Origin of the sequence: Bacillus sp. 5mfcol3.1, assembly GCF_900114335.1 — a bacterium.
GTDB classification, from domain to species: domain Bacteria; phylum Bacillota; class Bacilli; order Bacillales; family Bacillaceae_G; genus Bacillus_A; species Bacillus_A thuringiensis_S.
This window is the reverse complement of the sequence record NZ_FOST01000002.1, coordinates 1479613-1537283: the sequence shown is the minus strand read 5'-3', so window position 1 is coordinate 1537283 and position 57671 is coordinate 1479613. Positions and strand designations below refer to the sequence as shown.

The window sequence follows — 57671 nt, the reverse complement described above, 5'->3', positions numbered from 1 at the left end:
CTTTTTCAGATTCGCTCCCATAAGGTCTGCTCCGCGGTGAATGATTCGTTTCTTACGCGCAGTATTCATTTCCTTCCATACTAATTCGCTCGTTTCTAAAAGAAGAATGTTCACCTCTGCCCTATGCATTGGAACATTTATTTTCATTAACTCATCTGGATTTAAATTCGAAAGTCGCTCTGTCTCCTCAATTGCGTTCTCCAGCTCTTTATGAATTGGCTGTGTTGCCTTTAAAAGAATCGCCTCATTCAAATACCAAAGCATTTCATGAAGTTGATGCATAACTGGAAAAGCATCGTACATTTTTCTTGCATGCTTTGCATCTTTCCGCCAATCAATCCCTTTAAACGTACCCTGAGAAATCTTCTGTCCAGCACCGAAACACTCAAATACTGTACAACCTTTATAACCTTTTCCTCTAAGATTTTTATGTATACTACATTTAAAATCTGATTGTAAGTTGGAACATGGTTTACCACCATCTTTATTCACTGCAAAATCTACCGATGCTGCGAACGGTAATGCAACGCAACATAGACCGAAGCATTTTTCGCAGTTTGCTTTTAAATGATCGTTATGATTAGTCAAAATCTATACCCCCTGTTGTCTTTTGACTATTTCATAATATTCCAACTGTAATAAATAATCAATTTTAAAATAAACCAGCATCTTTCGTTTCAATTCATAACTTTATCATTCGATTTCCTTTCAATTGAAAAGGACTATTTCTATTTAATGAATTATAATTAAATTATAAATTTTCTAACTAAAAAGGAGACTTATTATGGCACTAGAAATGAAAACAAACTGTCAAATTTGCGATCAATCGCTCGAACAAGATTCTGAAGCATACATTTGTGTATATGAATGTACATTTTGCGCACCATGTACAGAAGAAAGACATAACGTTTGTCCAAACTGCGGCGGCGAATTAGTACGTAGACCGAAAAAGAAATAATAAAAAGCAAAGCGATATCGCTTTGCTTTTGTTTAGGCATCTAAAATTATATATTTAAAAACTTCACACAAACAGGCTCTGGCACAACAACATCAGATTGTAAAAGTGTTAACTTACCTGTAGATTCATCTCTTGAAAATAACACAAGATTATGTGACTTTTCATTTGTAGCAACAAGGAACTTTTCAGTAGGATCTAATACAAAGTCTCTTGGCCAATTTCCTTCTGTAGATGTGTGTTCAACAAATGTAAGCTGACCTGAATTTTGATCTACGCTATAAACAGCGATACTATTATGACCACGATTACCTGCATATACAAAACGGCCGTCAGAAGAAATATGAATCGCACTTCCTTGATTATTTTCATCAAATTGTTCTGGAACAGTAGAAATATACTGTAATTCTGTAAAGGATCCTTCTGCAGGATTATATGTTAACACAATAACCTCTGAACTAAGCTCCGTCATCACATACGCATACTTTCCATTCGGATGAAAAGTAATATGTCTTGGACCACTTCCTGGATTTACAGATAAACGATTCACTTCTATTAATGTACTATCTTTTACTTCATACGTAATTATTTTATCTATCCCTAAATCAACGCCCACTACATATTTTTCATCAGGAGTGTACCCCGCGTAATGTGCATGTGGTTTTTCTTGTCTTTCTTTATTCGGACCTGAACCTTCATGCGCCATAATAGATGAAGCAGGATTTACAGTTCCATCTTCTTCATTTATTTCAAAAGACTCAATCGTTCCTTTATGGTAATTCGCTGTAACTACTGTATGATTTCCACTATCAACACTAATATGACAAGGAGAAGCACCTTCTACTACTTGTCTATTTCTCGCTTTTAGTTCTCCAGTATGACTATCAATGGAATACGCAGCTACACCGCCAGATTCGCCTTCCTTAACAACAGAATAGAGATATTCATTATTTTGGTTAATCGTTACATATGTAGGGTTATCCAGCTTAGCGGCAAGTGTTACATTACTAATTTTTTTTGCTTCTGTGTCTAAAGTAAACTTATATATTCCTTCGCTATTTTCTTTCGTGTAAGTTCCAACATATCCAATAAACTCTTTGTTATCCTTCATTTTCATAACCCTCTCTCCCTATATTTTACGTTCATCATGCTTCTTAAAATATTTTATGTTGAAAGAGTATCCAAAAAAATCGGAGTACTTCTTTATACGTTACCATATTTTCTTGGTAAATAGCTTTTAAACCCACTTTTTTTGATACGCTGCTATACTTTCATATTCTTCTTCCAATTGACGGGACAGACGAATATAGATTGGCGTTAAATCTTTATATTTTTCCACACTTTCCATGTTTGGCTCATGATGAAAATCTGCACCTACCATTTCAGAAACTACGGATAATGTATCTATTTCACCTAAACTATATAAACCGAGGATTGCAGCTCCTAAGCAAGAGCTTTCAAAACTTTCCGGAACATATACGTCTTGATGGAAGATATCCGCCATCATCTGTCTCCAAAGTTCCGACCTTGCAAAGCCGCCTGTCGCTTGAATTTTTTTCGGTTCGCCAATTAACTCTTTTAAAGCGAGAAGAACGGTATACAAGTTATAAATTACTCCTTCTAAAACAGCACGGATAAGATGTTCTTTCTTATGATGCAATCCGAGTCCAAAGAAAGATCCTCGTGCATTTGCATTCCATAAAGGAGCTCTTTCCCCTGCTAAATACGGGTGAAATAATAAACCGTCAGATCCAGGATTCACTTTTGCCGCTATTTCAGTAAGTACTTCATATGGATCTTTCCCTAAACGCTTCGCAAGTTCAATCTCTGAAGTGCCTAATTGGTCACGAGCCCATCTGAAAATCATACCGCCGTTATTTACTGGTCCACCGATTACCCAATGGTCTTCAGTTAACGCATAACAAAAAATTCTACCTTTCGGATCTGTTACAGGACGATCTGTTACAGCACGTATCGCACCGCTTGTACCAATGGTAACAGCCACAACGCCAGGATCTATTGCATTTACACCTAAATTAGATAGTACTCCATCACTCGCTCCTACTACAAAAGGCGTAGAAACAAGTACATTCATCTCTTTGGCAAGCTCTTCATCTAATCCTGTTAAACTGTGCGTTGTTGGAACAAGTTTAGAAAGCTTTTCATCTGTAATTCCCGCAACATGTAAAGCCTCTTCATCCCATTTTAAAGATTTCAAATTAAACATCCCTGTCGCTGACGCTATAGAATAATCAATTACATACTCTTTATATAACTTGTAAAAAACATATTCTTTAATAGAAATGAATTTATAACTTTTTGCGAATAACTCTGCCTTCTCATTCTGTAGCCAAACTAATTTCGAAAGCGGTGACATAGGATGAATTGGTGTGCCAGTACGAAGGTAAATTTCATGACCATTCATATCATTCTTTATTTTCTCCGCCCAGCTTGCACTTCTATTATCTGCCCAAGTAATACATCCCGTTAATGGATTCCCCTTTTCATCTACAGCAATGAGACTATGCATTGCCGAACTAAAAGAGACACAAAGAATATCACTTGGCTGTACACTACTTGATCGTATAGTTTCTTTAATCGTATTTATTACTGCACGAAAAATTTCTTCTGGGTCTTGTTCCGCTGTTTCAGGCGTAGGAGAATATAAAGGATATTCAATTCCATGACTAGCAATAACAGATCCATCAGTAGAAAATAGAACTGATTTTGTACTAGTTGTCCCAATGTCTACACCAATCATATATTTTGAGCTCACCATTTCTTCCTCCTAACAAAAAATCCCTATAGTATCCTAATAATATAAGAACCATAAAAATACATTTATTTTATCTATTCATAACGTTATGTGCTAAAGTTATCTCTCTACATTCATATAAAAATATCCTTATTTTAAACAAACATATCGAGTAGTAAAACTCCTCCAAAAGCGATAAATGAAAGTAACGTTTCTAATACCGTCCATGTTTTAAATGTTTCTTTCACTGTTAACCCTAGGTATTCTTTTACCATCCAAAAACCAGCATCGTTTACGTGTGAAAACATTAATGCTCCTGCACCTGTTGCAATAACGAGTAACTCTAAGTTCACACCTGTTGTATTTTCAACGATTGGCGAAACGATACCCGCTGCTGTTGTTAAGGCGACTGTCGCTGACCCTGTCGCAATTCGAATTAAACCAGCTACTATAAATGCTAATACAATTGGAGATAGAGCTAAATGTTCAGACATTTGAGCAATAGCATTCCCTACCCCACTATCGATAAGAATTTGCTTAAAACCCCCGCCGGCACCAATAATCGCAACAATTGAACCGATTGGTAATAAGCTATCTTCTGTTATCTTCTTAATAGCTTTTTTATCGATACCTTGACGAAATCCAAGAAAATAGAACGCCGCAAAACATGCAATCAATAGTGCAATGATAGGACTACCGATTAATGTGATAATCTTCATCAAAGTATTAGAAAGAGGCACATAAGGAGCTGCTGCAGCTAAAACCATTAACATAACAGGTAACAATATAACTAAAAATGAAACTCCTATTCCTGGTAATTTCGTTGATTTTGTATTTACACGAATCAATTCTGGCTCATTTTCAGGAATTACACGTTTGTGAATCCATTTCGCAAATATAGGACCTGCAATAATCGCTGCAAAAAATGTAATAATGAGTGAATACATTAGTACATTCCCAAGATTCGCTTTATAAATACCAATTGCAACTATGGCCCCTGGATGCGGAGGAACAAGACCGTGCACGACAGATAGCCCAGCAATTGCTGGTAATGCTATTAATAAAATATTTTGTTTCGTTGTTTTATGAATTGAAATTACTAACGGCAGTAATATTAAAATGCCTACTTCAAAAAACACCGGGATTCCAATAATAAAACCTGCAATTAACATAGCCCATGGTAAGTTTTTTATCCCAAAGGATTTAATAAAGAACTCTGCCACTTGCATTCCAGCACCTGACTCTGCCATCATTTTCCCTAAAATTGTACCTAATACTAAAATACCTACTAAATGCCCTAGAACACTTCCCACTCCTATTTCATAAGCACTCACTATTTTATCCATTGGCATTCCAGACATAATTGCTAAAAACAAACTTGCAACCGTTAAACTAATAAACGCATGCCATCTCCACCACGACACCCCTAAAATAACAATTACGATTGATAATAATGTAATCATTAAAAGGTACATATTCATACTCAATCCCCCTTTATGTAAACCCTTTCATAATTACTATATAATTAAAAGAACCTATATAGTTCTTACTTGAGTAAAAGATACCTTTACATATTGCTATACACTTAAAAGCATCTTCACATCATAATGATTTATATAAAAAGAATCTCCCTTATTAGAGATACACTATAACTCATCTCTCTAATAAGGGGATTTCTCTTTAATAATTATAATGTTATTGTGATAAATGCTTCGCGCGATCAATTTTTCCTTTTTTAAAAGTGAATGACACTTTCTTCTCTGCTGTTTTCACGTAGTAAGACTACAAACTCAGGATCCAGTTTAAACGATGAAGTTACTTAGGATTTGTCCTCTCATGAAAAGCAATTTTCGGAAAGCACCTTCACTTTCATGCATTATAATTTAGGAGCTTTCGCCCAATCCGCAGCAAACTTCTCAATACCTTGGTCTGTTAATGGGTGCATAGCAAGTTGTTCAATTACTTTATAAGGAATTGTTGCAATATGAGCACCTGCCATCGCTACACGAGTTACATGATCTGGATGTCTGACAGAAGCCGCAATAATTTGTGTATCTAATTGATGAACATCGAATAATTCAGCAATTTTAGCAACTAATAATACACCATCTTCAGAAATATCATCTAAGCGTCCTAAAAATGGAGAAACGTACGTTGCACCCGCTCGAGCAGCTAAAAGTGCTTGGTTCACAGTGAAAATAAGTGTAACGTTCGTTTTCACACCTTTTTCAGTAAGATAGCGACAAGCTTCTAATCCTGCTAGCGTCATTGGAAGTTTTATCGTGACGTTTTTATCACCACCGTTAATTTTAATTAATTCTTCTGCTTGAGCAATCATTTCTTCAGCTGTAACAGCATCTGGAGTTACTTCTGCCGAAACAGACTCAACTTTAGGTACTGCCTGACAAATTTCTGCGATACGGTCTTCAAACTTAACGCCCTCTTTTGCTACTAAAGAAGGATTCGTTGTAACACCAGCTAAAACTCCAAGTTTATATGCTTTTTTTATGTCCTCAAGATTTGCAGTATCAATAAAAAATTTCATGATCAATTCCCTCCAGTTTTTAAACGTTGATGAGTTACATGTTTAATATGCTTATCCCGTAAAAGCCCGATTGGTATGGAATAAAGCCCCTATTTATTAAAGTTTCACTTTATTTCTTTTCTACTGCATGTCCGCCAAATTCATTGCGCAGAGCTGCTACAACTTTTCCTGTAAATGTATCATTGTCTAATGAGCGGTAGCGCATTAATAGAGACATTGCGATAACAGGAGTTGCTGTTTGAAGGTCTAATGCTGTTTCTACTGTCCATTTTCCTTCACCAGAAGAATGCATAACACCCTTAATTTCATCCAGTTTTGCATCTTTAGAAAATGCATTTTCTGTTAATTCCATTAACCAAGAACGAATTACTGAACCGTTGTTCCATACTCTTGATACTTTTTCATAATCGTAGTCAAATTCACTTTTCTCTAGAATCTCAAATCCTTCACCAATAGCAGCCATCATACCGTATTCAATTCCGTTATGAACCATTTTTAAGAAGTGACCACTACCAGCTTTTCCAGCATATAAGAATCCATTTTCTACAGCAGTATCGCGGAAGATAGGTTCAACGATGTCCCAAGCTTCTTGATCTCCTCCGATCATGTAACAAGCACCATTACGAGCGCCTTCCATTCCGCCAGAAGTTCCTGCATCCATAAAGTGAATGCCATCTTTCTTTAATTGCTCATATCGGCGGATAGACTCTTTATAATGTGAATTACCAGCTTCAATTAAAATATCTCCTTTTGATAAAAGTGGTGTAACCTCATCAATAACAGAATCAACAACAGCGTGTGGTACCATTACCCAAAGAATTCTTGGTGATTGTAATGACTGAACAAGTTCACTTAAACTAGATGTACCCGTTGCCCCGTACTCTTTCATTTCTTCTACTGCGCTCGTATTTAAATCAAATGCTACTACTTCATGTTTATGATCCATTAAATTTTTCCCTAAATTTAATCCCATTTTACCTAACCCAATTAATCCTACTTGCATAATATAATTCCTCCTCAAATCATCTTTTATTAAAAATCCATATCACTACAATCTGGAATACCTTTCAGCACTGAAATGTGAGTATGTACAGAAAGGTATTCACAGTCATAGCTTAAGAATTCAACACATTTTTTGTAATTTGAACAACATTTTCTGTCGTAAATCCAAATAGATTCATGACTTCAGCTCCAGTTCCTGAAGCTCCAAATGTTTCAATTGATAGTACTTTTCCTTCTTGTCCTACATAACGTTCCCAACCTAGAGATACACCCATTTCAAGAGATACTCGTTTCGTTATAGAAGACGGAAGAACGGATTCTTTATATTCGTTCGATTGGTGATCGAATAACTCCCAGCTCGGCATTGCAACGATGCGAACAGAAACTTGATCTTCTTCTAATTTTGCTTTCGCACTAGCAGCTAAGGATACTTCAGAACCTGTCGCAATTAAAATTACATCCGGATTTTCATTTGTTTGTGTTAATACGTAAGCTCCTTTAGAGAGATTCTCTATGTTCGCTTTCGTTTCATTAAACACCGGTAAATTTTGACGGCTCAGTACTAAAACGACTGGACCATCCGTTTGCTGTAAAGCATACGCCCAAGCACTTGCTGTTTCATTTGCATCTGACGGACGGATAACTGTTAGACCAGGAATTGCTCGAAGCGCTGCCAATTGTTCAATTGGTTCATGCGTTGGACCATCTTCTCCTACAGCAATCGAATCATGTGTAAATACGTAAGTAACAGGTAACTTTTGCAGTGCAGCCAGTCGAATCGATGGACGAAGGTAATCATTAAATACAAAGAATGTACTTACGAAAGGTTTTACTCCTCCATGGAGAGCCAGTCCATTCGCTGCCGCGCCCATTGCATGTTCACGTACACCGAAGTATATATTTCGTCCAGCATACGATTCTACCGCGTACACAGCTTCACCTTTTATATCTGTCATAGTGGAATGAGAAAGATCTGCACTTCCACCGAAAATAGAAGGAATCGATTTCACATAATGATTAATAGCTTCCCCACTTGCAACACGAGTGGAAATCGTTTTTTCAGTATCAAAAGATAGAATGTCTTTCGCTTCAATTAAAACCTCACCTGTAATCGCTTTTTCTAATTCATCTGCTAGTGCAGGGTTCGACTCTCTGTATGAGTTGAACTGCTCATTCCAGTCATTTTCTTTTTCAATACCTTTTTGTTTCAGTTCATTAAAATGAGCTTTTACTTCTTCAGGTACAAAGAAATCTTCCTCATAATCCCAACCATACACTTGTTTTGTCGCTGTTGCCTCTTCTACGCCAAGCGGATTACCATGTGCTTTGTTCGTTCCAGCAACTTTTGGACTTCCATAACCTATAATAGTTCTAATTTCTATAAGAGTAGGTTGATCCGTATTTTCTTTCGCTGATTGAATAGCTTTTGTAATAGCATCGACATCGTTTCCATCTTCAACTCTTACATATTGCCAATGTACAGATTCTGCCCTTTTCTGAATATCTTCAGAGAAAGCAATGCCTAATTCACCATCAAGTGAAATTTCATTTGAATCATACAGTACAATTAACTTGCCAAGTTTCATATGTCCTGCCATTGACATCGCTTCATAAGCGACACCCTCCATTAAGTCACCATCTCCGACTAAAGCGTACGTATTGTGATTTATAATAGAGTGACTATCCTTATTGAACTTCGCCGCTAAATGCGCTTCTGCCATTGCCATTCCGACAGCATTGGCAATCCCTTGTCCTAACGGGCCTGTCGTTGCTTCGACTCCAGAAGTATGACCAAACTCAGGATGTCCTGGTGTTTTACTATTTAACTTTCTGAAGTTTTTCAAGTCATCAATTGAAACATCATATCCAGCTAAATGAAGCAGGCTATATAACAGACTAGATCCATGTCCCGCCGATAAAACGAAACGATCACGGTTAAACCATTCTGGGTGATTAGGATTGTAATTTAAATGATTCGCCCATAATGCATAAGCCATTGGCGCTGCTCCCATCGGAAGACCTGGATGACCTGAGTTTGCCGCATTAATAGCATCAATCGATAACGTACGAAGTGTATTCACTGCTAATTGATTTATGTTTTGTGTCATAGTAATCGTCCCCCTAAATGCTTTCATTAAAGAAAGTACTTATTTTTCCGTCTCTTGATCTAACCACCATTTAAATCCACTTTCTTGTAACAGTTCATTAGACGCTTCTGGACCATATGAACCAGACTCATATTCATGAAGCGGTAATAAGTTTTCCTCGAACGCTTCAAGAATTGGTTGTACCCATTCCCATGACAATTCAACTTCTCTCCAATGTGCAAAGAATGTAGCGTCTCCACTCACAGCATCATGAATGAGTCTTTCATACGCTTCAGGTACTCCCACATCCGCTTGCTCACAAGTAAAGTTAATACGCATCGGTTCAATTTCTCCATTTTTCAATGGATTTTTACTGTTTAACTGTAATGAAACGTTCTCACCTGGGCTAATTTCAATTATTAATAAGTTAGGTGCTGCATTTGGATTATTATCTTGATATTGCTGTTTTAACGTATTTTTAAACTCGATTACAATACGAGTAGACTTTTCTTTCATTCGTTTTCCTGTTCGTATATAAAATGGAACGCCAGTCCAAAACGGATTATCGATCCACAAGCGAGCAGCAACAAATGTGTCTATGTTAGAAGAAGGATTTACTCCTGGTTCCTCTTTATATGCTACAACTTGCCCGCCTTTTATCTCTCCTGAAGCGTATTGACCGCGAACGATATGGTTTTGAACGTCTTCTTTTTTCACTTTACGAAGCGTCTCCATTACTTTTCGTTTTTCCTCTCGAATTTCACACGCATTAACCTTTTCCGGCAGATTCATAGCAGTCATCATTAATATTTGTAACATATGATTTTGAACCATATCTCGAATGGCTCCTGCGTGATCATAATATCCAGCTCTTTCTTCAACCCCAACCGTTTCACTAGCTGTAATTTGTACATTCGCTATATGTTCTTTATTCCAAATCGACTGGAGAACAGGATTTGCAAATTCTAGCGCTTCAAGATTTTGAATCATCGGTTTACCTAAATAATGATCGATACGGTATATCTCGTCTTCTTCAAACGTGCGACTAAGCTTATCATTAAGCTCACGAGCAGATGTAAGGTCGTGCCCAAACGGTTTCTCAATCATCAGGCGTTTCCATCCATCCGTTTTATCAAGTCCGCTTTCCTTAATATTTAAAGCAATCGTCTCGAAAAATTCAGGAGCAACTGAAAGATAGAACATTCTATTTCCTTTTATATGTAGTTCTTCTTCCCTTTCACGAACGACTTGTAATAATCTCTCATAATCTTCCGGCTTACTCACATCTAATGGACAATAGCGAAAATTATCTAAAAAACCTTCGAGTTCCGGAGTACCTTCTTCCCTCTGACGGGAAAACGTCTCTATTGATTCTTTTATTCTTTCTTGAAAATCTTCATGAGATACTTGACGTCTTCCAAGCCCGATAACAGATATTTGCTTTGGAAGCTTTTGATCTCTATATAAGTTATATAGCGCGGGGTAAATTTTGCGTTTCGCTAAGTCCCCTGTCGCTCCAAATAAAACAAAGGTCATTGATTCCAAGTTCAGTCCCCCTCTTGTTGTATAATCCTCGTCAATATACTAAAAATGAATTGTACAGAAGCTCATACTCTTATACTTCCTGTTTTTATAAAAAACAAAGAGTTATCTAATTCCAATTCTTTTTATACCTTTCGCTCTCTCATTGTCCCCAATATTAATAGTGGCAATTCAAAGCATTTCTACTGCAACTTACTTATTTATAGAACTTAACGAAATATTTTATATCTAATTACTTTTAGTAATTAATTAATCCTATGTCTAGTATATTAACCACATAAATTATTATCGTCAATAAAAATGTCTTGAATTAAATACTATTTATTTTGTAATACTTTTCTAAGTGTATTCCTAGTTACCATTCATTTTCAAAGATAATGATTGATATAATAAATATCAGTTTCATCAAAATCTTCAATTAATTTTCGGTTAAACTCGCGAGCAGACGTTACATTATAATCAAAAGGCTTCTCTATAATAAGACGGTTTAATCCTTTTGTAGTCCACAATCCACTCTCTTTAATATTTAAAGCAATCACATCAAATACTTCTGGTACAACAGATAGATAAAACATACGGTTTTCAGAAATATTTAATTCTGTTTCACGCTTTTTTACAAGGCTCAGTAAATCTTGATAGCCCACTATATTCGCTGTATCTAATTGACAATAACGAAATGTGCTAATAAATTCTTCTACTCCTGATTCGTCATCAGAAGATATTCTAGAAAATGTAGCAAGGGATTGTTCCACCTTTGTTTGAAATTCCACATCTGACATTGCCCTTCTGCCAATACCGATAATCGAAATAGATTGTGGTATATTTTGATTACTAAATAGTTTATATAAAGCAGGGTAAATTTTGCGTTTCGCTAAATCCCCTGTCGCTCCGAATAAAGTGAAACTTTAATCAGTGGAGGTTTTGTTCATCCCCACTGATTATTAGCCTTCACCAATCGGGCTTTTACGAGCAGCCCAACTCCCACCTAACTTCTTTGCTTTCGCTGAATTTTGAGGCGGGGGTCTTACTGCCCAGCAAATAGCGGGATAAACATAATGAATAAATCATGCTGCAAAAATAACATCTACCCTTTCTTCATAAAGCTTTACAATTGCTTTCGCAAGTACGTTACATTATTTCACGTACTTTCCCCTTCTCTATATAAAATTCTCACTAACAAAATTCAAAATATTATACTTATTTTTCGTACTTTGCTATGCTATAACCACAAACAGGAGGTATAAACTATGAAAGCACAAATTATCCATTCTTTTGGGGATTCATCTGTATTTCAATTAGAAGAAGTTTCAAAACCAAAACTTTTACCAGGTCATGTTCTAATCGATGTAAAAGCAACAAGTGTAAATCCAATCGATACAAAAATGCGTAGTGGTGCCGTTTCAGCCGTCGCTCCTGAGTTTCCAGCTATATTACACGGCGATGTAGCTGGTATTGTTATTGAAGTAGGAGAAGGTGTTTCGAAATTCAAATCAGGGGATAAAGTATACGGATGTGCCGGAGGTTTTAAAGAAACTGGAGGTGCACTTGCAGAATTTATGCTTGCTGATGCACGATTAATTGCTCACAAACCTAACAATTTAACAATGGAAGAAGCTGCTGCTCTACCATTAGTTGCAATTACAGCTTGGGAATCTTTATTTGATCGTGCAAATATTAAACCTGGTCAAAATGTGCTCATTCATGGAGCTACTGGTGGCGTAGGACACGTAGCCATTCAACTAGCTAAATGGGCAGGCGCTAAAGTTTTCACAACAGCTTCTCAGCAAAACAAAATGGAAATAGCCCATCGTTTAGGAGCCGATATAGCTATTAATTATAAAGAAGAATCTGTTCAAGAATATGTACAAAAACATACGAATGGAAACGGATTTGAAGTTATATTTGATACAGTAGGCGGCAAGAATCTTGATCATTCTTTTGAAGCTGCTGCGGTCAATGGAATCGTCGTAACAATCGCCGCTCGTTCAACCCATGACCTCTCTCCTTTACACGCAAAAGGACTCTCTCTGCACGTTACTTTTATGGCGTTAAAAATATTACATACAGATAAACGTAATGATTGCGGAGAAATCTTAACGAAAATAACGCAAATTGTAGAAGAAGGAAAACTTCGTCCATTGCTAGATTCTAAATCTTTTACGTTTGATGAAGTTGCACAAGCACATGATCATTTGGAGTCGAATAAAGCAATAGGAAAAATAGTGTTGAAAAACGTTTGGTAACAATAACCCGATAATATAAATAATGATTCATGCTGTTAGCTTAATGCGTAGATTAATTGTACAAATGTCAAACAAGGCAATCAAAAATGATCGCCTTGTTCTTTTTTTATATAATAGTATTTTTCCGATTTCATCAATAGCATGGCCCTTTCCCGAAAAAGAGCGAATAACTCTACTATAGCTAGACCGTATTATTACATTCGAATATTACTTATGAAATTTCACACGCTCTTCAAGTGGTTGGAATTCTTTTTCACCTGGTGCAGCTGTTGGATTACCAAATGGCATTTGTGCAATTAGTTTCCAATTAGCAGGGACATTCCATTCTTGTTTTACCTCATCGTCAATTAATGGATTATAATGTTGTAATGATGCCCCTAATCCCTCTGCTTCTAAACCTGTCCACACGACTAATTGGTGCATACCTGATGCTTGGTGTGACCAAATTGGGAAGTTTTCAGCATATGCAGCAAACTTTTCTTGAAGCGATTTAACGATAGCCTCATCTTCAAAGAATAATACTGTTCCATAACCAGCTTTAAAAGAATCCATTTTTTGTTGCGTTCCTGAAAAGTCTCCATCTCCAACTACTTTTCTTAATGTTTCAGTGGTAATATCCCATAATTTATCATGAGCTTCACCAAATAATACAACTAATCGTGCAGTTTGAGAATTGAAAGCGGATGGAGTATATTTCACAGCAAACTCCACGATTTCTTTAATTTTTTCATCCGATACTTGTACCTCTTTATTAATCCCATAGTAAGTACGTCTTTCTTTCAGTGCAGTATAGAAATCTTTTGTCATAATTCCGTTCCTCCTAAGTTTTAATATTCTTCAAAATGATACATCTCGAAGATAGTATGCGTTTAAATGAGTTCATTTTTGAATCATTGAACTTCCTAGCACCCATTGCCAGTCATTCTAAATCTAAACACACTGCTTCCTTCAGTTTTCCTAAAAAAAGCCTTATAACATCATTCATAAAATCTAATCATCATTCGGTACTATTTTACCCATTCTCTATTCATGTATCCTGCTTGTTTCATATTTACACAAATATGAAATGTAGCTACTTTAATCACCAAATTTCACATTAATTTAGAGCATCTTCAATTACAGCAATTTCGCTCACTCGAACAAAACGATGCAATTTAAAGAACATTGCAAAATTAAGTACTACCTGTAAAAGAACCCTCTTAGCCGACTATAAGAAAAAATAATAAAAAGCCAAAAACGAACAATAATATGTTCATTCTTGGCTTTTACTTAACCATCACATTTATTTTTACTATTGCTTCAAATGATTTTTAACTGCCCTTATTACCAATTCGTGATCTTCTTCTGGTGGTAATCCTGAAACTGTTATCATTCCAATAACCCCTACGTTTTTTATTCTGATAGGAAAACATCCACCAAACGCAGCGTATTCTGAAGTATCTAAAAGATATTTTTCATTATAGGAGACCCCAGTTATTTCACTTTGTATCTGCATATAATACGAGCTACGATCATGCAGGGAAACGACTCGTTTTTTACGCTCAATCCATTTCGTATTTTCCTCATTTGTTCCTGTCATCTTGAAATGAAATAATTGCACACCATTTTTCGTTATATCAACAGCAATCAATTTCCCCTCTCGCTTTGCTGTTTCAACGATAAATAAACCTAGTTGCAAGGCATCTTCATTTGTAAAAGAGGAAAATTGAAGTGTTTCCTCCTCTTTTAAAATTTGTTTACTTATTTCATTCAAATTTGAAGTACTCATATCTTTAACCTCCATAATTATTTTATGCCACACCGACATTTTTTCGAAATTATTAGGCCATATAGTACAACCTTTCAATCAATCTGATTCTAAATAAACTACTGTAACATCTTTGGTAACTAGTAGTACCGTAAAGCTTGTTTTCTTCTTACTGGTGCTATTATGAATGACATTCAAAGTTATAAAAAGTACTATTCTACTTATCCCTATCTTACAGAGACTATTATGAAATATATTTAACATCTTAAAAATGTATGTACTAAAGAATAATATTTTTAATCACTAACTTTTTTGATCAATCGTTATAATCCAATTTCATCAAAATTTTTATCAATTATTACACTATCCAACAATAGGAGGAAACAAAGATGGATGAAAATATATCCAAAAGCTGAAAAGCAGTTGAGTCCCTTGAGAGAATAGTTATAATTCACTACATATAGAAATAGACATACAAAAACGCCATCCTTTCCTATAATTCTAAAGAAAGAATAGCGTATTCTTTTCAAAAATGAGTTCTTTTATTGAAAAACTTTGATTCTATATTATACATAAAAGGGCAACCAATGCTAAAACAGCTGGAAGTCCTTGTTTCACAATAATTGATTTATTAGATGTGAAACCTCCGAAAATAGCTGCTATCACCACACAAATCACGAAAAATAATTGGACCATATAACCAATTGGATTGAGCCCAAGTACAAGTCCCCAAATGAGACCAGCCGCTAAAAATCCATTATATAAACCTTGGTTTGCAAACATAATGGCTACGTTTCGATCTCCTTCTAAATGCTTCGGTAATTTGAAAGCACGTTTCGCTACTTTTGAATCAATAAAAAACATTTCAAGGATCATGATAAACAAATGTTCTAATGCTACGATCCCGACTAAAATAGCTGCGATTATTTCCACACTATTCTGCCCCCTACACTCTCTATTCTTTAATATTCTCTACATTTTTTTGCATCTGTAATAGAACATGAATAAGTATTTTGCGTTCTTCTCCACTGATATTTACGAACATTTCCTTCATAAAATATTCCTTTTCTTTCTTGTTAAAATATTAATTGATGTATCAATTATTGATACATCAATTAATATACATCTCTCTTTTTATTTTTGCAAGTTTTTTTGCTCAATTGGTTTTATTTTGTTCCAGCAACTTTAAACCAATTCAAAACATCAGTTCGTATTTCTAGAAATCATAATTACTTTAAGTTCATTCTGACAATCATATTTAACTACATATATAAAAGAATTGAGTTATATCTCCATCAATTTATAAAAATTAATTTTTTCTAAAAACAGATACTTTACGTTTTTTATAGTAATAAAAATCATTTTTTGTTTCAGAGGCAATCCATTTTGTTAGCTTGATGGGCATAGGATAGCACCCAGATGACGAACCAATTATCTTTCAAGAAGACGGCTAGAAAACTGGATTTGGTACAGGAGTTGCCTACTTCCCCGATTCAGATGGTACTAATTTAGAGCTTATTGCTCCAAAAGGTCCATTTAGACGTGAATAGTTAAAATATATTAATACTGAAAAACCACCTTTATGAGAGGTGGTTTTTTGTTGCTAATGGTGAAGATTAATATTGAGGTCTGATTGAGACCTATTCCTATTCCTATTCCTTTTCCACATCTTTCATCATACCATCGAAAGAATAGTCTTATAGCTATTTCAAATATTTCGGCAGTACTATATCGCTAGCAAGCTAAAATTTCATGGTACTCAAAAAAAATCTGCTGAATCATAACCAAAAAGTTCATTTTATCATTTCAGGGTAATTCGAAATTCTTAAGTTGTCGGGCACGGGGTACAGCTGAAAAACAGTGTATATTCATTAACTTCAAACTAATTTTGATGTAACAAAATTTGTATTTATACCTTTTTAACGAATTCAGATTTTAATTTCATAGCTCCAAAACCATCAATTTTACAATCAATATCATGATCTCCATCAACTAATCGGATACTCTTTACTTTTGTACCAATTTTTACAACTGATGAAGTTCCTTTTACTTTAAGATCTTTAATTACTGTTACAGAATCACCATCGTTTAAAATATTTCCATTTGCATCTTTAATTACCTTTGTATCTTCACTATTTTCAGCTTCTAATTCTAAAGTCCACTCATGAGCACATTCTGGACAAACAAAAAGATTCCCATCTTCGTAAGTGTATTCTGAATTACATTTTGGACAATTTGGTAAATTAGGCATATTTTTATTTCCTCCACTCGTTTTCGTTTATTCTATTAAATAAATATTATTTTTAATTTCCGTTTTTCGTTTTTCGTTTAAATGTAGGGAAAATATTCTCTTCTTGCTGTTTGATACTTATTTGTTGAATGTATAAAAAAACTACTTGTTCACACCTTGTAAAAAATCTTCTCCACATTCTCCAAAGCAAACTTTCTTCTTCTCTACTTTTTTAATAAAATGATTAAAAAAGTGGATTAACTCAAACAAACTTTGTATGTGAAGTGAAATTTTTAAAAATCTAATGCATTTTCTTTATTCTTTATTGTATTGATTTCCTGAGATTGCTGAGAAAGCCCTGTACATTCATGAAAAGCAAAATGCTTACACCCTATACATTTTTTTGTATTCAGATGTCCTAAAGCACAATTAATTGCTTCTCCGGTATGATTAAAAAAGTTTTCTTCCCCAATCTCAGCGTACAATCCATTCTTATCTAGATTGGCTTTTAGCTCTGATTGAATTCCAGAAATAAGAAGTACGCCACCTTGTTTTTTGAAGTGCTGAACAATATTCCTAAAGTAAGACTCTCCTGTGGTATCAATAAAAGGAACTTTTCCCATACGTAAAATTAAAACATTAGGTTTATAATGAATAGTCGCTAAAATATTTTGTTCAAATGTTTGAGCAGCCCCAAAAAATAATGGCCCTTCTATTGTATAAATGCTAATTTGTGGGCAATCATGAGCTTTATTTACCACATGTGGTAGCAATTTTTCATTTCTTTTTGTATGATCAGGAAGCACTTTTGATATGACAAGCATATTACTCATACGTTTTGTAAACAAAATAATAGCTAATATAAGACCAATCTCTACAGCTGTTGTTAAACTAGTAAATACAGTAAGTAAAAATGTTACCAATAATACAAGAGAATCTCCCGTCTTCATTTTAAGTATGTGATAAAAATGTTTCTGCTCGCTCATATTCCAAGCTACCACCATTAAAATCGGGGCCATACTAGCAAGTGGAATATGTGAAGCATATGGCGCTAACAGTAGAAGTGTAAATAACACAAATCCTCCGTGAATAACACCCGCCATCGGAGATACAGCTCCACTCTTAATATTAGTTGCTGTACGTGCAATCGCTCCAGTTGCCGGAATTCCGCCAAATAACGGGGTAACAATATTGGCAATCCCCTGGCCGATAAGCTCTTTGTTACTGTTGTGTTTACTATTTGTCATACCATCTGCCACGACAGCGGATAAAAGTGATTCAATTCCACCGAGCATCGCAATAACAAATGCAGGACCAATTAACTGCTTTATACGTTCTAATGTGATTTCTGGTATATCAAACTGAGGAAGTGTATTTGGAATCGTACCATATGCTGTACCAATAGTAGGTACATAACCTGAGAAAAATACAGTTGCAATTACAGTTGAAATAACAACACCTACTAATGAACCAGGCACTTTTGGTAAAATCTTTGGTGTTATGAGTATAACAAAAAAGCAAATCAAAGCAGTTATAACACTATAAAAATTGGTAGTACTGATATGAGTGAAGAGTTCCTTCAAATTCGCTAGAAATTCCTCATGCTTTTTTATACCTGTTAAACCTAAAAAACTAGCAATTTGTCCCGTAAAAATAATAACAGCAATACCTGAAGTAAAACCAATTGTTACAGGACGTGGAATAAACTTAATTAAAGAGCCTAGCTTGAAGATTCCCATAAGACATAAAATAATTCCAGCTAACAAACCCGCGAGTAGTAAATTTTCGTATCCATAGGTAATTACAACTCCTAAAAGAATCGGAACAAAAGCACCTGTAGGTCCTCCAATTTGATACTTCGAACCACCAAACAGTGAAATGAGTATTCCAGCAATACAGGTTGTATAAATCCCATACTCTGGCTTAACACCAGAGGCAATAGCAAAAGACATAGCAAGTGGAATCGCAACAACTCCAACAATCATTCCTGAAAGAAGATCCTTTTGAAAATGTGCTAATGAATATCCTTCAAACCTTCCTGTAAATAACTTTCTCATTACAAACCCTTCTTTTCTATTTTTAATAGATCTGGATTACAAATGTATTTCTCGGTCCCTTATACAGAAAATTGTCCTTTTCACAAAAAGAAAAACCACCCTAATATTTACTATATGTTTTACTTAAATGACACTCCAATTCACCTATATCTCCACCTTGTTGTACATAGGATTTCAATCTTTCTGCTAGACGTTCTCCGGCTCGACTATCTAGCTTCTTCGTATCAATAAACGATCTAATCCTTACCTTATCTGGAGTAATATCTCTACGAAACATTTGTCCTGGAATTTCACTCCAAAAACGATTCCATTCATCCAGTAATCCTATTTGATCAAATAAAAAACCTTGAATTCCACATAACCAAGCTGTACAAGCAGTATTTCTTTTTCGACATCCAACTCCATCTTGTAAATGTTGGCATGAAAAACAACAAGAATTTCCACTTTTTATACAAACTTCACAAACGTAATGAGCTCCTAATGAGCGAAATGTTTCAATCCCATGTTGGATGATATCTTCTTTCTTAACCTCAATACTCAACCTATCCCTCCTTAGCCATCATTTCACTTTCTGCTCCATCTAGCTCTTCTAACATTGAAATCGTATCGATTAAATGGTTGTTAAAAATCTTCCGTGCAACCACCAATAAATCCACAATAATAGGGTCTCGTAAAGAATATAAAACTCTTTTTCCATCTTTTCTACCAACAACAATGTTTTTTGAACGTAGTACACTTAATTGCTGAGAAACAGCTGAACCTTCCTTATTTAGAATATCTTGAATTTCGTTTACGCTTTTTTCACCTTCTGACAATAATTCTAAGATACCTATTCGCAAAGGGTGTGCTAAGGCTTTAAAGAAATCTGCTTTAAATTGTTGCATTTCGTTTCCCATTGAAATCCCTCCGTTACTTTTCCTCAATTTTCAAAAGTACCATATACATCTTCAAATGTTTGAATATGTATATGGTACTTTTAAAACCTCGAATTTTCAATACAAATTTTACAATATTAAATAAGCATCAAATAGAGATACTATTCAAATTCAGGTTCAAAATTTATTATCCAAAATAAAAGCACCTAACATATTAGGGATATATAATACGTTAGGCGCTTGATATTTAAAATTTCTCGATTTAGGTCTTGATAATATTGGATGAGTATATAACCAAAACGCTAGATGACTAATATGAATAAACTTATTTGTAAAATTAATTCATTAGAATATTTTAAGAGCAAGTTTTGAAAAAAACTATTCAAAACTTGCTCCTTCTTTTCTCAGATCCAACTATTTTGATACTAAAACCAACAGTAGTGAATTAGAATAATGACTTAATACTTGCTAAAACTGTAAGTACACCTACAATAATAACAAATACGTTGCTCATTTTCCCTTTGTATTTAGCTAGTACTGGCACTTTTTGAATCGCATACATCGGTAATAGACATAAGATAGCAGCAACTAAAGGACCGCTTAGAGAATCAATAAGTCCAAGAATACTTGGATTTGTATAAGCAACAAACCAGCATGATAATACAACGAAAGTAAGGATTACTGTCTTAATTGTTTTTTCTTCAATATCTTTTCCACGTGATTTACCGAACTTAATAATCATGTCACGCATTACTTCAAATGCTCCGATATAATGGCCAAGGAAAGACTTTGTAATAGCCACAAAAGCAATAATTGGAGCTGCAATAGTGATTACAGGCGAATTAAGCTCATTAGCAAGATATGAAAGAATTGATAAGTTTTGTTCTTTTGCCATTTTTATATCATCTGGAGTCAAGCTCAATGCACTACTCCAAACGAAGAACATAACAACAGCGAATGTCATGATATAACAAACCTTTTGTATTTGCGCACATTTAGCATCAGTGGCTTCGATTCCATACGTAGCTCTCTGTTTCACAACAAATGATGAAATCATAGGTGAATGATTAAATGAGAATACGATGATTGGTAGAATCATCAATATCGTTCCAAAATAGCCTGTTCCTGTTGAAGCAGTTGAAACAGCTGAAAAACTAAGCATTGACGTATTCCACTGTGGAATTAAAGATATTGCGATAAAAAGTAAAGAAACTATGAAAGGATACACTAACATACTCATTACCTTTACAGTAATATCTTGACCAAAATTTAGTATAGCGATAAGGCCAAGAACTAATACAAGTGATAAAATAGCCCTTGGAGGTTCTGGCATGTGCAATTGATGCACGATAAAACTACTTGCAGTATTTGTAAGCGCAACCGAATACATTAGTACGATTGTATAAATTGAACCGAAATATACGATGTTAAAAATGATACTCGCTTTATTTCCGAAATACTCTCTAATTGTACCTGTGATCCCCTCATCAGCAGAATTAGAAGCGTATATCATTTTAGCAAGCGCCCTATGTGAGTAATACATAACTGGATATGCAAGTAATGTAATTAGTAGTAAAGATAATAAACCACCTGAACCTGCATTAATCGGTAAAAAGAGCACCCCTGCTCCAATTGCAGTTCCAAATAGACTGAGTGCCCATGTAGTATCCTGCTTATGCCACTTTTTCGGATCTGCATATTGCTCATTTTTTCGTGCGGTATTTTCAGCTTGAACTTCTATTTTCTTTGCAGTATTCCCGTTCATATAATAACTCCCCCTTGTATCTATTCCTACATCTCTCTTTACGCCTAACAAATATTCCCTTTTCGGAAAATGAATTCCTTACAAGTTGCCCCACTTTGTATGTCCTTCATCATAATGAATCCAAATTGAAACATTCGCTAGTTAGCGTCCTAATATAATTGTTAGCGTTCACAAAAAAGTTTACTCGTAATATCCGCTCTTTATATAAAGACCTCTTAAGAGAACAATATAGAATAGACTTCATAAATACGTTGCAACATTTCTAATAACAGTGTATTACTTTAATGGTTTCTCTTTTTTACTTTTAACAGTAATTTTAGCTAAACCGGCCTCTCTTCATTTGCGAGGCATTTCTTTCTCAATTCTATACATTACCTTCATAACTTCGGTAGCACTGATGATATTGCTTACACAAGCCACTGAAGCACATTACATACATTTCGCCTCTAATCACACACCTTTCTTACTAGTAATCGCATTTTTTATATTTTCTCCAGAGATAATAAAATTTCTCTCGACGCCCTCATTATAACGTGTATATTTATAAAATTAATATTTTTATATTTTCAGAAATATTAAAGTGGAATAATTTTATATGGATAATATTTTACAGTTAGCATGTAGCCATTGTTTTTATCGCTTAAAGCTGAATTAGTTAGTAAAAAAATACAATAATACATTGTTTTTCTAGGTTACTCATTATAAAGATACTTATATCCCCTTTATCAAAAAATTTCATTTTAAACATAAAAGATATTCTAATAAATAATTAATGTAGGTAAAAAGAAAAAATTCCAAAATAAAAAAACCAAATTTTAGGATATATATTATTGATATTGAATTCATATACATTTTAAAAAGATACACTGAGTAAAAAAACAAAAAAGCTGCCCCATATGGACAGCTCATTTACATAATTATCGTTATCAGGAATATCTCTATGTTTGTAATGAATCGTTTTTACATCATTTCCTTTTATGCGAAAAGTAATTATGTCCTCTCCATAAGGCGGATTGTGTGCATCCTCAAAAGTTTAAATTTTAAAATCCCTCATTAACTAGCTCTTTTATCGAGTTTAATTTTGAAGAAAGCTCGATAAACCATTCTTCATCCCCTGTTAATAATGCAAGATCTATAAGATAAAGGATTTGTTCCTTATTTATTACCTTTGATTCAGGAAGTTTGTTAACGTGTTTACTAAAGAGTAAAATCGCTTCATTTATTGTGTACTTGCCGTCACGTTTCACAATACTAACTGTAACTATATCCTCCACATCATCAAGTGACACAATATAACCAACTATTAACTCACCTTCATTTGATATTCCACGAACCCAATCTCCTACTTTTAAAACATGATTATTATTTGACATCATACCGTTTCACCTTCCTATAAATATTTTTTGTGACGATAAAAAAGATATAAAAACAATTATACTGTAATATTTTTCATTACATTTAAGTGTTAAGAACTCACGGCTATATAATAATTAAGCCGCTTAACGCTCTTGATTGATAAGGTCAACAACTTCTTTCATTGTATAATTCTTTAAGTATTCACCTAGATGCTCTTCAGCACCTAAGAAAATAGCGAAAAGAACTTTTCGCATGTTCGAACCTACAACACACTGATTGTTTGATTCTGGACACTTCGGCTGCAAAGCACCTTCAGAGGTTATCTGATAAATATGCCAAAGATTAATTTCATCTAAATCGCGAGCGAAAATAAAACCGCCACCAGTCCCCTCTTTCGATTGTATAAACTTATGTTTTTTTAACAAACTTAGTACTTTGCGAATGCGTACTGGATGTACACCTGCACTTTCTGAAATAGCATTACTTGTTGACATCCGATCTGGCTGTAAAGCTAAATAAGTTAAACTGTGTATGGCCAAGGTAAAGTCGCTGTTCATGATTTTCCTCCTACGATTCAAAATATTGTTTTTCATATATTAATATACTATAGCCATAAATATTACAGATAGGTTAGAACGTTAAAACATATAGAATACTTCTTGCCATAAAAAATTAATTCTCTTATATTCTATCCGGGCCCACCTATATCTGATAACTTCATTTAGCTTTTTAAGTTGAAAATAAAATTAAACACTCCACTGTTTCTTCACTTGTTCTTCTGCCAGTTGTTTAATTTTTGTCCAAATCGTATCTTTACTCACAATAACATTTGTTTGATAATTTCTATCATTATAATTAACTGTAACACATACTTCAATCATCTTCTGCTTCCTCCTTTCAAGAAAATTTTCCATAAGAAATATTATTTATTAATTAGCCAACTTTTGTAATTCAATGTTTAAAAATGTTCGGACGCTACGTGGTAAAAATTTACGAATTTCTTCTTCGTTAAAACCAATTTGCAATCTTTTTTCGTCCAGCATAATCGGGCGACGTAACATTAGTGGATGCTCAATTATTAATGTATAAAATTCATTTAGCGAGAGCTCATCAATATTTATATTTAAGTCCTGAAAAGTTTTGGATCTAGTTGAAATAATTTCAGTAGCCCCTTCTTCAGTTAAACGAAGAATCGATTTAAGCTCATCAACTGTCATAGAATTTGATACGATGTTTTTTTCAATATAATCAATTTGATGCTCTTCAAGCCATGCTTTCGCTTTTCGGCATGAGGCACAGCTTGCTGTTGTATATAGAATTACCATATTTAACTCACTCCTTTAATGTTATGAAACGTACATTTTAAACATCGGTTATTGAAATGTATTAAAAAAATTACAGTTTAGAATCAAATACAAGCAATATTATTTATTCGAGAATATTTAATTTATCTACATTTTACAGACGATAACAACTCACTTCTAAAAACTATACTGTAATTTTAAACTTTACAGTTCTATAAATCAAATGTTAAGTCTTGGATTCATTCTATTAACGTATAATAGGAGCAGTTGAGACAATACTTGCCTCAACCGATTTTTATATCTCTTTATAATTTTTTGCAGTAATGACTGTTTCAAACTCAAAGGTTTCGGGTAGATGATCTGCATAAGAATATTCAAAAGTTCGTCCATCCGTTAAATAAGCTACTTGTTCAACTCGCATTAGGAAATCCTGATTTGTTAAGTTCATAAACTGCTTTTCCCTATCATCTGGGCGAATTCCTTTAACCCTGACAACAGATGTCCCTACTTCAAGACCAAGTTTATTTTGAATATGTGAGTATATCGACTCCTCTAAAACAGAAGCCCCAACACCTGGGATAACCGAAATTGGCATCCATGTATGCTCCATAATCGTCGGAATGCTGTGAATGATGCGGAGGCGAATGATTTTATAGACGAAATCACCGATTGAAACTCCCAATTTCTCAGCAACTACTTCATCAGCCCCAACAATCGCAAACTCGATAATTTTACTTTCTACCTCACTGCCGTATACAGCTTTCGTACCCGTTAAAGTTTGAATCATTCGTGCCTTTTCCTGTTGACGCCAATCTTGCACCACTGTTCCGCTTCCGCGCCGGCGGATGATGTAGCCATCTCTAACTAATAGATCCAGCGCTTTCTTAATAGTAAGGGCTGAAACACCAAATTCTTCAGCAAGGACGGGGCTACTCGGAATTTTTTCGTTGATTTTATATTCACCGTCTAAAATTTGCTGTTTAATCTTTTGATAAATGCCGAGGTATTTTACTTGTGTTGATCCGCTTGCCATTTTCATACCTCCTTTATACTGCAAACTCTCTTCTATTCATTCAAATGTAAAGCCTCAAGTTTGTAAACTGAAGGTGATGGGGCAGCAAATCCATTTTCTAAGATTTCAATATTCGTTACCGCTTCTTCGTCTTTCACAAGTTTTGGTGCACCATTTATAATTGTTTCATACGCGGAATCATAGAAACGACCGTAATCACCAAGCGGCGTTTTAATTTGTTTTTCAATCCAGTCACCATTTGCATTACGATATTTAGCAACTCCATAGTACATCGGTGAATCTTCACCAAACCCTGCACTCTCAGGCATAATCCCCGCTTTCAAATCATTTTCCTGCTGATCTTCACCATATTTAATAAATGATCCATTTGTTCCATGAACGATAAAGCGTGGATAATCTTTTGCTACGACATGGTTCGTTTTCAGCTTAATCTTCAACTGATTTCCGTAATGTAAACCAACATCGAAATAATTATCAACCGCACCTTCCATTTCATTATTACGAATATCGTATGTCACCGTATCTGGACGGCCGAATAGTGAAATCATACGGTCCATCGTATGAATACCTAAACTGTAAAATGAACCTTCTTCTTTTGGAGCTTCATGAGTGATTGAACCAGGACGGAAATAATCAATATGTGATTCAATCTCAATAATATCACCAAGGAATCCTTGTTCAACTACTTGCTTCACAGCTAAAAAATCACCATCAAAACGGCGGTTTTGATAAGGCATAACTACTACACCTTTTTCTCGTCCTAAAGCTAATAATTCTTTCGCATGTTCCACTGTATCGCAAAATGGTTTTTCAACGATAACTGACTTTCCAGCAAGTATAACTTTTTTCGCTAATTCGTAATGCGTATGTGCTGGCGTACAGACCGTCACCACTTGAATTTCTTTGTCATTCAACAATTCATCCAAATCAGTAGTGAAGTAAACACCTTTTTCCTTATATGGAGCCGCTAATTTTTCATTTATTTGACGTACAAAAATCGTTTTTATTTTTATATTATTACGTGTGTTTACATAAGGTAAGTGATAGCGGTTAGCTGACTTTCCAAATCCAATAAAGCCCATTGTTAATGTCATATTTTTCAACTTCCTTGCTCATAAATTTTCGTTTCTATATTTATTATATAATTTAATTATTAAAAGTATATAGTTTTAACTTTATAATTATATATCAAATAAAAAATCCACAATAAAATTCATTCTCACTATAAGTTATGGACCTATAAAGTGAAACTTTAATCAGTGGGGCGGTTTATCCCCTACTGATTATTTACCCGTAAATACCGGGATAAAAAGGAGCGTAATGAACATGGCATATACTACTATATCTATGGAAATTTTCGGATCACCTGAACAAGTATGGCAATTAATCGGAGGTTTCAACTCCCTTCCAGACTGGTTACCTTATATACCTAGTAGTAAATTAACTGAAGGCGGTCGTGTACGTCATCTAGCTAATCCAGATGGTGATACAATTATAGAACGCTTAGAAGTATTCAATGATAAGGAACGCTACTACACGTATTCAATCATGAATGCACCGTTCCCGGTCACTAATTATTTATCTACAATCCGGGTGAAAAAAGGTACTGAAAGTAACACATCATTAGTAGAGTGGTCTGGTACGTTCACTCCTGTTGAGGTTAGTGATGAAGAGGCAATTAATCTGTTTCATGGTATTTACAGCGATGGACTGAAAGCATTACAGCAAGCATTTCTAGATTAATTCATGTAATTGATTGAGACGAAAAAGTTAATTAACAGTCAAACATTCGACTTTGTGGTTAAGTTCATTATGAAAGATAAACAAATACAAATTTCATGCCTGCTTGTTATTGACAAGAAATAAAAAATACTACCTCCAAATGGAAGGTAGTATTTTTTTATTAATCAGGAAAAACAATTAATCCCTCTTCTTTTTCCTCCTGTTTTAAATCTTCTTCTGGGAAGGTTACAGTTGAATTTTTATCACCTGTTCTTTTTGTTTCTTCACCTGGAAATACGAAAGTTGAATTTTCTTTTCCTTCATTTTTTTCTACGTTATCTGGAAATACCATAGGATCATTGGTAGTCAAATCACTATGAAATCCAAGGTTAGACAAAATCGCTTTTAAATCTGGTAAAACCCCTATTTTATCAGATGATGGGTTATTAGACTTTGTGCCTGTATTAGGATTACTTAAAATTGCTCTCAATTCTTTTGGTGTATATGCCTTACCTAAATGTTCTTTAGCAATCCCTTGAATCGATACAGCAGCCCCAGCAATTATAGGCGAAGCGCTAGAAGTACCACGGAAATTAGAAGTATAACGATTAATTATGTTCTGATCTGTAACTTTTTGTCCTTTACTATTTTGATTTTGATATGTATCTAATGTATCAACATACTCTCCCCAACCATATACATCAATTCTACTACCATAGTTAGAGAAAGCTAAACGTTTATGAGGAACTCTTGCAGTAGATGCTCCAACTATAATAGCTCCTGAATCTTTAAAGTCTGGACTATTTCGATTTAAAATCTGCTTACCATTACGGTCTTTAAATTCATCTAAATCAATCCCACCATTACCAGCTGCTTCTACAATAATAATGCCTTTATCTGTACCTTTGCGAATTGCGTTAAATATACTCGGGTATACTTCTACTGGTAAAGGGTCATCTCCATATCCATCATATTTAAAGGATTCTTCTATTAATAAAACATCTCCAGCCTGTAAAGAATCTACGGCACTTAAAATAGCATCTCTTACATCGATTCTCCCATTATCTCGGATCACTGAAATTACTTTTGCCTTTGCTTTTGGTGCAATCCCAATGTTCCCAATCCCATTGTCAGCTGCAGAAACAACACCTAGAACTGAAGTACCGTGAGAAAGATCATTACTCATTTTTCCAGACATAAATTCAATATTTTGACCGACTAAATCTTCATGATTTAATAACCAACCTTCTTCCAAATCTACAAAAGTTGCTCCCTGGCCATTTCCTCCTTTAATTCCCCAAGCATAAGGAGCATTAATTCCTAAAGGTGCCTCTTCAAGATATCCCTGTCTTGAAAATCTAGGTTCATCATAAGGATTGACTGATAATACAGGCAATCTCGAGCCAGTTGTTGTGTTTATACTCTTATTAGAACGAACTTGTATTTTACTAGAATCGTCATTAGCAGCATATACTGTATTTGTTACAAATGTCGTACCTGCCCCAGCAAAAGTTGTAATTGCAAGTGATGATATCAACATACCTTTAAAATTTTTCATTTTTCCACCTCTAGTTTTCTATTAGAAATAACATATTTCATAATGTGTATGAACCGAAAATCATTTTATCTTATTATAAAAATTAATAGATTTTTATAACTTTTTGATTTACATAAAAACTCCCTTCATTCTTGTAATTCAATGTGTAGATTTCAAAATAACAAACTTACTGTAACTATTATAGTTACACCTTTATTGATTTTCAACTACGAAATATAAATTTTTAAAAATAAATTTATATTACTTTAAAACAGAACTCGCCTTTTAAGCACATAAAGTGAAACTTTAATCAGTGGGGTTTTTGTTCATCCCCCACTGATTATTAGCCCTCACCAATGGGGCGTTTACGGACAGTTAATGCGGGATAAAAACGCAAAATATCTGTCCAAATTACAGCAATCAATAAGTTTATGGACTACGAAAGAAATACGAAAAAGCAAAGCACTAAGTGCTTTGCTCCTTATAAAATCCCTTTTAACTTTTCACCAATTAACTTCGCTACATACTCATAACCTTCTGGCCCAAAGTGTAATCCATCTTTTTCATCTTTTTCATCATTTTCTACAAATCTTTTATAATCCCGTTCTTGAATCATTTCAGCGAATACGTTTAGAAAATAACTTCCTGTTTCCCTCGCCACTTTCTCCACCACGTCTGCATACTGACTAAGCACTCTATTTGTTCTATTATGCTGTCTTTCTTCATCAACTGGTGCAGGACTAATCAGTAGCACTTTATCTGATGAAACTTGATTCACAATCTTCTCTAAGTTTTCTTTATATGCTTGTAATGACACTTGAGAAAAAGAAACCGCATCATTCGTACCAAGAAAAACTGTTACGAAATCTGGTTTATATGATATTACATCTTCTTCAATCCTATTTAACGCATCGAACGTATTATCACCTGGAACACCTGCATTCACTACTATCCAATTCGGAAACATCTCTTGCAAACGTGGTGTTAATCTCGGCATTCCATCAAAAAATGTTTCATCAGCTGTAATACTATCTCCAAAACATACTAACTTTTTCATTAAGCTACTCTCCTTTTACGTATGAAACAACTTTCCTTCTATTGCTTTTATATATCTGTCAGCAGAACGTTCAACTGCCTCATTTGCATTTTCTTTTACTACTCGATGAAAAGCGTTGTATAAACGATTAAACTGTAACGGCTTCACTCGATTCACCATTTCTTCCACTTTTCTCGCTGGTAGTGGAATTAAGTTTGGATAGCTGTACATAAAGCTTACCCACCGCTCATCTGCTACAACTTGAATAATATCACCTGTTAACAAAATTCCTTTTCCGTCATTACCTTCTTCCCAATGTAAGACAGATCCACCTTTAAAATGTCCCCCTAAACGATGAATGACTAATCCATCAGCTAATTGTAAAGACTCACCAGACCAATAAATAATACGACTACTCGGACGCATCACCCACTCTTTATCATCTTCATGTATATAAATTGGTACATCAAATGTCTCTGCCCATTCTACTTGCGTTGAATAATAATGAGGATGAGACAATGCAATCGCATCTAATCCGCCAAGCTCTTTTATTTTCGTAATTGTCGTTTCATCTAAATACGTAATACAGTCCCACAGTAAACGATATGACTCTATTTTCACTACAAATGCCGTTTGACCGATCGCAAATCCTGGTTTTGTCGTAATACTATAAAGTCCATTTTCCTCTTTAATTATTTCATTTTTATATGTATCATCTGTTTGCAAATTTTCTAAAGTCGTCCAAGACTGCCCTTTCGGATTCACATACTGCCTTTCTTCATCACAAATATGACAACTCACTGGTTCTTCTACACTCGCTGCGTACTGCACGCCACACGTTGTACAAACGAAATTTTTCATCATAATTTCCCCTATCCCTATATTTTTATTAAGCTGACTTTTGTTGATAATGATCTGCTTTTTTATTTTCAATTATTAAACTTATAAAAGTAAGTAAATAGACAACTGTAACCGATAATGGAATTACAGTAAATCCTTTTTCTGCAAAAAGAATCCCGCAAACTGACGTTACAAATACAGTCCCTACTGATAATAAACCATAACTTTTACTTTCATAAATCCATACGTACGGAATAAAATGAACACCTATTAACATCGCTACTACAAAAGGTAACCATTCTGGAAATTGAAAATAGGCAAGTAATACAAGTGGAATATTCAATACATTTATTCCACCAATTAAGCCTGCCAAAACCCCTAACGGATTTCCTTTCGCAAACATATCAATCTTTAATATAGCAGCTATCATTAAGCCAAAAGGAAACACACAGCCCATACCGATTAAATATACCCACACCACTTGTTTTTCAGAAAGAACAAATCCCGTTATACTCATAACTATCCAAAATAAAACGCCGGCTAATATAATCGGTAGGCCTCTCTTCGTTTTTATTGCTAAATCCTTTTTCGCTTCTGCAACATTCATCTCACCATCTCCCCTAAAAATATTTGTACTATAAAGTCACCTCAACCTCACCCATCCAATAACGCCAAGCTTCTAAATAATCTTCTAAATCTTTCGGGTGGTGCCGTAAACATGTATCTATACGCAAATATAATCCTATGACTATTTCTTCATATAAATCACGGTCATTTTTATGAAATACACATTGTTTCATCGCATAACCAATCGTTTCTTTTGTTAAATCTTCCGGAGTTGAACAGAACGCATAAATTAAATCATATATAGGATCTCCTAACACTGGTAAAGGATCAATTACACCGTGCAGTTTATTCTCTTGAAATATAAAATTATGAAATCCAAGATCACCATGCAATAAAAACGGCTGATTTATTCCAGCGTCCCTATTCGCTAACTTAAGAACCGTTCTATACTCTTCTTCACTTATGTAACGCCTTACATTTTCATGAGCTTCTATCACATTTGTTGTTAAAAATCCACTCCAAGATTGAACCGGATTTTCTTTCCATCCCCAGCCATCAACCTCTGTAGCTACTTCATACTCATTGATAACTTCTTTTACAAGTTTACAAAGAACACTCCGTTTATAGCCTAGTTTGCAAGAAGTTGTGCCCTCAAGGAATGAGTAAACAATATAGCGATTTAAAGGTTCCTTATATAAAAGCTTTGGAAATAATTCGTCCTTTTTATAAAACTGAAGAAAATAAGCTTCTTCACGTATGACATCGGATTCATTCAACTTTACAACGTATTGTTCATCTAACAAATATATAGTACTTGCCGTTCCCCCGTTTAATGCTTTTACGCTATTTGGATAATGTGAAATAACTTTTTCCTTAACTAGTTGTGCAGTGATTATTGAAATGTCCATTCTCTCACCCTTTAATTCGGAAGATTCCCTCAATTCAAAAGACAACTTTACTATTATTTGACAAACGCAAGGGAAATCCTCCCAACCATCCTAATATAACAAACAACAATTTTATTTTATTACAATGGCTTTCTTCAATATCCCATTTATGATAACGTGATTTTATCACTCTAAATGCTCTTCATATACTCTAATAATTTCTATTGCAGGGTCTATGTCTTGTAATTTATGAGCCAAACTTTCTACACCAAACACTTCTGTAAACGTATGACTGCCTACAATTAAATTAATTCCTTTAAATTTCGCATGTTGCACTGTATATAATGTTTTTTCACCTGTTATGTACGTGTCACATCCTTTTTCTAATGCACGTTCAATCAAATTTGTATTGTTTCCTGCACCGGTTAAGATTGCAATCCGTTTTACTGGTTTATCGTGATTTCTCCAGCTCTTCACTTTCTCTTCCATTTTTTCTTCAAGTTTTCCAACTAAGTTTGAAAAAGGAATCGCTTCTTTATATTCTCCTATTCCCGGTAGTTCTTCTTCCTCATACGTGGAATATTCCAGTATTGTATCTATCCCAATTCCGTTAAATAACGATGTACACGTGCCAAACTTTACAAAATCTAACGGCAAATGAACCCAAAAATGATTCATTTCATATTGCTTCAATTTCTCAATACAAGCCTCTTCCATACCAAATAAAAAACTCCACGGCGCATGATGTGTAACTATCATATCGACTCCATTTCTATACGCTTCTTCAATAGTTTCTAACGTTAAATTTGTTGTGTAACCGATTTTGTGAAATTCATCTTTACTTATATGAGTAAAACCATATTCATCATCGCCGTATTTATGAAGATGCTCTCCAAATAGTGATGTTATATGTTCGTTAAACTGCTTTATATTCATTTTATTTCTCCTTTCATTTACTTTTATATTTCAAAAATAAGGAAATACTAAATAAAAACGTTACATACATATAGGAGGACACCATGAAACCTGAATTTTTAAAAGCTATACATGATGCCATTGGAAATGTTGAACACATTCATATAGAGGAAAACGGTGCTGACAGCTTACTTATCCATCATGATGATGCACAGCAATTACAACAAGTCGCTAAAACGCTAGAAAATAACAATTTTCGCTCTGCTTTAAGAACAACTGGAAATGCTTCGTATATTGAAGTATTGAACAGATAGTGAAAGTCCGGATGTATGCCGGGCTTTCTTTTTTTATATTGAAACTTCAAACTCTTTCACATACACCGCTGTTCCAGCGATATCTATTTGTAACTTTTCGTTTTCTATCCCTTTCGTTACATAAACGGTTACACGACCATCTTTATTTATTTCCTGTCCTTGCTCAACGATTAAATCCAATTCATGTTCAAAATCTTTCTCTAAATACTCCGCATAATACGCTCCCATTACACCTGAAGCTGTTCCTGTCACTGGATCTTCAATCGTTCCTGCATAAGCTGACGAGAAATGACGGCCATGCATTTGTGCTAGTTCATCATAAGTTTCTAGACAAATTGGGTGAATAGAAGCATTAGGTATTTCTCTTAATACTGACGGAAATGCAGCATTATTAGGTTTCATTCTCTCACACGCATCTAGATTTTTAATCGGCACAATTACAGTCCAGTTTCCTGTACTTCCATATACTATCGGTAAACTTACATCTAAATCATTTACTTCTAAACCAATACTATGAGCTAATTCTTCTTTTGAACCTGCAAAATCTTTAAACTGAGGTGCTGTCTGCCTCATTTTAATAAAGGTTTCTCCATTTTCATTTAAACCTATTTGTATTGGTAAAATCCCTGCCTTCGTTTCAATAGTAAGGTTACTTTTCTTTTCTAATAAACCTTTTTCACGCAAGGCACATATCGTCCCTACTGTCCCATGACCACATAAATCCATTTCAAAACCAGGTGTAAAATAGCGCATTCTTATATCTCCTACTTCTGAGGAAAGAACAAAAGTTGTTTCGTTATATCCAATTTTTTCAGCAATAATTTGCATTTCCTCTTCCGTTAATCCATCTGCTTCTAATACAATACCTGCTGGATTTCCCTTATTTGGTTTATTCGTAAATGCATCGTAATGAAATACGTTTATAGTCTTCATCTTCTTTTCTCCTAATCTACTTTAAAAATTTTATAATAAAGCTCTGTCTCCGTTTTCATCGAACAATTATTTCTCCAAAATATCCTCTGCATCTTTTCATTTGAAGTATGCGTGCTTCCGATGTAATAAGTAGCCCCCATTTCCTTTAACATATGTAAAGATTGAAGATGCATATGAGAAGCAACTCCTTTCCCGCGATAATAAGGCATTACTCCCAAGTAAAATAATCGTCCTTCACTTTCTGTTCCAGTTTCTATATGCGGTATGGACATACCAATTGGCTCAGTTTTATCATAAAAAACAATACATGACTTTCCCCAACCCTTACCTAACTCTGTTTGCACGGAATAAAAATGTTCATCGATAGTTAAAATTGAAGTTTGATTCCCTGAACCCGACATACATTGTTCCCAAATATATTTAAATTCTTTTTCCGATAACGTTCCTTCTGCTATTGATCGATATGTATATTGTCTTTCAAGCCCTTCTATATTGTTCAATTCTCTACATACTTCTATCTTTGCGGCATGTAAAGAAAAACCGGCATCAAGTAACACTTTTGCGTTTGAGTTATAACTACTAAACCTCTTGTTTAATACAATACTCGCTCTTTTTAACTCCCAATTAAAACAAACCTCTTCAAATCTACTTATCTTTTCTTTATATGTTTGTACGTTATACAAAACATCTTCTTCTATTTCTTCAATTGTCACTGCATTTGGTAAGCCATTTAATACTTTTTTAGAAGGACCAAACAGATTCTGAATGATTGCAAGATCGTATATCACCACTTTAATTCCCCCATACCAGGCTCAATAAACTTCCCTGAAACATCCTCATTTGAATCTATTACCCAATCATATATATTCTTTGCTCCTTCAGCCGGATTCATATTCGTATCAAAAGCACCAATGTCAGTCTTTAATTTCCCAGGGTGAATTGCCGTTACACGAATTCCTTTATTCTCAAACTCTTGTTGTAAGCAGAGTGTTAACATATTTTGTGCTGCTTTAGCAATTCGATATGAATATGAGAACTGGCCTTGCGGAAACTCTTTGTTCGCCATTTTATGTAATGACCCTAATCGAGAGGACACATTTACTATTCTCGGATGATCCGATTTAGCTAACGCCATATATGTACCTTTTACAGCCCGAATTACACCTAAGCAATGAATATTAAATAAATCCGTTAACTCTTCTGAATTTGTATGTAAAATCTCAGTCTCCTTCCCAGTAATGCCAGCGTTATTTATAACTAGATCAACATGCTCTGTATATTCCTCAAGCTGCTTCTCAATTTGCTCCGTACTCTCATCAACCGATAAGTCTGCCAATATAGGAAAACATCTACAACTATACATTTGCTTCAATTGCGTTACCGCAACCTCAGTTCTAACTAACGGATAAACGATATGCCCCTTTTCATGAAATACTTTTACTAACTGTAACCCTAATCCCCGATTTCCACCTGTAATAACCACTCTCATATACTCATCTCCTTATTTTTAAAATAAATAAGAAAATCCATCCACTTACCATTCTCTAATGAAAATGCCTCTCTCTTGCATTCAAATGAAAAGCCTGCGCTTTCCGCAAGACGCACTGATGGCTCATTATCAACATGTATATGTAATTCGATTCTATGAAAATCAAGGCAACTAAAAAATAACGGTAGCGCAGCTTTCACACTTTCAACACCATATCCATTTCTCCAATATTGATTATGTATGGAGTATCCCATCATCGCCCATTGATAGTCCATACGTAAAATTTTAATCAGCTCTAGCTTACCAATATTAGCTCCGTCTTCTTTACGAAAAATACCTAATACATACATCTCATCTCGATGTGCTGCTTCATCAAACCCTCTAATCCATTCCGTGAACCATTCTTTTGTTCGTGATGCCATAACTTGATAGCCATCGTCATATTTATACTGCGATGGCAGTCTCTTATTAAATCCATCTAACCAACTTTCGTAATCATCTTTTTGGAACGGACGGATCATAAGTTTCTCTGTCTCTACTTGTAATAGCGGCAGCTTCATTTACATCTCTTCCTCCAGTAATTGATTGAATATTCTTTGTCATCTTACACGAAATACAAAATCTAGTAACAAACCTTATGCCCATCAACTTAAGAAATTAGTAGTTCCCCAATACGAAAAAAATAAGTCGAATTCTATAATTAACTGTATAAGGGGAAATTTTTCATTTTGAGGTAATTCCAAACCCTTGGCTTGATAACGATGTGACGGTCGCCCTCCTTAGGAGAATTACTTGAATTCACTAATGAAGAAATTGTACCAAAACGTCATTTTAAATAATCAAGTCAGATTATCTATTTCTAACTTGATTATTTAAAATATAAACCTTTGCCCACTGGCTGAACAGTTTCAAGCACAGTGTCAACCATTTCTTCATTAATCAAGGTTCTTATAATCCAAGCTGAGAGGTCTTGAGCAGCAAAACAACCTGCGGCAGTCGAGATATTCCCTTCATTTACGAAGCTTTGTTCAATAACGTCTACATCAAATTCTTTAAGTTGTTCTACTACAGATGGATATGTAGTTGCTTTTTTGCCAGTTAACAATTTTTTAGCTCCTAGTAGTAGTGAACCAGAGCACATAGAGCCTATTAATTGTCTTTGAAGATCTACATGAATGCTATTAAGATATTCTTGATTTTGATATAAACCTTGGACCCCCTTGCCACTTGCAAATATTACTGCGTCAGCGGAAGGTATATCAGATATGCTTCCTGTCATGGGGATACGTAAGCCAGACATGGATATATGCGTTTTTTCCGTTCCTAATAGCTGGACATTCCAATCAGAAATACCGCCAACTAAACGTACACGATTTAATAAATCCCATGGTAAAAAAACATCTATATCAGTAAAGTTATCGAAACAGACTATCGCAATTTTCATTCTCTAGCCTCCTAATTATTGAAATATTAAAAACATTTTAATTATAACAATTTCAAGTGGAGGTAGCGAGGTTTAAATTGCCTAATAGCCGAATATCGTTCGAGCGTTACCAAGCTAAAAAATTGCATCAAAAAAACAAAAACGTTTATACTCTCCACTAACAGAAACATTAACAAAAACCCAGTCATGCTTTATACATAACTGGGTTCTCCATCGTTTCATAATTTTCTATTTCACAAGAACTGCATCTCGTAATTCCCTCTTTAACACTTTTCCTAAAGCGTTTTTCGGTAACTCATCTATGAATACTACTTCTGGTATTTTATAGCTTGCTAATTTCTCTTTACAATACTGAGTAATACTTTCTTCTGTTAATGTTGTTTCGCCATCCTTCACAATGTAAGCTCTTGGAACCTCTCCCCAAAAGTCATCTGGAACTCCAACTACTGCAACTTCTAAAACACCATGTATTTCATGAATAACATCTTCTACTTGATCTGGATATACGTTGTCACCACCGCGTATAATAACGTCTTTATATCTTCCCATAATATGCAGGAATCCATCATCATCTATCATGCCAGCATCACCCATGTTAAACCAGTTATCTTTTACTACCTTCTTTGTCGCCTTTTCATTATTCCAATATCCTTTAAACATGTATGGACTTTTCACATGAATCTCTCCAACTTCATTTGTTGTTAGTTCATGTCCTGTTTCCGGATGAACAATTTTCACCTCTACATTTTTCAAGGTCTTTCCTACAGAAGACATCTTTTCTTTTCCCATCATTGGATGCCATGAGGTTACAACCCAACCTTCTGTACTACCATAGCCTTGCACCATATATATGCCTTTTTCCATATATTTTTGAATGAGTGTTTCTGGCACTTTTGTACCACCGCTTTGTGCTACTTTAAAGGTTGAAATGTTACGTTCTTTTTTATTTAGTTCATCAAGCATGTAACTATAAACGGCTGGGAAAGCAAGCATCGTAGTAATTTTCTCTTCTTCAATCTTATCCCAAATAAGAGCAGGATTCGAATCAGCTAAGAAGATCATCGTAACGCCATGATAAATACAATTTAAAATAGAAAGCACGCCACTCATATGAAACAATGGATGCACAGATAAAAAGCGTTCACCTGCTGGGATTTCTCTTTGTCCCGCAATTTCAGCAAAATAATGATGTAAGTTTTTATGTCCAATTACACATGCTTTTGCCTGTCCAGTCGTTCCTGATGTAAACAAGTAAATGGCATCGTCTTCTTCATGAACTTCTACGTTCGGTTCTGTCGTTGGCTGTTTTTGCAACTCTAATTCAAATGAACCAAAGTCTTCTTTTGTTGTTTGAATTACATAAGGAATTTCTTTAACAGCATCAACCTTTAATAACACTTCATTAAATTCTTCATCAATAACTAACACTTTTAATTTCGCTTCTTTTACAATCGTTTCTAATTCATAAACAGTCAGCTGATGATTTAGCGGAATAAATACCGCTCCAATTTTTAAACTTGCCATCATAACGCTTGGAAATGGGTGATTATTTTTGCATAGTATTCCTATACGATCTCCTCTTTGCACACCATTATGTAACAAATAATGTGCAAACTGATTTACTCGTTCATTATATTGCTGAAACGAATATCTTTTCTTCCCCCCTACAAGCGCTTCCAAATTTGGTGATTGCATTGCTCTCTTTTGTAATAATTGTCGCATCGTTCTCAAGTAAAACTCCCCTTTATGTATGTTAGGTTTTTTATTTTACCAGATTAACTATTAATTTACTAAAGATTACACTTAGTGAATATAAGAAGAATATAAAATATCCATTTACTTTACAAGTAAATGGATATTTCCCATTATATATTAGAATACTTCTTGTTCATCACATATTGCACATACTCAGGTGCACTTTTATCAATCTCTTCATCGCTTAGTTTATATTCTGCACCATATAAATAAAAGGAAGGTATAAATTCCATACCTGTGTATAAGCATGTAGCTTGGAATGGTTTCGTCAACTCATCCATTGTAATTCCACTATTTTCATAGTCTTTTTCTAATCCACCTATAGAAATAGCTACACCAAATTCTTTCCCTTTCACTTTATCTCCTTTAGATCCGTACGCAAATCCATATGTTAATACATCATCGAACCATTTTTTTAATAATGGTGGTGAGCTGTACCAGTAAAGCGGAAATTGAAATATATATCTGTCATGTTCTACTAATAACTTTTGCTCTTCTTCAATATTAAACTCCCAATTCGGTGCCACTTTATACAATTCATGCACCGTAATTTCATCCGAATATTTCTCAAGTTCTTCAATCCATCTTTTATTAATTTTTGATTTTTCAATATCAGGATGTGCTACAATTACAAGTGTTTTCATCTTTTTTCATCCCCTTTATAAATTATTCAACCCTTTACGTATTAGTATGAATGAGTCACATATAATTGAAAAGTACGTACTTTAAAGTGCTATAGGAACCTTAAAGTACCTGTGGAGGTGTTATATGAATCAAAATGATAATTGCCCAATTGCAACAACACTCGATGTAATCGGTGGAAAATGGAAAGTTCATATTTTATGTATTTTGTCAGATGGAAAAATGCGAACAAATGAAATTAAACGAGAAATCCCAAACATTACACAAAAGGTTCTTACACAACAACTTCGGCAACTTGAAGCTGATGGGATTATCTATCGTACCGTATATCAAGAAGTTCCACCAAAGGTTGAGTACACACTAAGTGAATACGGAAAATCTTTAATGCAAATAATGGATAATCTGTTTGAATGGGGAAAAGATCATCAGATTAAAAGATTACATGACTAAAAAAGCACTATATACTTTGTTTAATCCTCTACGTTCATATTTTTTATTTCTATAAAGTTTATTTTCATCATTTTTTAGCTAACTTGTTTTCTTAGATTGATGGACGTGACCCCACATCCATCAATCTAAAAAGATACAATTAGAAAAATGAGATTTCTATAAAGTTTCGCATATAAACACTACTTCCGCCTCATTAAACGCTTGCTCTACTTTTTCTAATCTCAATTGTACGTAAGCTATAAAGAAGCACCCCTAAACCGAGAATTTTTTCATTATTAGACGCATTAGAACCTAAGGTAATAGTAGGTACATTTAAACCCATAAACCTTTCACTCCATTCTATAGGCATATAAAAAGATACTCCTTAAAAATAAAAAACGCTATTCTCTCTTTAAAATCATAGAAAAGAATAGCGCTTTTTATTTTGAAATAGAAATCATCATTTAAACTAAACATGCTAATATTGATTTTGTGCGATTGTCAGTTACTTCATAATAAATTTCTAATCCTTTCCGAGTACCTGTAACCATTTTAGCAGCTTTTAGTTTAGATAAATGTTGACTAATTGTACTTTGAGGCATTTGTAAATCCCCATACATTGTTGTTACATTAGTAGGACCTTTTGCAAGCATTATTTTTACTAAAGATAGACGAACTGGATGCGCCAATACCTTTAACACCTCAGCGATTTCTTGAAACATTTCTTTTTTTTCTTTCATCTTATTTCTCCCCTTTTATATACATATTTATGTTATCCATATATATAATTCGGAGGTATATGCGTTTTTGTGTCCGTCATTTTAAAAAAATATAAAAAAACTTTAATCCGAAACTAAAGGATTAGCTTAACATAATGTCTCCCCATTAATGATGAATAGGAATCTCATTATAGAAGCAGCAGTTTTATACTACAACTCTACATTCAACTAACTAAAACCAATGAAAAAAAGAGCAGATAGTCTGCTCTTTTATGATGCCTCCTTATGTTCCGTGGAATGTTTAACACTCCCCAGTCTCTTTAGTTTATTCCACCCTACCGCTACTCCTCGAAGCGATGAGAATATAGATTTAATGACAACATAAGTCATAAATTGACGATAAATAAAACGTTGTAAAATTAACCATACTAATGGTTTCGGATTTTCTTCCTCTAATTTAAATGCGAACAGAGAAGCGAGAAGATCCATTAAAAAGAATACAAAATAAAATCCTAAAACTTTTAGCGGATTACTACTAAATAGTCCTATAATCATTAATATATCTGCAAAAGGAGCAATGAATTGCAAAACATATTGAAATAACCACATATTAGGAAGTGCAATAAATCCTAATGTTTTATGTTTTGAATTACACAACGCTTTTCGATGTTTCCAAAGACATTGAAGTGTACCATATGACCAACGATATCGCTGTTTAATGAGACTTTTCACATCCTCAGGTGATTCCGTAAAAGCATGCGCTTTTTCTTCATATACAATTCTATGCCCTTGACGTAAAAATGTAATAGTAAGATCGGTATCTTCTGCTAATGTATCTTCGCTTAAATATCCAGATTCAACTACATTCTTCTTGCGCCACGCCCCAATAGCTCCTGGAACGACTGTAATACAATTTAACTCATCAAAAGCTCTACGTTCTAAATTAAACCCTGTAATATACTCAACATGTTGCCAAGTAGTTAACAAATTCCGTCTATTCCCCACTTTGACATTACCTGAAACTGCAGCTACATTCTGATCTTCAAAGTGTCTAACCATTAAAGAAATAGCGTCTTGCGCAATAATAGTATCCGCATCTAAAGTGACAATGATTTCTCCTCGCGATTGTTGAAACCCTAGGTTCATTGCCGATGATTTCCCGCCGTTTTCTTTCTGAATGAAACGAACTTTAGGGTGTTTATAAAATGTTTCTTTCATTACTTTTGACGTACCATCTGTCGATCCGTCATCCACAACAATAACTTCAAATTCTCTATAATTACTATCCAAAATTGAGTGAATCGTCTTGGCTATCACCTTTTCTTCATTATATGCCGCTATGACAACACTAACAAAAGGTTGATAAGACGAATTAATATAGCGAGATAACGTCTGTCTTTTCTGCTTCCATGCAAAATAAATTAAGAATAAAAATCGAAAAATCCCTAATCCAATAGCAATATAAAAAATAGTTGTTAATATATGCTTAAAATATCCAGCTCCTGAAAAGACAGCTTTATTGTAAAGTAAATATTGCTTCCCCTCAGAAGAAACAGGAGGCATAATTTCATCTCGTTCTTTATTCATTAAATCTGAAATTGTTACAAAACTATATCCATGCTTTTTTAGGTCTTTAATAATGATTGGGAGCGCCTCTACTGTATGTGTACGATTCCCTCCCGCATCATGGAGAAGAATAATATTTCCCTCTCCCTTATAAATGGGATTAAGAGCACGCTTTACTAATTCATTTGTTGATGGTGTTGCCCAGTCTTCGGGATCAACCTTTTCCGCTACCATTGTATAGTTCATATTTTGTGCACGTAAAATAGGCAATATTTCATTTGATGAATCCGGGTTAGCATCCGCTTCATATGGCGGTCTAAATAAAACCGTAGAATGTCCAGTTACTTCCTGAATTAAACGTTGCGTCGTATTAAGTTCTACTTTCGTTCGTAGTAAAGACGTATCAGCTATGTTAGGATGCTTGAAAGTATGATTGCCAATTTCATGCCCTTCATCGTATATTTTTTTTACAATACTAGTATTTAGTTGTGCGTTTTCACCAAGTACAAAAAAAGCAGCTTTTATTTGATTCTCTTTTAATATATCTAAAATTTCTGGCGTATATTTCGGGTCTGGTCCATCATCAAATGTTAATACTACTTGTTTCCCATTTGGTTTTCCATATCGTTGCACTTCATATGCAGATGGTAAGGATTGATATACTTCATCTGTAAGGTAACCATCTTTGCCTACTTTAAAATCTCTCAATCCATTTTTTCTTTCATTCTCAATCTGTAAAATTTCACCTTGTCCAGAATAATTTACTTCATCTAAACTATTGATTTTATGTAATACATTAGGATTTTTTTGTGCCTCAATCGGATTTTTTAAAACTTTCCATATTGTAGGGTCTTCTGCTCCTAGTCTCCATAACGCAAATCCCTTTGCATTATTGTCCATTGCGATTTTCACTTGATTATAAAGAGTTACACCGTCTAAGAACCAAGCAGTATGTTCTTTCCCTTCTGTTTTATACCTAAAATAAGGGTTTCCACTCATTTTATCCCATTGAATTTTCATATTTGAATCATGAGCCATTGCCATAATTTCTGAGAAAGTTAAAGACTTCGCAGCTTCTTTACTATTTACTTGCCAATCATATCCATAGTTACCGAAAGCAACTATAAGCTTATTAGACGGAATATTCAGTTCTTTCAATGTATGTTGGAACCATTTATTTGAAGCAATTGGTCCTGGTTCCCCGGCTCCATAGTGCTCATCGTACATCATTACAATCATTCGATCTATTATTTTTGCTAACGCACTATAATCAAAAGCCTTATCATTAGCTGGAACATCTTGTGTAACGAGCAAATCATGTTCATGAAATTTCGTAGTAAGTTCTTTCATAAAATTTGTTAAGTTTTCTCTATCACTTTCAGGTACGGCCTCAAAGTCAATATTGATTCCTGAAAAATGATTCTTTTTAACTTGGCTTACTAAATCATTAATAAACTTTGTCTTTACATCATTTGAGGAATTCAGTAACTTATGAATTAGCCCACTATCAGGACCAGAAGCTTCCTCAGTATAGTTAGTAAGCAAAGGCATAATCTTCACTTGATTCTTTTCTGCCAACTTTACTATCTCAGGTTTTATCTCACTTCTAATCGTTAAATCTGCTTTTAAATGATACCACTCTGGTACTAACGTAGTTAATGAATCGATATTTTCTTTTAGAGAAGCGGTACTATTTTCATCCCAGTTTACATAAAAACCATACACTTCTTTAGGATGTTTACTATCCTTCGGCGGATTCACCAAATTTTTATTATCCTTCGTTTCGGTATTTAGGTTAAATTCTTCCTTCTTTAACTGCTGATCACTAAGTTTTTGATTAATTGGTACAAGTTTAGTATCTTGTTGTACAGCGGTATTCATATTTGGAATTTCTGGTGTTGAAAAAATACTTTGAAAGAAAAAATAAAATACAACACCTACACTAACTATTGAGATACATAGAAACCAAATAAAGGCTATGTTTCTCCTTCCTTTCGGATCATAAAAAACAGGTTTTTCTTTATCTTTCTCTTGTTGAATGTTTTTCTCCATTATATTTTTCACATACTCCTTCTTAATAGAACTATAGAATAATAAAGTGCAACTTTAATCCGTGAGGGCTTTGTTCATCCCCCACGGATTATCAGCCCAACTCCCACAATAGCGAGAGAAATCCTTTTAGCTTTGAAATGAATCTCTCACTTCCATATTCTATTGATTCTTCTTTTCATTCCCTTGCTGGTGGCCTCTATTTTCTTGTTGAGACCCCCTACCATTGTTCCCTTGCTCGTTTCCGTCATTTTCTTTCTGGGATCCTCTTCCATTGTTCCCTTGCCCATTTCCATTATTCCCTTGTTGAGACCCTCTTCCGTTGTTTCCTTGCTCGTTCCCATTATTTCCTTGTTGTGATTCTCTTCCGTTGTTCCCTTGTCCATTTCCATTATTTCCTTGTTGTGATCCTCTTCCGTTGTTCCCTTGCCCATTTCCATTATTTCCTTGTTGTGATCCTCTTCCGTTGTTCCCTTGCCCATTTCCATTATTCCCTTGTTGTGATCCTCTTCCGTTGTTCCCTTGCCCATTTCCATTATTCCCTTGTTGTGATCCTCTTCCGTTGCTTCCTTGCCCATTTCCATTATTCCCTTGTTGTGATCCTCTTCCGTTGTTCCCTTGCTGATTCCCATTATTTCCTTGTTGAGCTTCTCTACTTTTATTCTCCTGTTGATTCCCTCTATTTTCTTGCTGAGATCCTCTTCCATTGTTTTCTTTTATTTGCTTCGATGACTGTTCCTCTGTTTTCTTTTGTTCTTTCTGCTCTTGCTTTTCATATTTTTTTTCGTCTACAGGAGATAAATCCATTGATGCATCAGGAGATGACTCCGGCTGTGATTGCACCTCTTCTTCATTTTCCACCTGATTAGGCGGCGTGGCAGGAGGCGTAAGCGATTTGTTTTTCTCATTCTCTTGCTTTATATAGACACCTGTGCCAATTCCAGCTTTTCTAGCATTCTCTCGTACTTGCATCGTGCTACTTTGATATTCAACTGTAATATGTTTTAACTCATATTCTTTCTTCAATTCTTTCATTGCCTTTTCTAACTGTGGTTCTAGCGCCTTGTCCTTTGCAACTGCTGTTAGCATAACTTGCTTATCATTCGTTAAATACTTATCCTCTTGACTTTGCTTTATAATAGTACGTATTACTTCTTGTAATTGTTTATTTTCCCATTGCTTCAATTCTTTTAAAATACGCCTTCCATCATCATTACAAGCCTGCAAATCTATAACACGAAAATCCTTTGTTACGCTCACCTCTAAACTTGGATTTATATCAACTGAGACATAAGCAAATACTTTTTCTTCTGGTTGGTTGTAGAAAAACAGCACTGCAAATAGAAAACAAGCAACAAGTATTGATGCAGGCTTTAAAAAGGAAGGAATCGAAAAATGCGATGCTTTTTGTTCTTGCTCATCAAACGAGATTTCCTCCCCGATTATGCAAGAATCCCCTTTTCTTTTACACGTAATAAACTCTCCATTTGGTGTTAAAACAACTACGCTATGCTTTTTTATATCCATCACAATTCCTTTATTCATCATGCTTTTCCCCTCTTATGTAATCCAGAATATATGTATAGTTGTTTGCAAAAATAATACACATTGCAATAATGTATTTTCTATGTCGTTCCAACGTTTTACGACTTACCCTAACACGCGGTTCAATATGTTTAAGCGGTAACTTTTTCTTTCGGAACAGCTCTTCCATCATTTCCTCTTCTTTTATAATAACTTTTACAATTTCTATTAAGTGCTCACGCGTATCACGATGCTTAGGAGATTCTTTAGCAAGCTCTGAGAATGTGATTTTAAACTCAGCTAGCACACTTTGAAAATGAAGAATTTCCTCCTTACGGTTACTATTTTCCATCTCTTTCATATACTCTGTAAGCGACACTTGCATTTCTAACATTTCCTCTTGCTCATCTTCTTTTAAAAAGACAAAGTTATGTTTAGACTCCTTACGTATATAGTCAATTACATCTCTTTTTATAAGAAGATCAGCAAACGCTAAAAAGGATTTTCCTTTTGTATATGAATACTGTTCAATTGCTTCGTTAAATGCAAACAATCCAATGCTATATTCATCATCCTGTTCTGTAATATATCGGCGGCAGACAGATGAGATTGATTTTCTAATAAAAGGCTGATACTGTACGATAAACGCTTCTTTATCTTCTTCGTTGTTTTGTATGTTACATACGATATCTTCTATTTTCGGTTTTCTTAAGATCTTCATTACTAAACTCAACACTTGTAATCTCCCAGCCTCCTTCAAATAGCAAAATGGCCACTACACAAGTGACCATTTAACCAGATTTTCTTGGTACTTTTCTTCGGTCTTGTTTTCTTGCTGTTAGTTATATTTTTAGAGTCTAACGTTTTCTTAATGATTTTTCCTTTTCTCTCGGCACTACAGTTAAGTTTGTATTTTTATCTACTTTCTTATTTTCTATCGTTCGTTTTGCTTATTCTTTTTCTATTTTATCTGCAATCCTTGAATAACTCTTCTTTATATAATTGGTAATTTCATCCTTCCGTTTTGGATGCCCACTTAATCTAGTAATTTTATTAATGCTTCTATATTCTTTCATAGTCATTTTTCTTCTATTTATTTTCTTCACTATACATATTCGGAGGAATACATAGTTTTATGGGGGTCAAAAAATATTTTCATAAAAAAATACATATTTATTTCAAAAATAAAAACCATCAATTTGAAAAAAGATAATCAAATTGATGGTTTTCTTATAATATCTATTAAATTAAGTTGGATTCTCATTATATCTAAAAAAGTACTAGCTATCCTCTGCCGATTTTCTCCATTTTCATCTTTCTTGGTTATCATAATATGTCTTATCTGCGTATTTTCTATCATTTCCTTTTAGATAAGCTAAAATTACTTTTGGATTTTTAAGTAAAGTCCAGTCTCCATATGTATCAAATCTTCTGCATGAAGTTATCATTCCATTTTTAATAGTACCGAATTTCTTATTATTTTTCTTTCCCCACTCTTTTAAACGTTTAGCGAAATCTGCATCTTCTGCCATAAGCATGTTTTCATTAAATCCGTTGATTGCCATAAAGTCTTTTCTATAGCACCAAAAAATCCCTACAGATATAGCTCCGTACTTAAAAAGTAAGGGGATTATGATTAACATTGCGGAGAGAAATATTCCTAAAGATATTCTTTCAAACTTACCATTCACCCCACCACCAATGTATGTACCTGAAGCTAAATATTTATCTACATTAAACAACATAGACTCTGTCATTATGGTATCAGCGTCTATAGTAACGATTATTTCTCCACTAGCTATTTTAGCCCCTGCATTTCGAATTTTAGATAAGTTTTTATCGTTATTTTTCAATGTAACACAATTATAAGATTTTGCTATTTCCTCTGTTTTATCTGTACAACGATTTAAAACAACTATAACTTCCGTTTGCTCTTTATATGCCTCTGATGCCTTTGCAATTGAATCTAAACATTTTCTAATGTACTTTTCTTCATTATGCGCAGGAATTATAATAGAAAACTTCACATCTTTTTTCAAATTAACTCCTGAAGATTCGTTTGTCTCAGTCATAATATTCCCCCCTTATTTTATAAGGTAAATATCTACTATACATAAATTATATTAATATTTATTAGGTTATATTATAGAAACTGACGGTAAAGAGGCTCTTACTGTCGACGTTCAAAAGCAAGACGTACAGCAAGCCCCGTTAAAACACTTGCCATAAGCCAACGCTGTACTCGTAGCCACGTCGGGCGTGTGCCAAACCATTTTGCAATTTTACTTGCTGTACATACAATTACAAGGTTAACTATAAAGCTAACAGTGATTTGCGTAAGCCCCAAAACTGCACCTTGAAAAAGCAAAGACCCCTTCTCTGGATCTTCAAATTGAGGTAGAAGTGATACATACAAAATAGCAATCTTTGGATTCAGAAGATTCGTCATGAGTCCCATCAGAAATAATTTCCTTGGTGGCTCATTAGAAATCATACGAGGTTCCATAATAGATGTAGCACCCGGTTTAATCGAATTCCAGGCGAGCCAGAGCAAGTAAGCAGCACCTGCCCACTTTACCGCTTCATATACAGCGGGAACAGCAACGAATAGAACTGTAAGTCCAAACATAGTTGCGATTATATAGATTACAAATCCGAGCATGATGCCCAATAAAGAAATAAATCCCGCCATACGTCCTTGCGTAATGGAACGGGAAATGAGGTAAATCATATTAGGCCCAGGTGAACAAACCATGCTAAGCGAAACAATTGCAAAAGCTACCAATGTACTCAAGCTGACCATAAACCTTCCCCCTTTATGTTACATAAAATTTCCTATTGTACATTTTATAATGATTGAGGAGAGAAAAGATTAATATAAACCGATGCAGCTAAGTAATAGTATCGGATCGAATGTATTGTAATCACATACTTCTCATTCTCTTAAGTAAGGATCTAAGAGTACCCTATCCATAGAGCTACTAAAACCACTACAAATAAAGCTAAACAACATGTGATATTTCGAATCCACTTTTGTATATCCCCAAAATACCTTTCTATATATAGCGTTGATAGTAAGCATAAGAAATAAAACAAAGAAAGGCAGCGAGGTATAGGTCCATTTTTATCTTCATGGCTGGAATTATACCCCTTACCAAACTTCTAAATAAAATGTATAGCTGAGTAGTTACCTTATTTCCCCCAAAAAATTCTGATTATTTCTTTTTCACTTCTTCTACAAATTCCCATGTCTCTCCGTTATCTTTTGATTGATAAAGTGCACTACTATCGCCATTGTAGTCTCCATCTGCCCCTTGTCCCACTAACATATTAAAAACCCCATCTTTCTCATATGGCATACTAGGTGAATCAAAAGGACTTATTGTGGACTGTGTATGATCTAATTTCACTTCATGCGGCGGATATTCTACCTTTTTGAAAGATACTCCCCCATCATCTGTGCGATATAACTCTCCTTCATTACCAGAAGGCCTAATTGCTCCTAAAAACCCAAGTTTATCATTTATAAAAGTGATTCCTGATACACTACCAATCCCCCCATTAAATGGATCTGGATTGATAACCTCCCATGTTTTCCCTTCATCACTAGTCTTGCTTAATGAATAAAAGGCGCTCCCTAATGCTTTATCTGTCATATTTAGTTTATAACCAACTTCTTTCGATAGGAAAAACTGTTCTTTTTCATTCTTTAAATCTTGTTGTTTCTTCTCTTTAAGCATATCTTCTTTTGGAGGCGTCTTTGATTTACTCCAACTTGCGTCACTTATTAAATTATATCTAGCAGGGACTAGCTCTTGCTCTTTTCCAGGGACAAATATAGATACAGTATATCCAATGATATCAGAAGCTGCTTTTTTAAGACTCTGCCCCTTACCATCCTCAGTAATATTAATAATTCCCTCTGTATTGGATCCCCAATTTCTTTTTCCATAATAAATCAACCCATACTTACTTTCATTCCATTTTCTAACCGTTTGCTTAACTGGAATCGCCTTAACCGTTTCAATTAAAGGTTCTACTAATTTATCATCATTATAATCAGGCTTTGCGTATCCGTCTCGTATTATAGTAATATCTTCTGACTTCTTCTTATTATAAGAGATTAAATAAGTTTCTTCTTTCCCATCATCATTTTTCCCATAAACAAATGTATCAAACGCTGTGATTGTTCCATCTGAATGAAATGTAAGATCAAAATCAGTTGCCATATACAATTTCTTTGGCAAAGGATATTTTTTATTTATATCTTCAAAAATACCTTCTACTCCAGACTTATATATATTATTATGTTTAAGTTTAACTGACCTTTCATGTTTTAACTTTTCTATAAACCATGCCAATTTACCATTGTAATTTATTGCACTTTTATAAATCTGCATCCCATAAAATGATGTAATTGCAACAATAATGATAATAGAAATGGATCTCCATGCTATTGAATTAGTTAATTTTTTAGATTCATATTCTCTATTTTTTATCATCCGTATTGTAGTAAATGTAGTTATGGATATAAAAAGTACTATACATAATAACAAAATGTAAATATTATAATTCATTCTTCCGTACTTACAGTATAAGGCCAACTCATAACAAAAAATCCCATATACAATTATTAGTATTGGATTTGTTACTAATGACAGAAGTATCCTTTTTGTATTTTCTCTAAATATAGAAACCACCCCTAATTACATGAATTACTGATATTAAGTATACTTTATTGTAAAGTAACAAAAAAGCTATTTAATCTTGCCTCAAAAAATACAATAGACATCTTTCTATTAAAGCCGTTTACAAATCTAGTTGTTTCATAGACAATGGATTTTTGAGTGAATACTAAAGTTGCTTCATTTATATGAATTACAAATTCAAGCATGATGCTCAATAAAAAAATAAATCCTGCCATACGCCCCTACGTAATGGAATGAGAAATAAGATAAATCAAAATAGGCTCAGGTGAACAAACCATACTAAGTGAAACAAGCGCAAAAGCTAGCAAAGTACTCAGGCTCACCATAAACCTTCCTTCTTTATGTTACATAAAATTTCCTATTGTACATTTTATCATGATTGAGGAGAGAAAAAATTAATATAAACCGATGCAGCTAAGTAATAGTATCGGATCGAATGTAGTGTAATCACATATTTCTCATTCTCTTAAGTAAGGACTAAAAATAACCTATCCATAGAGCTACTAAAACCACTACGAATAAAGCAAAGCAACATGTAATATTTCGAATCCACTTTTGTATATCATCAAAATACTTTTCTATAAATGCAGTGTAAATAGAAAGCATAAGAAGTAGCACAATGAAAGTAAAAGATCCCAATTTATCGTTAAATTTTTCATTAGTAAATGTACTTACATGAAGGAATAGAAAAACAAACGTTACTATGAATAGCTCAAATAATCTTTTTTTATTCAATCTGCCACCACCTTACAACAATTCCCTTTTATTCCATTTTATCAGAACATACTGTGTAGCAGTATATGAATATTATATTCATTTCAAAAAGGCCAACAATACAAGATCGTTAGCCTCTACTTTCCATATTCGCACCTTTTATCACTTTACTTCCTAACAACCGGAATCCACATTTCACCAAATACTAGGCCATTTCTCTGTCCCATCTCAACCGTTGTATTCGGTCCACCAACATAGGCAAAATCCTTTGCTTCTGGTAAAGCTTGACCGAAGGCGATGCCAGTAAGCTTATTACTTAGCTCTTTAGCCGTTTTGTCTTCCCCTTTCACTACTAAGTATTCTCCCCTCGGAAACTGAATCACTCTAGATTCTTCTTCTATTTGTGCTTCTGTCATGACACCCGCATAATACATCATTTTGTTATTCACCGCTTCGCTCACGGAAAAAATGTATTCATTTGTAGCTAAAGCTTTTAAAGTGTCCAGCCTTCCATCTTCTTTAACAGCCGACCAAAAGTCTTCCTTTTCTTTATTTATTCCAGCAAAGTTTGTGTATTCACTCTTAATTTCAGTTCCAATACCTAACACAATAAAGCTATCTTTTTCTTCTATAGTATAATTTTTCATATTCAAAACCTGCCTCTTTTTTTATTAATCAAACGATTTATCTTTTCATCTGATACGTTTATAATACCTTTAAACCATGTCAAAAAATGATACTGTTTAGGAGACCAAAATGAAAAAAGTTGAACGGATTAATACAATTATGCGGTATATCAACAACCGCTCTCACTTTACAATTTCTGAAATTATACAAGAATTTAACATATCACGGTCGACAGCTATTAGAGACATTAGAGAAATTGAAGCTATGGGAATGCCACTGGTCGCTGAAGTTGGGAGAACGGGTGGATATTTTGTTATGCATAATTCTATCCTGCCCGTTGTTCGCTTTACTGATAATGAAGTGAAAGCTCTTTTTATTGCCTTTATGGCTACGAGGAATCAACAACTTCCCTACCTAAAGAGTCGTCAATCTTTAGCCGAAAAACTACTAGGACTCATCTCAGAAACCCAGCAGGATGACCTTGTTCTTTTAAATCAACTCTTGCTGTTCCAAGGAACTAATCCTCATAATCCCGATCTACTTGAGCTTTCTGATCTCCCCCATCCTATGTTAGAAAAACTCATTCAAATCCTTCTTTTGGATAACCATTTATTGATTACCATTAAAAAAGATGAAGAAATTAAGTCTTATCCAATTTATCTATTACACCTTTATCAAGAAAAAAGCCATTGGATTATTGAAGGATTTGACTTAAAAGAAGAAAAGAAGTTAATGTTTCCTGTCGATGATCTCATCAATATCGAACCATACACGACGAATAAAAGGCTCAATAAGAAAAAGATTTTAGAAAAACTAAGTAAGAAGGCTGAAGCAATTAACCTTGTACTTGAACTTGGTCCGACAGCAATTGCCCAGTTCAAAAAATACCATCCTTTAAAAATTTCAATATCTTATACTAATCCTTACCAATCCACAGCCATTTTAAAAACTTTTATCAATGTTAACAATCCCGATGAAGTGACGGAAATAATAAATTGGCTGCTTTTTCTAGGGAAGGATATTAAAATCAAAGAAATACCCGATGAAGTATTAGCAGATTTACAAAAACGAGTGTGCTTATACATTCCATAAGCAGTGAGCCTCAAATATTAAGCTTTATCACTGGATAATTATCCTATTTTTAAATACCATTTCATTTACTACAATGAGAGCATGATAAATAATAAAAGCACGGAAAATCTCCCGTGCTTTTCTAAATATATATTATTCCTGAAGGTTTCGTTTATCACGTTTCTTACCCTAACTGACGTTTAAATGCTTTACTGGCGAAAAAGTAAGAGATGACCATTATACCTACGCACCAAGCGAGCGCAATTCAAATATCGTTTCCAACAGTTCCTTCATATAAAAGAGCACGAATCGCATTCACGATTGAAGTTACAGGCTGATTCTCTGCAAACACACGAACAATTTTTGGCATCGTTTCGGTAGGCACAAAGGCCGAACTAATAAATGGAAGAAAAACTAGCGGGTACGAGTAAGCAGTCGCCCCTTCCATAGACCTCGCTTTCAATCCTGGAATGATAGCTAGCCATGTTAGCGCCAGCGTAAACATCCCAAGTATTCCAGCTACCGCGAGCCAATCTAGAATATTAGCACTGGAACGGAAACCCATTAAGAGTGCAACAAGAATAACCACCACGATAGTAAGTACATTAGCAACCAGAGAGGTTAGAACGTGAGCCCACAATATCGATGAGCGCTTAATAGGCATCGTAATGAAACGTGCCATCAGCCCACTCTTTACATCCGTAAAGAGTCGCACGGAAGTGTAAGCTACACCGGATGCGATAGCCATTAGCAAAATTCCCGGCAATAAATAATTAACGTAGTTTTCCGTTCCAGTTTTTATTGCGCCGCCAAACACGTAGACAAATAATAGCATCATCATAATCGGTGTAATCGCTACTGTAATAATTGTATCCGGACTGCGCATAATGTTACGCATTAAACGACCTAGTAATACACCTGTTTTACTTTTCATTTACATCTCCTCCTTTTTGCCAATGATCGCAAGGAATATTTCTTCCAATGTCGGTTGCTTCTCGATATACTCCACTTTTGCTGGCGGGAACATCTCTTTTAGTTCAGCAAGAGTACCTGTCGTAATAATTTTTCCACCATGCAAAATAGCGATACGGTCTGCCAGTTGTTCTGCTTCCTCCAAGTACTGAGTCGTAAGCAAAATAGTTGTACCGCTACCAGCAAGTTCCTTGACTGTATCCCACACTTCGATTCGCGCTTCAGGATCAAGTCCAGTCGTTGGTTCGTCAAGAAAAATAACTGCTGGCGCCCCAATCAAACTCATCGCGATATCAAGCCGGCGCTTCATCCCGCCTGAATACTGATCTGCCCTTTGGTTTGCCGCATCAGTCAGGCTAAATCTTGCAAGTAGATTGTCAGCAACTTGAGCGGGATTGGAAACACCACGTAATTTGGCGATCATTATCAAGTTTTCCCTCCCTGTCAGCATACCGTCTAAAGCTGCGAACTGCCCTGTCAAACTGATACTTTGACGAACATGGTCTGGTTGACGCTGTACATCAAATCCGCAAATACTTACTTCACCGCTATCTTGCTTCATTAGCGTCGAAAGGATGTTAACCGTTGTCGTCTTTCCAGCTCCATTTGAGCCTAGCAGCGCGAAAATTTCTCCACGCTGCACCTCAAAATCTACCCCTTTTAAAACTTCCTTGTCTTTAAAGGATTTTTTCAAGCCTTTTACAGAAATCGCTGCATGACTCATACTTTTTTCCTCCCTATAAAAATGTTTTGCGAAGACTATTTATTTACCTCTATCTATTTAGTATCACTGATATTCTGTATTACTTAGTACCAAGTTAAAAATATAACTGAATAGCTATGATGGCAATTCATATGTGTAACCAGCTAATCAGTCGGTACTACTTATTCCATTTATTTTTTTCTCAATTTCTTCATAATACTTTCATTCAAATCTTCACGATACTTGGAGACGTAAGTTTTAGCATTTGCCACTAGTTCGTCAGCAAAGGAAGCCACGTCATCCCCAGTAATGTCAAGCACTTGTCTTCCTTCCGCTGCACCCGCTTCGAACAAATCGATTAATTCATACTGTATGTGTAACATATCCATCCCGTTACCCGCTGAAAAATTCCACATGTAGTTTTGAATTTTCTTAAATACAAATTGGTAGTCCTCTGGCAGAGCCTCAACTCGTGCCATCATCATTTTGTACTCTTTTTTATCACCAATTAACTTTTTGAACATTTCTAACATCTTATTTTCCTCCTTTTTTATAAAACCGAACAAGAAATTCTCAAAATATCGGCCGGAACATTTTATCTTATGAACCTATTTTGACTTCAAGACGTTAATTTTTGACGATACAAAATCCCATTTTTTCCAAAACAATTCAAGCTCCTGGCGGCCTTCTTCATTTAATGAATAAAACTTACGAGGCGGTCCCATATCTGATGGTTTCTTTTCAATATTCACAAGCTTTTTCTTCTCTAATCGTACGAGGATGGTATACACCGTACCTTCCACAACTTCGGTAAACCCAAGATCATTCAGGTGGCGGGTAATCTCATAGCCATACGTTTCACGGCGACTAATGATTTCCAGTACACACCCTTCCAGTGAACCTTTCAGCATTTCAGTTAAATTTTCCATGTCCTGATCCTCCTTTACCCCTATTCTGTCTGACTTATATTCAGTATCACAGAGTACTAAGGCGAATTTTTTACTGAACAGTTTTGTGAATCCGAACTATTCAGTATCAATTATTACATCTACATTGTATGACTAAGTAGTTATGGATGTCAACTGATTTTCAAATTTTTTCTAAAATCCGCTATTACCTATTGTCTACTGAAAATATTTTGAGAAACAACACTACTCAGTATTGCTTATTACAAGTACATTGTATGACTAAGTAGCGATGAATGTCAACTCGATTTTTATATTTTTTCTAAAATCAACTATTACCTATTCAATACCAGCCTATTTTCTTTTTTTATTTTGCCCCATACCTATCCCACTAAGAAAAGAAACTACCCCAAAACAAAAATTCTACATTTTTATTTTGGGGCGCTATACTATACCAAAGTTAATGAATATGGCTAGCTCTTCTTATTAATAAGACAGATCATTTTTTATTACGATAACATCATAGTCATATCTTCTGCTGCATTTGTAATTAGTTTTAAACCAAATGTTTCTTGTAATACATCAAGCACGCCAGGTGAAATAAATTCAGGAGCCTTTGGACCGATGCGAATATATTGAATCCCAAGACTAAATAGCCCTAGTAAAATGGCAACTGCTTTTTGTTCAAACCATGATAGTACAATACTTACTGGCAATTCATTCACTTCACATTGAAAAGCATCAGCTAAAGCAGCCGCTATTTTCACTGTAGAAATTGAATTATTGCACTGTCCTAAATCAATGTAACGCGGAATTTCTGTACCAGGTACAACACCGTAATCCACATCATTAAAGCGGAATTTCCCGCAAGAAGTTGTTAAAATAACCGTTTCTGGCGGAAGTGACGTTGCTAATTCACGATAATATTCTCCGCCTTTTCCCGGTGCATCACAACCGGCGATAACAAAGAAACGCTTTATTTTCCCCTCTTTTACTGCATCAATAATTTCTGGAGCTAATGATAATACTGTATTATGATGAAACCCTGTCACTAACTGTTCATCCGACTCCATATGTACTTCTGGAAGTTCTAGTGCTTTTTGAATCAATGGTATAAAATCATCATTTTCAATTTTTTGTACACCTTCTAAACCTGCAATATCATATGAAAAGAATCGATCAGAGTATGATCCTTTAATTGGCATAACACAGTTCGTTGTCGCTAATATGGCACCAGTAAATTTTTCAAAAAGGCGTCTTTGATCATACCATGCCTTGCCGATGTTTCCTTTTAAATGTTTATATTTTTTCAGCTGCGGATATCCGTGTGCTGGTAGCATTTCAGAATGTGTATAAATATTAATGTCTTTTCCTTCTGTTTGCTTTAATAGTTCTTCTAGTGCAAATAAATTATGGCCCGTAACTACAATTGCTTTACCTTCTACACGATTTTGTGTAATTTGTACAGGCTCTGGCACACCAAAATGATTCGTATGTGCCTCATCCAATAACTCCATCACCCGTAAAGCTGATTTCCCGACTTTCATAGCCATATCAATATGCTCTTGTTCGTTAAAGTTAGAATTTGTTAATGTCATATATAAAGCTTCTTGTGTTGTAGCATCTACAAATGCATCCGTATACCCTAGCTGAGCAGCATGTGTGCGATAAGCTGCAATTCCTTTTAGCCCAAACACAATCGTATCTTGTAAACTCGCAATCGTTTCATTCTTGCCACAAACACCCATTACTTTACATCCGCCTGTTGGCGTTTGTTCACATTGATAACAAAACATATCATCCCACCCTCTCCCAATCATTCATTACATCTTAAGCATAATACCCATTGAAAAAAAGTGATGTGATATCAATCACAATAATATATAAAGATTTGTGACAGTTCATATTGTTGACATAATACTTTTATTGACATCCAAAAAATATACATTAGTGTGCACACATCTTTCGATACTTTTAAATAGCTAAATAATTAATTTGGAGAAATATATACAACGAAAAAATTTTTTTGAATCCCTTATACAAATAATTGCAATTCATCTCATATGAAAATAGACATACAAATACGCTATTCTTTCTATCATTCAA

The 57671-nt window shown here is 34.6% G+C and carries 55 protein-coding genes and 6 pseudogenes (1 of these 61 running past the window's edge); 7 read left to right on the top strand and 54 right to left on the bottom strand.

Annotated elements, in window-relative coordinates:
* Positions 1-588, bottom strand: the 5' portion of a protein-coding gene (locus BM089_RS17345) for a pentapeptide repeat-containing protein (protein WP_000181428.1). The gene continues 234 nt to the left of window position 1, outside the view; the window shows 588 of its 822 coding nt (coding positions 1-588); its start codon is at positions 586-588; its stop codon lies beyond the left edge, outside the window.
* 196 nt (positions 589-784) lie between these two features.
* Between BM089_RS17345 and BM089_RS17340 the strand changes: the two genes are divergently transcribed.
* Positions 785-958, top strand: a complete 174-nt coding sequence (locus tag BM089_RS17340; protein WP_001162788.1) for a DUF1272 domain-containing protein — start codon at positions 785-787, stop codon at positions 956-958.
* Between the two features lie 46 nt (positions 959-1004).
* On the opposite strand, the gene BM089_RS17335 is transcribed toward BM089_RS17340, so the two are convergent.
* The 8 genes and pseudogenes from BM089_RS17335 to BM089_RS17300 all read right to left on the bottom strand — a co-directional run.
* Positions 1005-2072: a lactonase family protein gene (locus BM089_RS17335; protein ID WP_000782225.1), complete on the bottom strand. Its 1068-nt coding sequence runs from the start codon at positions 2070-2072 to the stop codon at positions 1005-1007.
* Between the two features lie 120 nt (positions 2073-2192).
* Positions 2193-3734 (bottom strand): gluconokinase, encoded by a 1542-nt coding sequence (gntK, locus tag BM089_RS17330; protein ID WP_000254948.1) that lies wholly within the window; start codon positions 3732-3734, stop codon positions 2193-2195.
* A 131-nt stretch (positions 3735-3865) separates the two neighbouring features.
* Positions 3866-5191, bottom strand: a complete 1326-nt coding sequence (gene gntP / locus BM089_RS17325) for a gluconate permease GntP (protein WP_090977528.1) — start codon at positions 5189-5191, stop codon at positions 3866-3868.
* Positions 5192-5586: 395 nt separating this feature from the next.
* Positions 5587-6255 (bottom strand): fructose-6-phosphate aldolase, encoded by a 669-nt coding sequence (gene fsa, locus BM089_RS17320; protein WP_000667692.1) that lies wholly within the window; start codon positions 6253-6255, stop codon positions 5587-5589.
* A gap of 109 nt (positions 6256-6364) precedes the next feature.
* Positions 6365-7258, bottom strand: a complete 894-nt coding sequence (gnd, locus tag BM089_RS17315; protein ID WP_001195925.1) for a phosphogluconate dehydrogenase (NAD(+)-dependent, decarboxylating) — start codon at positions 7256-7258, stop codon at positions 6365-6367.
* A gap of 112 nt (positions 7259-7370) precedes the next feature.
* Positions 7371-9365, bottom strand: a complete 1995-nt coding sequence (tkt, locus tag BM089_RS17310) for a transketolase (protein ID WP_090977526.1) — start codon at positions 9363-9365, stop codon at positions 7371-7373.
* Between the two features lie 39 nt (positions 9366-9404).
* The gene (gene zwf, locus BM089_RS17305) at positions 9405-10889 is read right to left on the bottom strand and encodes a glucose-6-phosphate dehydrogenase (protein ID WP_090977524.1); all 1485 of its coding nucleotides are present in this window, start codon (positions 10887-10889) and stop codon (positions 9405-9407) included.
* 365 nt (positions 10890-11254) lie between these two features.
* Positions 11255-11770, bottom strand: a pseudogene (locus tag BM089_RS17300) (glucose-6-phosphate dehydrogenase); the annotation flags it as partial.
* 363 nt (positions 11771-12133) lie between these two features.
* Between BM089_RS17300 and BM089_RS17290 the strand changes: the two are divergent.
* Positions 12134-13129, top strand: coding sequence for a zinc-dependent alcohol dehydrogenase family protein (locus tag BM089_RS17290; protein WP_090977522.1), 996 nt, complete (start codon positions 12134-12136; stop codon positions 13127-13129).
* A 207-nt stretch (positions 13130-13336) separates the two neighbouring features.
* Here the strand turns inward: BM089_RS17290 and BM089_RS17285 are convergent, their stop codons facing one another.
* The 3 genes from BM089_RS17285 to BM089_RS17275 all read right to left on the bottom strand — a co-directional run bounded on the left by BM089_RS17285 (position 13337) and on the right by BM089_RS17275 (position 15809).
* Positions 13337-13936, bottom strand: a complete 600-nt coding sequence (locus tag BM089_RS17285) for a nitroreductase family protein (RefSeq protein ID WP_000158938.1) — start codon at positions 13934-13936, stop codon at positions 13337-13339.
* A 484-nt stretch (positions 13937-14420) separates the two neighbouring features.
* Entirely contained in the window at positions 14421-14936 is a 516-nt protein-coding gene (locus BM089_RS17280; protein WP_100910103.1) for a heme-degrading domain-containing protein, read from the bottom strand.
* Between the two features lie 501 nt (positions 14937-15437).
* Positions 15438-15809: a DUF1304 domain-containing protein gene (locus BM089_RS17275; RefSeq protein ID WP_000402471.1), complete on the bottom strand. Its 372-nt coding sequence runs from the start codon at positions 15807-15809 to the stop codon at positions 15438-15440.
* Positions 15810-16279: 470 nt separating this feature from the next.
* Between BM089_RS17275 and BM089_RS17265 the strand changes: the two are divergent.
* Positions 16280-16426: pseudogene (locus tag BM089_RS17265) on the top strand (VOC family protein); the annotation flags it as partial.
* 359 nt (positions 16427-16785) lie between these two features.
* Here the strand turns inward: BM089_RS17265 and BM089_RS17260 are convergent.
* The 12 genes and pseudogenes from BM089_RS17260 to BM089_RS17200 all read right to left on the bottom strand — a co-directional run bounded on the left by BM089_RS17260 (position 16786) and on the right by BM089_RS17200 (position 26590).
* Positions 16786-17127, bottom strand: coding sequence for a zinc ribbon domain-containing protein YjdM (locus BM089_RS17260; protein WP_001133198.1), 342 nt, complete (start codon positions 17125-17127; stop codon positions 16786-16788).
* A gap of 272 nt (positions 17128-17399) precedes the next feature.
* Entirely contained in the window at positions 17400-19163 is a 1764-nt protein-coding gene (sulP, locus tag BM089_RS17255) for a SulP family inorganic anion transporter (protein WP_070756814.1), read from the bottom strand.
* A gap of 100 nt (positions 19164-19263) precedes the next feature.
* A complete protein-coding gene (locus BM089_RS17250) occupies positions 19264-19704 on the bottom strand; it encodes a hypothetical protein (protein WP_000021461.1) in 441 nt (146 codons plus the stop codon).
* A 1-nt stretch (position 19705) separates the two neighbouring features.
* Positions 19706-20059 carry an ArsR/SmtB family transcription factor gene (locus BM089_RS17245; protein ID WP_000526189.1) on the bottom strand — a complete coding sequence of 118 codons (354 nt, stop codon included), beginning with the start codon at positions 20057-20059 and terminating at the stop codon, positions 19706-19708.
* 424 nt (positions 20060-20483) lie between these two features.
* Positions 20484-21803 (bottom strand): aromatic amino acid transport family protein, encoded by a 1320-nt coding sequence (locus BM089_RS17240; protein WP_001014190.1) that lies wholly within the window; start codon positions 21801-21803, stop codon positions 20484-20486.
* Between the two features lie 853 nt (positions 21804-22656).
* Positions 22657-22845, bottom strand: a pseudogene (locus BM089_RS17235) (DUF3888 domain-containing protein); the annotation flags it as partial.
* On the bottom strand, positions 22844-23179 hold the full coding sequence (locus BM089_RS17230; RefSeq protein WP_000987461.1) for an IDEAL domain-containing protein: 336 nt from the start codon (positions 23177-23179) through the stop codon (positions 22844-22846). The gene BM089_RS17230 and the pseudogene BM089_RS17235, both read right to left, overlap by 2 nt.
* Before the next feature lie 123 nt (positions 23180-23302).
* On the bottom strand, positions 23303-23716 hold the full coding sequence (gene saiR, locus BM089_RS17225; RefSeq protein WP_001083465.1) for an Rrf2-family transcriptional regulator SaiR: 414 nt from the start codon (positions 23714-23716) through the stop codon (positions 23303-23305).
* Positions 23717-23905: 189 nt separating this feature from the next.
* On the bottom strand, positions 23906-24040 hold the full coding sequence (locus BM089_RS17220) for a BA3454 family stress response protein (RefSeq protein WP_000573532.1): 135 nt from the start codon (positions 24038-24040) through the stop codon (positions 23906-23908).
* 48 nt (positions 24041-24088) lie between these two features.
* Positions 24089-24484, bottom strand: coding sequence for a transcriptional regulator SpxA (spxA, locus tag BM089_RS17215; RefSeq protein WP_000236189.1), 396 nt, complete (start codon positions 24482-24484; stop codon positions 24089-24091).
* 274 nt (positions 24485-24758) lie between these two features.
* The gene (locus tag BM089_RS17205) at positions 24759-25496 is read right to left on the bottom strand and encodes a GntR family transcriptional regulator (protein ID WP_086403312.1); all 738 of its coding nucleotides are present in this window, start codon (positions 25494-25496) and stop codon (positions 24759-24761) included.
* Between the two features lie 32 nt (positions 25497-25528).
* Positions 25529-26590 (bottom strand): oxidoreductase, encoded by a 1062-nt coding sequence (locus BM089_RS17200; protein ID WP_000176645.1) that lies wholly within the window; start codon positions 26588-26590, stop codon positions 25529-25531.
* A 232-nt stretch (positions 26591-26822) separates the two neighbouring features.
* On the opposite strand from BM089_RS17200, the gene BM089_RS17195 reads away from it, so the two are divergent.
* Complete coding sequence (locus BM089_RS17195) at positions 26823-27239, top strand: SRPBCC family protein (RefSeq protein ID WP_000332041.1); 417 nt, start codon at positions 26823-26825, stop codon at positions 27237-27239.
* A 160-nt stretch (positions 27240-27399) separates the two neighbouring features.
* Here the strand turns inward: BM089_RS17195 and BM089_RS17190 are convergent, their stop codons facing one another.
* From BM089_RS17190 to BM089_RS17165, 6 genes are all read right to left on the bottom strand, one after another.
* On the bottom strand, positions 27400-28776 hold the full coding sequence (locus BM089_RS17190; RefSeq protein ID WP_075718385.1) for a S8 family peptidase: 1377 nt from the start codon (positions 28774-28776) through the stop codon (positions 27400-27402).
* Between the two features lie 460 nt (positions 28777-29236).
* Positions 29237-29812 carry an SGNH/GDSL hydrolase family protein gene (locus tag BM089_RS17185; RefSeq protein WP_090977520.1) on the bottom strand — a complete coding sequence of 192 codons (576 nt, stop codon included), beginning with the start codon at positions 29810-29812 and terminating at the stop codon, positions 29237-29239.
* 15 nt (positions 29813-29827) lie between these two features.
* On the bottom strand, positions 29828-30655 hold the full coding sequence (locus tag BM089_RS17180; protein WP_090977518.1) for an MBL fold metallo-hydrolase: 828 nt from the start codon (positions 30653-30655) through the stop codon (positions 29828-29830).
* Between the two features lie 25 nt (positions 30656-30680).
* Positions 30681-31238, bottom strand: coding sequence for a DUF7010 family protein (locus BM089_RS17175; RefSeq protein ID WP_023522581.1), 558 nt, complete (start codon positions 31236-31238; stop codon positions 30681-30683).
* 28 nt (positions 31239-31266) lie between these two features.
* Entirely contained in the window at positions 31267-32106 is an 840-nt protein-coding gene (locus BM089_RS17170; RefSeq protein ID WP_090977516.1) for a phosphotransferase, read from the bottom strand.
* Between the two features lie 165 nt (positions 32107-32271).
* A complete protein-coding gene (locus BM089_RS17165; RefSeq protein WP_001022440.1) occupies positions 32272-33021 on the bottom strand; it encodes a Nif3-like dinuclear metal center hexameric protein in 750 nt (249 codons plus the stop codon).
* 83 nt (positions 33022-33104) lie between these two features.
* Between BM089_RS17165 and BM089_RS17160 the strand changes: the two genes are divergently transcribed.
* Entirely contained in the window at positions 33105-33314 is a 210-nt protein-coding gene (locus BM089_RS17160) for a hypothetical protein (RefSeq protein WP_075719109.1), read from the top strand.
* A 33-nt stretch (positions 33315-33347) separates the two neighbouring features.
* Here BM089_RS17160 and BM089_RS17155 read toward each other — a convergent pair whose 3' ends face one another.
* The 7 genes from BM089_RS17155 to BM089_RS17125 form a co-directional block, all read right to left on the bottom strand.
* Complete coding sequence (locus BM089_RS17155; RefSeq protein ID WP_090977515.1) at positions 33348-34247, bottom strand: PhzF family phenazine biosynthesis isomerase; 900 nt, start codon at positions 34245-34247, stop codon at positions 33348-33350.
* Positions 34248-34258: 11 nt separating this feature from the next.
* Positions 34259-35035 carry a GNAT family N-acetyltransferase gene (locus tag BM089_RS17150; RefSeq protein ID WP_139213287.1) on the bottom strand — a complete coding sequence of 259 codons (777 nt, stop codon included), beginning with the start codon at positions 35033-35035 and terminating at the stop codon, positions 34259-34261.
* Positions 35032-35736: an SDR family NAD(P)-dependent oxidoreductase gene (locus BM089_RS17145; protein WP_090977511.1), complete on the bottom strand. Its 705-nt coding sequence runs from the start codon at positions 35734-35736 to the stop codon at positions 35032-35034. Before BM089_RS17145 ends, BM089_RS17150 begins: the two co-directional genes overlap by 4 nt.
* On the bottom strand, positions 35733-36296 hold the full coding sequence (locus BM089_RS17140; RefSeq protein WP_090977510.1) for a GNAT family N-acetyltransferase: 564 nt from the start codon (positions 36294-36296) through the stop codon (positions 35733-35735). The genes BM089_RS17145 and BM089_RS17140 overlap by 4 nt, the downstream gene beginning before the upstream one ends.
* A 308-nt stretch (positions 36297-36604) precedes the next feature.
* On the bottom strand, positions 36605-37180 hold the full coding sequence (locus BM089_RS17135; RefSeq protein WP_053563915.1) for a DJ-1/PfpI family protein: 576 nt from the start codon (positions 37178-37180) through the stop codon (positions 36605-36607).
* A 228-nt stretch (positions 37181-37408) separates the two neighbouring features.
* Positions 37409-38902 carry a class I adenylate-forming enzyme family protein gene (locus tag BM089_RS17130; RefSeq protein WP_080017696.1) on the bottom strand — a complete coding sequence of 498 codons (1494 nt, stop codon included), beginning with the start codon at positions 38900-38902 and terminating at the stop codon, positions 37409-37411.
* A 143-nt stretch (positions 38903-39045) separates the two neighbouring features.
* A complete protein-coding gene (locus BM089_RS17125) occupies positions 39046-39579 on the bottom strand; it encodes an NAD(P)H-dependent oxidoreductase (RefSeq protein WP_000855231.1) in 534 nt (177 codons plus the stop codon).
* Positions 39580-39703: 124 nt separating this feature from the next.
* On the opposite strand from BM089_RS17125, the gene BM089_RS17120 reads away from it, so the two are divergent.
* Positions 39704-40027, top strand: coding sequence for a winged helix-turn-helix transcriptional regulator (locus BM089_RS17120; protein ID WP_001072981.1), 324 nt, complete (start codon positions 39704-39706; stop codon positions 40025-40027).
* Positions 40028-40220: 193 nt separating this feature from the next.
* Here BM089_RS17120 and BM089_RS31120 read toward each other — a convergent pair whose 3' ends face one another.
* The 12 genes and pseudogenes from BM089_RS31120 to BM089_RS17060 form a co-directional block, all read right to left on the bottom strand.
* Positions 40221-40376: a hypothetical protein gene (locus tag BM089_RS31120; RefSeq protein ID WP_001121202.1), complete on the bottom strand. Its 156-nt coding sequence runs from the start codon at positions 40374-40376 to the stop codon at positions 40221-40223.
* A gap of 94 nt (positions 40377-40470) precedes the next feature.
* Positions 40471-40746, bottom strand: a complete 276-nt coding sequence (locus BM089_RS17110; RefSeq protein ID WP_000660066.1) for an ArsR/SmtB family transcription factor — start codon at positions 40744-40746, stop codon at positions 40471-40473.
* A gap of 249 nt (positions 40747-40995) precedes the next feature.
* Positions 40996-44343 (bottom strand): trifunctional glycoside hydrolase family 18/polysaccharide deacetylase/glycosyltransferase family 2 protein, encoded by a 3348-nt coding sequence (locus BM089_RS17105; protein ID WP_090977508.1) that lies wholly within the window; start codon positions 44341-44343, stop codon positions 40996-40998.
* A gap of 159 nt (positions 44344-44502) precedes the next feature.
* The gene (locus BM089_RS17100; protein WP_090977506.1) at positions 44503-45888 is read right to left on the bottom strand and encodes an anti-sigma factor domain-containing protein; all 1386 of its coding nucleotides are present in this window, start codon (positions 45886-45888) and stop codon (positions 44503-44505) included.
* Positions 45878-46600, bottom strand: coding sequence for an RNA polymerase sigma factor SigI (gene sigI, locus BM089_RS17095; RefSeq protein ID WP_002094101.1), 723 nt, complete (start codon positions 46598-46600; stop codon positions 45878-45880). Before sigI ends, BM089_RS17100 begins: the two co-directional genes overlap by 11 nt.
* A 574-nt stretch (positions 46601-47174) precedes the next feature.
* Complete coding sequence (locus tag BM089_RS17090) at positions 47175-47936, bottom strand: glycosyltransferase family 2 protein (RefSeq protein WP_000141007.1); 762 nt, start codon at positions 47934-47936, stop codon at positions 47175-47177.
* Positions 47937-48034: 98 nt separating this feature from the next.
* Positions 48035-48667: a LysE family translocator gene (locus BM089_RS17085; RefSeq protein ID WP_023522590.1), complete on the bottom strand. Its 633-nt coding sequence runs from the start codon at positions 48665-48667 to the stop codon at positions 48035-48037.
* 152 nt (positions 48668-48819) lie between these two features.
* Positions 48820-48951, bottom strand: a pseudogene (locus BM089_RS17080) (DUF3963 domain-containing protein); the annotation flags it as partial.
* A gap of 128 nt (positions 48952-49079) precedes the next feature.
* A complete protein-coding gene (locus BM089_RS17075) occupies positions 49080-50564 on the bottom strand; it encodes a WD40/YVTN/BNR-like repeat-containing protein (RefSeq protein WP_090977504.1) in 1485 nt (494 codons plus the stop codon).
* Between the two features lie 170 nt (positions 50565-50734).
* Positions 50735-50899, bottom strand: a pseudogene (locus tag BM089_RS31540) (LysE family translocator); the annotation flags it as partial.
* Between the two features lie 151 nt (positions 50900-51050).
* Entirely contained in the window at positions 51051-51308 is a 258-nt protein-coding gene (locus tag BM089_RS17065) for a DUF3963 domain-containing protein (protein ID WP_001036208.1), read from the bottom strand.
* Positions 51309-51454: 146 nt separating this feature from the next.
* Positions 51455-51934, bottom strand: a complete 480-nt coding sequence (locus BM089_RS17060) for a GyrI-like domain-containing protein (RefSeq protein WP_000801052.1) — start codon at positions 51932-51934, stop codon at positions 51455-51457.
* 109 nt (positions 51935-52043) lie between these two features.
* Between BM089_RS17060 and BM089_RS17055 the strand changes: the two genes are divergently transcribed.
* Positions 52044-53006, top strand: a complete 963-nt coding sequence (locus BM089_RS17055) for a helix-turn-helix transcriptional regulator (RefSeq protein WP_075718042.1) — start codon at positions 52044-52046, stop codon at positions 53004-53006.
* 163 nt (positions 53007-53169) lie between these two features.
* Here BM089_RS17055 and BM089_RS17050 read toward each other — a convergent pair.
* From BM089_RS17050 to hcp, 5 genes and pseudogenes are all read right to left on the bottom strand, one after another.
* Positions 53170-53919: pseudogene (locus BM089_RS17050) on the bottom strand (ABC transporter permease).
* Positions 53920-54681 (bottom strand): ABC transporter ATP-binding protein, encoded by a 762-nt coding sequence (locus BM089_RS17045; protein ID WP_000017471.1) that lies wholly within the window; start codon positions 54679-54681, stop codon positions 53920-53922.
* A gap of 170 nt (positions 54682-54851) precedes the next feature.
* Positions 54852-55193: a DUF1048 domain-containing protein gene (locus tag BM089_RS17040; RefSeq protein WP_000891986.1), complete on the bottom strand. Its 342-nt coding sequence runs from the start codon at positions 55191-55193 to the stop codon at positions 54852-54854.
* Between the two features lie 75 nt (positions 55194-55268).
* Positions 55269-55589, bottom strand: a complete 321-nt coding sequence (locus tag BM089_RS17035) for a PadR family transcriptional regulator (RefSeq protein WP_000429488.1) — start codon at positions 55587-55589, stop codon at positions 55269-55271.
* A gap of 485 nt (positions 55590-56074) precedes the next feature.
* Positions 56075-57361 (bottom strand): hydroxylamine reductase, encoded by a 1287-nt coding sequence (hcp, locus tag BM089_RS17030; protein ID WP_090977653.1) that lies wholly within the window; start codon positions 57359-57361, stop codon positions 56075-56077.
* Positions 57362-57671: the final 310 nt, after the last annotated feature.

Excerpts from the sequence above, each read along its gene's own strand:
- fsa (WP_000667692.1), bottom strand. The coding sequence starts at position 6,255 with ATGAAATTTTTTATTGATACTGCAAATCTTGAGGACATAAAAAAAGCA.
- hcp (WP_090977653.1), bottom strand. The coding sequence starts at position 57,361 with ATGTTTTGTTATCAATGTGAACAAACGCCAACAGGCGGATGTAAAGTA.
- BM089_RS17105 (WP_090977508.1), bottom strand. The coding sequence starts at position 44,343 with ATGGAGAAAAACATTCAACAAGAGAAAGATAAAGAAAAACCTGTTTTT.
- BM089_RS17055 (WP_075718042.1), top strand. The coding sequence starts at position 52,044 with ATGAAAAAAGTTGAACGGATTAATACAATTATGCGGTATATCAACAAC.
- BM089_RS17160 (WP_075719109.1), top strand. The coding sequence starts at position 33,105 with ATGAAACCTGAATTTTTAAAAGCTATACATGATGCCATTGGAAATGTT.
- gntP (WP_090977528.1), bottom strand. The coding sequence starts at position 5,191 with ATGAATATGTACCTTTTAATGATTACATTATTATCAATCGTAATTGTT.
- BM089_RS17110 (WP_000660066.1), bottom strand. The coding sequence starts at position 40,746 with ATGAAAGAAAAAAAAGAAATGTTTCAAGAAATCGCTGAGGTGTTAAAG.
- BM089_RS31120 (WP_001121202.1), bottom strand. The coding sequence starts at position 40,376 with ATGCCTATAGAATGGAGTGAAAGGTTTATGGGTTTAAATGTACCTACT.
- BM089_RS17120 (WP_001072981.1), top strand. The coding sequence starts at position 39,704 with ATGAATCAAAATGATAATTGCCCAATTGCAACAACACTCGATGTAATC.
- BM089_RS17190 (WP_075718385.1), bottom strand. The coding sequence starts at position 28,776 with ATGAAAAATTTTAAAGGTATGTTGATATCATCACTTGCAATTACAACT.
- BM089_RS17185 (WP_090977520.1), bottom strand. The coding sequence starts at position 29,812 with ATGAAAAAGTTAGTATGTTTTGGAGATAGTATTACAGCTGATGAAACA.
- BM089_RS17130 (WP_080017696.1), bottom strand. The coding sequence starts at position 38,902 with ATGCGACAATTATTACAAAAGAGAGCAATGCAATCACCAAATTTGGAA.
- BM089_RS17085 (WP_023522590.1), bottom strand. The coding sequence starts at position 48,667 with ATGGTCAGCTTGAGTACATTGGTAGCTTTTGCAATTGTTTCGCTTAGC.
- BM089_RS17260 (WP_001133198.1), bottom strand. The coding sequence starts at position 17,127 with ATGCCTAATTTACCAAATTGTCCAAAATGTAATTCAGAATACACTTAC.
- BM089_RS17060 (WP_000801052.1), bottom strand. The coding sequence starts at position 51,934 with ATGAAAAATTATACTATAGAAGAAAAAGATAGCTTTATTGTGTTAGGT.
- BM089_RS17335 (WP_000782225.1), bottom strand. The coding sequence starts at position 2,072 with ATGAAAATGAAGGATAACAAAGAGTTTATTGGATATGTTGGAACTTAC.
- BM089_RS17290 (WP_090977522.1), top strand. The coding sequence starts at position 12,134 with ATGAAAGCACAAATTATCCATTCTTTTGGGGATTCATCTGTATTTCAA.
- gntK (WP_000254948.1), bottom strand. The coding sequence starts at position 3,734 with ATGGTGAGCTCAAAATATATGATTGGTGTAGACATTGGGACAACTAGT.
- BM089_RS17035 (WP_000429488.1), bottom strand. The coding sequence starts at position 55,589 with ATGGAAAATTTAACTGAAATGCTGAAAGGTTCACTGGAAGGGTGTGTA.
- BM089_RS17045 (WP_000017471.1), bottom strand. The coding sequence starts at position 54,681 with ATGAGTCATGCAGCGATTTCTGTAAAAGGCTTGAAAAAATCCTTTAAA.
- BM089_RS17145 (WP_090977511.1), bottom strand. The coding sequence starts at position 35,736 with ATGAGAGTGGTTATTACAGGTGGAAATCGGGGATTAGGGTTACAGTTA.
- spxA (WP_000236189.1), bottom strand. The coding sequence starts at position 24,484 with ATGGTAATTCTATATACAACAGCAAGCTGTGCCTCATGCCGAAAAGCG.
- BM089_RS17100 (WP_090977506.1), bottom strand. The coding sequence starts at position 45,888 with ATGATGAATAAAGGAATTGTGATGGATATAAAAAAGCATAGCGTAGTT.
- BM089_RS17175 (WP_023522581.1), bottom strand. The coding sequence starts at position 31,238 with ATGAATGTTGCAGAAGCGAAAAAGGATTTAGCAATAAAAACGAAGAGA.
- BM089_RS17125 (WP_000855231.1), bottom strand. The coding sequence starts at position 39,579 with ATGAAAACACTTGTAATTGTAGCACATCCTGATATTGAAAAATCAAAA.
- BM089_RS17205 (WP_086403312.1), bottom strand. The coding sequence starts at position 25,496 with ATGGCAAGCGGATCAACACAAGTAAAATACCTCGGCATTTATCAAAAG.
- BM089_RS17240 (WP_001014190.1), bottom strand. The coding sequence starts at position 21,803 with ATGAACGGGAATACTGCAAAGAAAATAGAAGTTCAAGCTGAAAATACC.
- BM089_RS17170 (WP_090977516.1), bottom strand. The coding sequence starts at position 32,106 with ATGGACATTTCAATAATCACTGCACAACTAGTTAAGGAAAAAGTTATT.
- gnd (WP_001195925.1), bottom strand. The coding sequence starts at position 7,258 with ATGCAAGTAGGATTAATTGGGTTAGGTAAAATGGGATTAAATTTAGGG.
- tkt (WP_090977526.1), bottom strand. The coding sequence starts at position 9,365 with ATGACACAAAACATAAATCAATTAGCAGTGAATACACTTCGTACGTTA.
- BM089_RS17155 (WP_090977515.1), bottom strand. The coding sequence starts at position 34,247 with ATGAAGACTATAAACGTATTTCATTACGATGCATTTACGAATAAACCA.
- BM089_RS17165 (WP_001022440.1), bottom strand. The coding sequence starts at position 33,021 with ATGAATATAAAGCAGTTTAACGAACATATAACATCACTATTTGGAGAG.
- BM089_RS17195 (WP_000332041.1), top strand. The coding sequence starts at position 26,823 with ATGGCATATACTACTATATCTATGGAAATTTTCGGATCACCTGAACAA.
- BM089_RS17090 (WP_000141007.1), bottom strand. The coding sequence starts at position 47,936 with ATGACTGAGACAAACGAATCTTCAGGAGTTAATTTGAAAAAAGATGTG.
- BM089_RS17135 (WP_053563915.1), bottom strand. The coding sequence starts at position 37,180 with ATGAAAATTGCGATAGTCTGTTTCGATAACTTTACTGATATAGATGTT.
- BM089_RS17230 (WP_000987461.1), bottom strand. The coding sequence starts at position 23,179 with ATGATGTCAAATAATAATCATGTTTTAAAAGTAGGAGATTGGGTTCGT.
- BM089_RS17180 (WP_090977518.1), bottom strand. The coding sequence starts at position 30,655 with ATGATGAAAAATTTCGTTTGTACAACGTGTGGCGTGCAGTACGCAGCG.
- sulP (WP_070756814.1), bottom strand. The coding sequence starts at position 19,163 with ATGAGAAAGTTATTTACAGGAAGGTTTGAAGGATATTCATTAGCACAT.
- BM089_RS17220 (WP_000573532.1), bottom strand. The coding sequence starts at position 24,040 with ATGATTGAAGTATGTGTTACAGTTAATTATAATGATAGAAATTATCAA.
- BM089_RS17140 (WP_090977510.1), bottom strand. The coding sequence starts at position 36,296 with ATGAAGCTGCCGCTATTACAAGTAGAGACAGAGAAACTTATGATCCGT.
- BM089_RS17280 (WP_100910103.1), bottom strand. The coding sequence starts at position 14,936 with ATGTCGGTGTGGCATAAAATAATTATGGAGGTTAAAGATATGAGTACT.
- BM089_RS17340 (WP_001162788.1), top strand. The coding sequence starts at position 785 with ATGGCACTAGAAATGAAAACAAACTGTCAAATTTGCGATCAATCGCTC.
- BM089_RS17285 (WP_000158938.1), bottom strand. The coding sequence starts at position 13,936 with ATGACAAAAGATTTCTATACTGCACTGAAAGAAAGACGTACTTACTAT.
- BM089_RS17200 (WP_000176645.1), bottom strand. The coding sequence starts at position 26,590 with ATGACATTAACAATGGGCTTTATTGGATTTGGAAAGTCAGCTAACCGC.
- saiR (WP_001083465.1), bottom strand. The coding sequence starts at position 23,716 with ATGAACAGCGACTTTACCTTGGCCATACACAGTTTAACTTATTTAGCT.
- BM089_RS17245 (WP_000526189.1), bottom strand. The coding sequence starts at position 20,059 with ATGGGAAACGAAATGCAACAATTTAAAGCAGATTTCTTTAAAGCCTTA.
- BM089_RS17040 (WP_000891986.1), bottom strand. The coding sequence starts at position 55,193 with ATGTTAGAAATGTTCAAAAAGTTAATTGGTGATAAAAAAGAGTACAAA.